Here is a 54749-nt window from a genome sequence, read left to right as displayed (position 1 = left end):
CGCCTCACCCGGAAAATATTTGGCGAGCGCATTCTTGTATTCCATCACCGCGCTGGAATAGCCGCCGACCGCGGGCACCACCTGGGTGACGATCACTCCGCTCGCAAAGCGCGGGCCGAGCAACATCAATTCATCCGCTAGCTCGGTCGAGCCGACGAAGGAAACGTTGGAGTAGATCATGCCGGGATACAGGTCGCGGGTCTTCTCGATGAACTTGGCCGCGGCACGATAGGTCGCGACCATTACCACGGCCTTGATTGCGGGCTTCTGCACCTTGAGCATATTGACCGCTTCGTCCACGTCCACCGTGTTGCGCTTGTAGTTGAGGCGCAGGATCGCGCCGTCGTTCAGTCCGAGCGCGCGGTAGGCCTTTGCCACCCCGGCAAAGCCGGCATCGCCATAGGCGTCCTGCTGGGCGAACACCGCGATCTGCCGCGGCTGCAGGCGGCGGATCTTGAGCAGATAGCGCACCACCGCATCGGTCTCCTCGGAGTAGGAGGCGCGGAAGTTGAACACATAGCGATCCGGCGGATCGTTGCGCAACAGATTGGCGCCGGTGAAGGCGCCGAAGAACAGCGTGCGGTGCTCAAGTGCGAAGGGCAGCGCCACGGCGGCGGTCGGCGTGCCGACATTGCCGATGAAGCCGAATACCTGCTCCTTGTCGTAGAGCTGCTTCATCGCCTCCAGCGTCCGGGCCGGCTCGTAGCCGTCGTCGGCCGCGATCAGCTTGAGCGTGCGTCCATCCACGCCGCCTGCGTCGTTGGCGCGGTTGAAGGCGGTGTCGATGCCGAGCTTCATCTGCCGGCCGAGCTCGCGCGCTGCGCCGGAGAAGGGCGCGACGATGCCGAACTTGATTTCGCGATCGGTCACGCCGCGGGCGTTGCTGGGAGCCGGCAGCGACAGCGGTGCCATTGGCGCCGTGGCGGCTGCCGCGGGCGTCGGCGCGATGACGCCGGACAGCGACGGTCCGCTGCTGGCGGGTGCGGACGGCTGTCCCGAGAGGGATTGCTCGAGATCGGCAAGCTGGCGCTCGGCCGATTTGCAGTCGACGCGGCCGCCGCTGACCGCGCCGCGGCCGTTGGTGACGTAGCGCTCGAAGGTGCGCGCGAGATCGTCGCGCTCTGCGTCGCTTGACGCGGTTTGCCTGATCACCGCGCGAAACTTGTCGGCGATGGTCTGGATGCGGGCCTGCGCGATCTCGGGACAGGCGAGCGCCGAGCCGATGATCGGCCCGACGCGGCCGGCGAGGTCGCGGACCACGTCGCCGGGCGCAGCCAGTGCGGCGTTGGCGATCAGGATGCCGACGAGCGCCATGGCGACGCCCACAGGACGCCGCCAATGCCGCGTCGAGATGATGCTGGACGCGTGATGAGCCATGGTGATTTCCCCCTTGGGTGTCTGCCGAGACGCGATGAGATTTGGTTGTATCATCATCGCGCTTCAGGTCTTTGATTGAGCATGAGCTTTCCGAAACTCCGCTACACACGTTTCCGGATCATGCTTTAGCGAGCTTGATCTCCTGCATCGCTCTTCTGGCGCCACTGCATGAATTGCTGCAGCAGCTGGTCGGACTGTTCGTGGTTGACGGACTGTTCGTGGTGGACAGTCTGGTCGTGGTTGACGGTCTGGTCGCCGTCGTTGGCGCCGAGCAACGCGCGGAATTGCGCCAGCGCCGGCTTCGTCGCGTCGTCCTGTGCCGGCGATGACGCGGCCGCGAGTGATGCGCCGGAATCGTCGTGCGGAGTGAGCACGACGAGCAGTGTCGCTGCGATGGCGGCTGCTGCGACGGCGGCACCGACGCCGATCCATGCGCGACGCCACAAGCGTCCGTCGGTCATGGGCGGCTCCGGAATGATCTCCGGGTCCATCTGACGCTGCAGCGATTGGAACACGGCATGCTCCAGCTCGGCACTCAGGGATGTCGGCGGCAGCGGTGCGCGGCGGACCAGTTCCGGTTTCGATGACCGGTCGAAGGCCGTCTCGCCCACGGCGGCGCTGACGGTCGAAAGGCGCAGCTCGGCACGCGGGCTGGTCCGACGCGGCGCATAGTGCCGCGGATCCTGTGGATCGATCGGGCTGTCCTCACGTAACACACTCATACGCTACTCCTTCCACATTCACCTGACGCACGCTGACACGCTCCCGGCTTCGCAGGCCGGAAACAGAAAAGGTCGAGCAGCCCTTTGAGAGCGGCTGTCCAGCCGCGCGCGGAAGAATCGGACGTATTGCCCGGCCGGCGGCGCATCGCGCCAATTGCCGGCGGGCTGATCGCGAAGATGATTCGAGATCGCGGCGTCGCCATTCATCACATTGCCCATGCCCTGGCAGATCTTTGGCAAACGCCGAAGCTCACGCGCGGACGTGACGGTCTGCTCGTTTCAACAAAGAAGTGATGGAACAAACCTGCGACCATATTGCGCTCAAATCAGGGCAGAAGCGCGTTGAGTCTTTGTTCACCCTGCGCGTTGTTGGGCATTTCTGCGACCAACTGGGGACATTGTGGGTCGCGGTTTCGGAATTAACCGTCCGTTAACCATGGCGGCCGTTGAGTTTGTCAACCCTTAATACGAACGGTGAGTCGAAACCCATGGACGCTATCGCGGGACCAGTCACTCAGCCGGTTCGCCTGCGCGGCCGCTCCTATCTCGCTTTCGTGCTGACGCCGGTGGTGCCGATCATGGAATGGCTGCACGAGCTCGACGATACGCTGGTGCGCTCGCCCGGCTTTTTCGTCGGCAAGCCGGTCGTGCTCGATCTCTCCGCGGTCGAGCTCAGTCGTGCCGCGATCACGCATCTCATCGTGAGCCTCGACAAGAAGAACATCCGCGTTCTCGGCATCGAGGGCGTGGACGCATCGCTGCTCACCTCGAACATGCCGCCGGCCTTGAGCGGCGGCCGCACTTGCGCGATCGCACTGGCCGAGCCGGAGAAGCCGGAGGTGAAGCCGCCCGTTGCTTCGCTCATGCTCGATATTCCCGTGCGCTCGGGGCAGTCGGTGGTGTTTCCCGACGGCGACGTCACCGTGCTCGGTTCGGTCGGTTCGGGTGCGGAAATCGTTGCCGGTGGCTCCATCCATGTCTACGGGACGCTGCGCGGTCGCGCCATGGCAGGCGTCAACGGCAATCCATCGGCGCGGATCTTTTGCCAGAAGATCGAGGCCGAGCTGCTCGCGATCGACGGCTACTACCAGACCGCTGAAGAATTGGATGCAAGCCTGCGCAATCGGCCCGCGCAGGCGTGGCTTGACGGCCGGATCATGCGGATTACGCCGCTTACTTGAAGCAGAGAGTTCAGAGAGTTCAAAGGAGGTTCATGATGGCCAAAGTGCTCGTGGTGACGTCGGGCAAAGGTGGTGTCGGCAAGACCACGTCCACGGCTGCGATCGGCGCAGCGCTGGCGCAAAGCGGACAGAAGGTCGTGGTGGTGGATTTCGATGTCGGCCTGCGCAACCTCGACCTCGTGATGGGCGCGGAGCGACGGGTGGTCTTCGATCTCATCAACGTGGTGCAGGGCGTGGCCAAACTCAGCCAGGCGCTGATCCGCGACAAGCGGCTGGAAAATCTCTGGCTCTTGCCGGCCTCCCAAACCCGCGACAAGGATGCGCTGACGGAAGAGGGCGTCGCGCGCGTCATCGCCGAGCTCAAGCCGAGCTTCGACTGGGTGGTCTGCGACAGCCCCGCCGGCATCGAGCGCGGCGCGACGCTCGCCATGCGCTTTGCCGACGAGGCCATCATCGTCACCAATCCCGAGGTCTCCTCGGTCCGGGACTCCGACCGCATCATCGGCATGCTGGATTCCAAGACGGTGAGGGCGGAGAATGGCGAGCGCGTCGAAAAGCACATCCTGATCTCGCGCTATGATGCCGGCCGCGCGGCGCGCGGCGAGATGCTCGGCATCGAGGACGTGCTGGAGATCCTGGCAACGCCGCTGCTCGGCATCATCCCGGAGAGCCAGGACATCCTGCGCGCCTCCAATATCGGCTGTCCCGTCACCCTGAACAGCCCGGGCAGCGCCGCGGCGCGTGCCTACATGGACGCGACGAAGCGGCTGTGCGGCGAGACCGTGCCGATGGTGGTGCCGGCCGAGCGCAAGGGGCTTTTCAACAAGCTGCTCGGACGGAGGGCTGCATGAGCTTGCTGCGGTTCTTCTCCAATCGCAATCCCTCCGCGACCGTCGCGCGCGAGCGGCTGCAGATATTGCTCGCCCACGAGCGCAGCACGCTCGGCCAGCCCGATCTTCTGTTGCGGCTGCGTGAAGAAATTCTCGCCGTCGTCTCGCGACATGTTACGCTTGATCCTGACAAGGTCGTGGTCAAGATGGACAGGGGAAAACATGTCTCGACGCTGGAAGTGGATATCGAGCTGCCGAACGAGCCGTTGCGCCGCGCAAGCTGAGTCTGCCGCTCGCATTTCTGTATCCGCGGCCGCGGCCTGATCGATGGACGCCATTTTCCGCGTGGAGGACAATCGTGTCCTCGTCAGTCCCAATGCGGCCGGCCCCTGGGACCCGCGCATGCAGCATGGTGCTGCACCGTCGTCGCTCGCAGTGTGGGCTGCCGAGCGCATCGCCACTCCGAGCGAGATGCGGATCGCGCGCGTGACCATCGATCTGATGCGTCCGGTGCCGCTTGCACCACTCACCTTTGAGACCGAGGTATTGCGTGATGGGCGAAAGATCCAGCTCTGCGCCGTCAGGCTGAAAGCCGACGGCGTCCTGGTGGTGGCCGCGACCGTGCTCAAGGTCAGGACTGTCGCGCTGCCGCTGCCGGGCGATCTCACCGAAGAGAAAGTCGCGCTTCCGGGGCCTGACGAGGCGCCGGAAGACCCGGCCCAATTCTCCAACAGCGCCTTCGTCACCGGCATGTCGCTGCGATCGGCTCGTGGCAAGTTCGGCGTGCCTGGTCCGGGCGCCATCTGGTACCGGGTCGACCGGCGGTTGGTGGAAGGTTTTGCCGTTTCGCAGGCGATGCGCGCCGTCGCCGCCGCCGACTTCGCCAACGGCACCTCGGCCGCGCTGGATTTCCGGCACTGGACCTTTCTCAATGCCGATCTCACCGTCAGCATGGCTCGCGAGCCGGTCGGCGAATGGGTGCTGCTCGACGGCGAATCCTGGATCGGTCCTGACGGCGCGGGCCTGGCAATGATGCGGCTCGCCGATCAGCGCGGCTATTTCGGCCGCGCCGTGCAGAGCCTCGTGATCGAAAAACGGTGAGGGCCTCGCTTCTTCACTTCGCTACCCCACCATCCGATCCCTGCCAGCCCAGAAGCTCGCGCGCAGCACCTTCTTGTCGACCTTGCCGACGCCCGTCATCGGCAATTCGTTGACGAACTTGACCTGCTTGGGCGCATGCGCCGGGCCCTTGCGCGCCTTCACCAGATTGATCAGCTCATCCGGATTTGGCTGTGCGCCCTCGCGCGCGACGACCACCGCGGTGACCGCCTCGCCCCATTTGTCGTCGGGCACTCCGACCACCGCGACCATCGCGACATCGGCATGCTGCGACAGCACGTCCTCGACCTCGCGCGGAAAGATGTTGAAGCCGCCGGAGACGATCATGTCCTTCTTGCGGTCGAGAATGAACATGTAGCCGCGTTCGTCCTTGCGCGCGATGTCGCCGGTGTGCAGCCAGCCGTTCTTCAAGGTCTCGGCGGTGATGTCGGGACGCTTCCAGTATTCGCGCATCACGTGCGGCGCGCGCACGCAGATTTCCCCCGCCGCGCCGGTCTCGACCTCCTGGTCATTGTCGTCGAGGATTTTCACTTCGCAGGCTGCGATCGGGAAGCCGCAGGACAAAAGCAGCTCGGGTCGCTTGGGATCATGATCGGCCTTGCGCAGCACCGAGACCGGATAGCATTCGGTCTGGCCGTAGAGCTGCGAGAACACCGGCCCGATCCGCTCGATGCCTTCGACGAGCCGCGACGGCGACATCGCGGAGGCGCCATAAAGCACGAGCTCAAGCGAGGAGAGGTCCGTGTTGGCAAGTGCCGGATGATCCAGCAGCACATAGATCATGGTCGGCACGAACAGCGTGAAATTGATGCGCTCGCGCTGGATGGTCTGCAGCACGGCTTCGGGATCGAATCCTTTCAGCATGTGCACGGTGCCGCCGCGCATCAAGGTCGGCAGCACTTTCGTTCCTGCGACATGGCTGATTGGAGCGACCGTCAGGTAGCGCGCGGCATCCGGGATTTCGAAGTCGGCGAGAATGGCGGTGGCGAAGCCGCCATATTCGCGGTGGGTGCGCAGCGCGCCCTTGGATTTGCCGGTCGTGCCGCCGGTATAATTCAGCGTGGCGAGATCGTCGGGGCCGGCAAGGCTGCGCGCGGTGGCGTGGCCTGCCTGCTCCAGTCGCTGCAACAGGTCGATGCCATAATCGGTGGGTCCGAGCGTGAACACGGTCTTGACGCCCGCCGCCCGCGCCGCGAGCTCGCCGCCGCGATCGCCGAAGGCGACCGCGTCGATCACCAGCACCTGCGCCTCGGAATCCTCGAGCTGGAACAGCTGGTCCTGAAGCGAGCCGAGCGGATGCAGCCAGGTCAGCGCCAGCCGCGACAATTGGGCAGCGACGCCGGCGCACCAGCTGTCGGCGCGGTTGGCGGTGAGGAAGGCCGCGCGGGTGCCCGGCGGCAGGCCGAGACCAATGAAGACGTTCTGCATGCGCCCGATCAGGTCGGTCGCGCCCTGATAGGTGAGCGAGCCGCCCGGCCAGGCAAACGCCGTCCGCGACGGATAGCGCGCCAGCGTCCGCAGGGTCTGTCCGCAGACCGTTGGAAATGCGTTGAGCGGGTCGCTCATGAAGATCCCTCCTGTGAGGTTTTGTGCCGGCGGTTCGAACGTGCCAGACTTGCCGGCAACGCTAGCATCACGACAGACACCGGGAAACGCCCTTGCCAATCACTGATCCGCTTGCCCGCTTTCGCGATCGCCTCACGCTGCCGTTGATCGCAGCACCCATGTTCCTGGTCTCGGGCGTGGATCTCGTGACGGCGGCCTGCCGTAACGGCGTGATCGGTTCATTTCCGACGGTGAATTGCCGCACGACGGAACAACTCGATGACTGGCTTGCCGAGATCGAAACCCGCTTGCGTCGCCATGAAGACGCGCAGGGCAGGGCGGCGGCGCCGGTCTGCCCGAATCTCATCGTGCATCGCTCCAACACGAGGCTCGCCGACGACCTGCACGCGCTGCTGCGGCACCAAAGCGAGGTCGTCATCACCTCGGTCGGCTCGCCAGCTCCAGTGGTGCAGTCGCTGCATGACGCCGGCTGCCTGGTGCTTGCGGATGTCGCGACCATTCGCCATGCCGAGCGCGCGATCGAGGCCGGCGCCGACGGGCTGGTACTGCTCACCGCCGGTGCGGGCGGCCAGACCGGCTGGCTCAATCCCTTTGCCTTCGTCCGCGCCGTGCGCGGCTTCTTCGACGGACCGATCGTGCTTGCAGGCGGTATCAGCGATGGCCATGCGCTGCGCGCGGCCGAGGCCCTGTCCTGCGATCTCGCCTATATGGGCTCCAAATTCATCGCCACGCGCGAGAGCATGGCGGACGAGCGTTACAAGGCGATGCTGGTGGAATCTTCGGCCGACGACATCCTGCTCACCACGGCCTTCACAGGCCTGCAGACCAACATGCTGAAACCCTCGATCCTGGCCGCGGGCCTCGACCCCGAGGATCTGCCCGCGCGCGGCGCCATCGACATCGGCCAGGACATCGACGTCGCAGCGCGCGAGGCGCGGCCCAAGCGCTGGCGCGACATCTGGAGTGCGGGCCATTCGACCTCGGGTGTGACGGCGGTGCTGCCGGTCGATGAACTCGTGGCGCGGACGGTGGCCGAATATCGTGCAGGCGACGCAAGCCGGCATGGCTTGCGGAAATCGTGAACGCACGCGACCTTAACCTTAACGCGCCATTAACCAGCGCAGTCCGACAATCCCCCTCATCCGGGAAGGGGATTTTCGGGAATGGGACTCGAAACATTTTTCGACAAGACGCCGGCCACGCTCGACGAACTCCGGAACCGCGTTTACTTTGCCCTGCAGCGTCATCCCTTGTGCCGCACTGTGCAGTTCGATGTTGTCTCGACACCGCGCACCGCGCGCGGTGCCAACTGGACGGTGAGCCTGCGCTCGGTCGAGCCGCGCGCGCTGTTCGAGGCCTCCGATATCGTCGCCGACATCCAGGAGGCCTATGAGCTCCAGGCTGCGGCCTGATTTGCCAAATTTTTCAGGTGTTTGTCGCGGCATCGAACCGCCCCTGTCGCAACCATGGCCTGTTTAAGCCTTATTTAACGCTCAGTTTTTCGGCATTTCACGCCGATTACCGATCCCGGGACGGAGAGTTGCGTGACGAAGTCCATCACAATCCTGATGCTGGCCTGCCTCCTTGTCGCGGGGTCGGCCATCGCCAGCATTCTGACCCGTGAAAGCATCCCGGCGGCCGGCGTGGCCGCATCGTTACCCGATCTCAAATCTTCCGTCGTCTCCAACCGTGAGGCCAAGCAGGACAGGCTGGCGGTTGCTGCGCTGCCGGAGACGCCGGCCGAACCCGCGCAGCAAGCCGCCTCCGTCGCGGGCGAGGCGCTGCGCCAGGCCTATGCCTCCACCACCGACGTCGATGTCGAGGCCGCCAAGGCGGTAACGCCTGAGCCCGCCGCCGCGCTTCCGTCACCGCCGAAGCCGAAGGTCGCGAGCCATCCGCAGCCGCAAAAATCCTACGCCTTCCTCTCCGACGTTCAGATCGCCGGCATCAAGGAGCGGCTGCACCTGACCTCTGACCAGGAATATTACTGGCCCGGCATCGAGCAGGCCCTGCGCGGCATCGCGCGCAAGATCCAGGCGGCGCGGCTGTCCAACCCGAACGCCAATGCCGGCTCAATCGATCCGGATTCGGCAGAAGTGCAGCAGTTGAAATCGGCCGCGATGCCGCTCCTGTTCCAGCTGCGCGACGACCAGAAGGAAGAAGTGCGCAAGCTCGCCCGCGTCATCGGGCTGGAGAAGGTTGCGTCGGCGATCTGAGGCTTTCGCCAATCATAGGAATATAGCCCGCATCAGCGACGCGAATGCGGGACAAAACGCAAAACCCGGATACCGCTTATCCGGGGTACGAGAAGATCCAGCATTAAACCAGACCCCGCGCGCCAACCCGCGCTGCTTGCTCTCCGCGGGTTGGCGGCTTCGGCCGTCGTTCTCAGCCCCGGTCCTCAGCCACCGTGGGCTTCGACGACCTCTCGACAAGGCACGGAGAGCTTTGCCTTGTTCTCGGCGAGGCAGGCACGCATCTGCGGCGGGTGGCCGATGAATTGTGAGCAGAGGCTTTCGGCATCTGCGCGGCAGGCCATCTTCTCCTGCATCGACGGAGCAGAAGCCGCCATCGCCTGCGAAGCACCTGCGATCACCAGCGCGAGCGCAAGGAGGCTGGAGGAGCGGTTGATCGACTTGGTCATGACATCACCTTTTCAGATCAGGGGTTGGTGTTGAAAGCGGCCAGAACCTCGTCGAAATGGGCCGCGCTTTCTATGCCATGATCATGGGAGGGCCATCCCATCAGCGTTTTTCGGATGCCCGGACTTCAATAATTATTGTTGTAAGTCAATAAGATAGAGCGCGACAAAAATCTCGCATCAGGCCGCGAAGACCCGCCGAACACGCGCCGGCGGGCGATACCCCCATCTTCATGGGATGTTGGAGCGCAGCGCCCGGGAGCATGTATCGCCGCGTCGGTTGCGAAGGCCGCACGGTCGATCGCGAGAAGCCGAGAACAGATCAAAGGAGAGATACATGTCCAAGTCCAAAACCTTGAGCGCTGCCGTTGCTGCTGTCCTGATGTCGGTTGCCGCAGCCTCGGTGGCTACCACGCCTGCCAATGCGGCGACTGTGTATTGCGCGACGGCCGGTGTGCCGCAGGGCTGCATCGTTCGCGCGACGCCTGCGCCCGTCGTGGTCGCGCCGGCTGCTCGGGTTGCCGCTGCGAGCGTGACGCGTGTCGGCTACGGCTACTATGGTGGTCCGGCTGCGATCCACCATGTCGGCTACACCCGCGTCACCCCCTATGGTGTGCGCCATGTCGGCTACACCCGCGTGTGGCGCTGACACCACCTTCATCCGCTGGCGGCGTCACTCTCTGGGAAGCGGTGAGGCAATGTCAGCCTCACCCGCGTCCCGGCCCCACCGGAGACCACCTCGCAAGTCGCTCCACAGCGCGCGGCACGGGTCTGCATGTTGCGCAGGCCGCGTCCCGCTGTCCGGCCGCTCCCGCCGTCCGATGCGGTCGCAAATCCTTGTCCATCGTCCTCGACGGTGATGCAGCCATAAGGCCCGGATGCATCACGCAGCGTCGCAATATGCACGGTGACCGTCTTTGCGCCGGCATGCTTGACCGCATTGGTCACAGCTTCATCCAGCAGCCGCACGATCTGGATCACGTGAGACGGGCGAAGCTCCGGATGCACGGGCAGGCCCGGCGGCGCGATCTGCCAATCCAGTGCGATCTGGTGCGGGCGCAGTTGCGCCGCGACGCGGTCACGCCATGTGCCCAGCGCCAGCATCAGGTCACCGCCGATATCGTCCATGGAATCGATCACGAGGCGCAGGTCCTTCAGCGCCGCGCGTGCGGCGTCGCCGATTCCGCTGGCGCTCTCGCCACGCTCGGAGAGCGCGACGATGCTGACGAGCTGGCCACCGAGCCCGTCATGCAGATCGCGCATCAGCCGCGTGCGCTCGCGCGCCAGCGCCATTGCGCGCGCCTGTTCCTGCTCGCGGGCAAAGCTTGCGCGCAATTTCTCCTCGGCCTCGCGCAGCTGAATCACCAGGTGCGCGGCAAAGCCGTCGACCCGATTGAGCGCATTGGCAAAGCGCCAGGTCAGCCCCGCGCCGATCGCCACCAGCAGGACCGAGTAGGACAGCCGGCTGAAGAAGATGCGCCGGTCAGGCAGGATCTGCGCGACCATCAGCAGGTCATGCGCCAGACAGATTATCAGAATAGTGACGGCACAGCCGAGCATCAGGCTCGGCACGTCCTGCCTGCGCAGCTCGGACCAGCCGACGACCAGCGCGAGCAGCAGCAGGTTGACGCCGATCGCCGGGATGCCGAGCAACATGAAAGTCGTGCGCAGCGCGAGCGGCGTTCCGAACAGTCCGACCAGCACGACCAGCACGCCGGGTACGAAGATCAGCGTGGCGTAGCGCGGCCATCTGCGAGCAAAGAACAGGATCGCGAAGCCAAGGATGAAGCCGCTCTCTAGCGGGGCTGACGCGATCAGCGTCGCATTCAGCTCAGGATGCCTGGGCTGGTCCACGACCGTCACCAGGAATGTCTGCGCCGCGCCCAGCGCCATTGCACCGGCGAGCATGCCGTAGGCGACCTCGTGACGCCGCACCGCCCACAACACGATTAGGATCAGGGCGAGGATTCCCTGCCATGCCGAGAACACCGTGGGCAGGGTCACGAACCAGAGCGTCCGCTGCTCGAAATAGGGACGGAGCACATCGTCGGGACCGACAAAAAGCCGGTCGAGAAAGCCCGAGATCGGCTCCCAGGCATAGAGCCTGACCACCAGCTCGTTCGTGCCCTCGCGCAACAGCGAGGCCGGGATGACCGCGATCTCCGGCGTATCGCGATCGGGCCGGTTCGCGGAAGGATCGCGTCGGCTGTCCATGATCACGGTGCTGTTGACGATCACCTCGACGCCATTGGTGAAACGCGGCAGATAGACCGACCATGCCTGCTCCGTCTCGCCACGTGTCCAAGTAAAGTTGGCGGTGAACACGGCCGGATCGTTCATTCCCGACCGCGAAGGCACGAAAGCGGGCAGCGTCACCTCACGCGCAGCGCCGCGATCGGACAGCGCGAACGTCGCCACGAGATAGCGTGCCGGCGGCTCGGGCAGCGGGTGGCGCAACGCCAGGATCACGAGGGCGGCGATAACAGCCTGCAGCAGCACGTATTGCACAAGGCGGGAGGCGAATTTGCGCGATCGCGGGCCCTGGCCGCCGCTCGCCGGTTTCGCCTTTTCGGTCACAGCTTGATCAGGCCCTGCTGCACCGCCTCGAACACTGCCTCGCCGCGGGTGTGCACCTCGAGCTTGCGATAGATGCTCTTGATGTGGCCGGGAACGGTCTGTTTAGACATGCCGAGATGGCTCGCGATCTCGGCATAGCTGAAGCCTTTGGCGATGCCCCAGAGGATGTCGATTTCGCGCGGTGTCAGTTTGGTGGTGTTGAGCGGCGGCCCCGGTGGCGGTTCGGCGGCGCTCTGCGTCCTGCGTACGATGAAGCGGGCGATCGAGGCGGAGATCGGCGAGTGCCCGGCGACCAGCTCGCGTACGGTCGCGGCGATGTCGGTCGGAAATGCGTCTTTCAGGATATAGCCAGTTGCGCCAACGGTAATGGCGGAGATCACGCTCTCCTCGTCGCCGAGGATCGAGATCACCATGATCTCGGTGTCGGGCAGTCTGGCCCGCGACTCGCGGATCAGCTCGATGCCATGGCCGTCAGGCAATTGCAGGTCGGTGAGCAACACGCGCGGCTTGCGCCTGTCCAAGCTCGCCCGAGCCTCGGCGAGCGTCATTGCCGCGGCCACATCGAAGCCCGCCTGCTCCAGCGCGTCCTTGAGCCGCCAATTGGTCGGCGGATCGTCCTCGACCAGGAGGATCGAGATGTCGTGCGCAGGAATGTCTTCGGCCGACGACGTCATCGCGTTTCCTGCTCCCGCTGTTTTTCTGGCGCAAGCTTACCCGCGGTGTCATACTTTGCTACCCCCATATTCATGGGAGCTGGGCACGTCGAGCGCTTCTGATGCGATCGATCGCCTCATAACTCGTGCTTGTCAGCGGTCCATCGCGACCGGTTGGTGGTCGCGAGGTGCATCCCAGCTCTCCAGCAGGACGTCCGAGATAGCACCGGTGCTGCGCTGGCAGCGGTTCCGCCCGCGCTGTCCGGAACATCGTGAAAGCTCGAACGTTGCCCGCGAGGAAGAGGAGGCGGATCATGCGCGCTTCGACAGCTTTTCTTGTTGGCGTAGGAACGGTGGGCCTTGCGATCAGCGGAGGCCTCGGCGGCGGGCTCCTGATCGGCAACATGATGAGCACGTCTCCGCCGAAGCACGCGGCTGAAGCGGCGCCGGTCGAGCGATCGAAGTCGTCGCCGCCGCCGATGCCTGCCGCGAGCGCGCTCCCCTACGCCGCGGCGACGCTGGCCTTCACCGATCCGTCGATCGACGGAAGCGCGCAGCAAGCCGATCAGCAGGCGGACAACGCTGCCACGTCGTCGCCTGCGGTGTCAGCCGCGACAGCCGTGCCGGGTGACCTGAAGACAAGGCTTTCGGGTGGCGCGGCAGCCCGGCAGCCGACGCAAGAGGCGCAACAGGCTCCGCCCGCAAAGCAACCCTCCGCGCCGGAAGACGCTTACGCCAAGGCGCGCGACTCCAACCTCAAGCACGCGGCCGACAAGCGCCACGCCGAACGCGCCCAGCGCTGGACCGACCGCCGCCGCCACGACGAGGACCAGAACTCCGACCAGCAGGCGCGGGACGATCGCGACAGCGTGGACGGCCCCTCACGCTATTCCTACACCTATTCCGATCGCCGATATCGCGATGACAGAAGCGGTCGATATCGCGACGCCGAGCGTGGCGACGGCGGTGATGGCGCGCCGCCCCATTACGTCGACGAGGCGCCCCGCTTCGATGTCCCGCGCCTCCGGCCGTTCGGGCCGGACGACTGATCTGGCCTGACGATTGGTTCTTGTTGCGCACGCAGCCGAGCCGATGAAGATAAAGCCGAATGGGGGCTTGATGACCCGCGTGCCCGCTCGGTAGCCGCCCTTCTCACATCGTGAAACGCGCGTTTGTACGACCGCACAAATACCTTATTGCCCGGTCTCGTCGGGCAAATCAGCTCGCCTTCGATTCCAACTGATCCTGCTTGTCCAGTGCTCGCGCGAAAAATATCCTTCTTTCGCTTTATCGGAAATCATGCTATCCCATTCACGTTCCGCGCCGACACAAGGGGCGTATCGCGATCGTCACGAACGTGGAGCGGAATGCGGTGACCAACTCGGACATTGAGCGTCAAGAGCCAACGCTAGATTTCAAGCAAATCCCGTCCAGCAATAATCTCGCCGGAGAAAGCTTTGCGAGCTTCTTCCACAAACACCTGCTCGGGGACAGCTCCATTTCCCGGCACGAAATGAGTAAGAACCAGCGTTTTGACTCCTGCGGCTTGAGCCACTTCGCCCGCCTGTTCGACGGTAAGCGCATTGCCTGAGATGCTTCTGAGAAGGCTATCCGCGATGTCTTTGTCGTATCCCGCCTTTACGGCTCTTTGGAGCACTTCCTCTATTCCCGGAAGATACTGCGCCTCGCACACGAATACGTCCGCGCCTTTGGCGAGATTAATCAGAGCGTCAGTCTTTCGGGTATCTCCTGAAAAAACAACGGAGCGATCGGCAGTATCAAAGCGATATGACAGCGCCACCGGAAGCGGCGGGTGGTCGGCCAAGGCGCACGTGACTTTTACATTGTCATCCTGCATCACGATTCCGGCAGACATGATCTCATGCGGAACGAGCAGTTGCCTCGGATCATGCCGGCCTTCATCACGAATCCGAATGTCGATATCAAAGGCGTTAAGTTCAAAGAATTTTTTTGTCATTTCTGCCAGTGGCGGCGGCCCGTAGGAATTCACTTGGCCGTGCAGACCCGCGTACCAAGCAAGATAGAACAGATTTCCGTAGTCCAAATTGTGGTCCGAATGCTGATGCGTAATGAAGATGCTTTTCAACGCGCTGAGCCTAAGACCCGCTTGCACGATTTGTCGGGCAACGCCATTACCGCAATCAATGACATAAAGGGCCCCCCCGACTAAGACGGCGTTTGAAGGCGCAGCTCGCATAACCGTCAAGGGCGGCCCCCCAGTCGTGCCCAACAACACGATTTTCGTGCGGGCCGATTGTCCTGCGGCGAGGTTCGGCACAAGTGTCGGCAGAAGTGCTCCTGCCGCGATCTTTAATGTCTCTCGTCTGTTCGGACCGCCGTCGCGCTTCGACTTGTCAACCTGATTGTTCCGATCAGCGTTAAGTGAATGAATTGTTGCCGACATAACAAGGTGCCCCCGTAGTGGATGCCAGGTCGGAACGAAATTATTCTCGTACTGTAGATCGGCCGGAGCGTATTGCACAAGCCAATCAATTTGCAGGTGCACTAGCGATTGTGCGATGCGTGAGTCGCAACTGGCCCAAAGCGGCGGTCCCCGGATTGTGCGCTCTCGCGCCGCTGTTGAGGGTTAAGCAGACGTGAGCCCGAAGGCTCTCTTTGCACGATGGTGATGGTGTGCGCTCGGTTCGCATCGAGGTTGAAGCGCCGGCGCCGGGTCCTCTGGGGCGCGCGCGAAAAGCGGGGTACGCGCGACCGACCTGTATGAAGATATTTGCAGCAGGAAAATCGGTGGTTGCAGTTGCAGAGACGGTACGTCGTACTCAATGCCCGCTATGCCCCGATAGCGACCGAGTTCTGCATCGCCGCGAAATGACGGGCCAACAGCGGGGCCGCTACGACCAAAAAGCAGCCGTCAGCCGAGCCTACGTCGGTTTCTGACCAGTGCCTTAGTTTGTTGGCTTGAAGATGTCGGCGGTGACGAAGACAACGGCGTCGTTGCCGTCATTGCGGTGCCAATGAATTGTCGCGCCGGGCTCTCCCGTCACGTCACCGGCTTTAAAGGTCTGGGAGGTGCCGTCGTCTCGAATGACTGTGTCCGTTCCCTGCAAAAAATAGACAACCGCAGGCCGCTCCTTGTGATTATGCAGGCCAATATGACCGCCGGGCTCAATTGTGAGCACACGTAGCCTCAACTGGCGGCCGTCCATGCCGGCGAATTCAGGCCCAAGTTCGACCACCGCAGTCTTGCTGGTTGTGTATCCCTTGTTGTCCTTTGGAGCATCTGCGGCCTGCGACAAAGTGGTGCCGAAAGCAAATGAAGAGATTAAAAGCCCGTAAGCGACATTTCGTGACATCATGCCAGTACCCCTTCCTTCAATAAGCGGAGGATCGCGCCTTGCAGGATAAAACGTCAACAGCGGCGCTATGTCGCAATGACCGCTTCGCGTCATTCGCGGCCGGATTGGGCCAGCGGTAAGTTGCAACAGGAGCGAACACACGATGACTGAGACCGTCAGTAATGATTGTCCGCCCGTCGCCTCTCGGGCGCGATCCAGAAAGCCGCCACCGTCAGCGCGTCGGCACTGGCGGTGCACCTCGATTGCAGTCGGGCCTACATCTCTAAGCTCGAAGCGGAAGGCGTGATCCAGCGGCGAGGAGACGGCTTTCCGCTCGACCAGAGCCGCGTTGTTCGCGAGGACGACGACAGAGAGAAGCCCATTGTCAAAGATGTCTCGCCAAAATCCGCGCAATTTGACTCATCTCCGAGCCAGCGCGTGTTCATAATCTTCACCCGGGGCTGGTAGCTGAGATTGCCGCGTCCCCGCTGCTTCGCCTTGGGCGCGAAACTGTTGAAGAGACCAAACAAATGACAATGCTCAATTCCCTGATCCACGACGTGCAGGATGCCTCCATGTCCGGATCGACCAGGCGACAGCTCCGGGCGCTCACACGAATCACCGATCTGTTTCTGGCGGGCTCGGCGCGCTATTCCATGCGCCAGGTCGAGTTGTTCGACGAGGTGTTCAAGGTTCTGGTCGAGGCGATCGAATTGCAGACCCGCATCAAGCTCGCCCGCCGCTTCGCCGCCGACCCCGCCGCACCAGCCGTGCTGGTTCGCGCCATCGCGGCAAACGACGAGGTGGCCGTCGCCGCGCCGGTGCTCAGCCAATCTCCTGTCCTGACCGAGCCGGACCTGATCGCAAGCGCCGCCACCCAGGGCCAGGGACACCTGCTGGCGATTGCGCAGCGCGAAACGGTCAGTGCCGCGATCACCGACATCCTGATCGAGCGCGGCGAACAGCAGGTCGTGCGCGCGGTTGCGAAGAATGCAGGCGCGCAAATCTCCGACGACGGCTTTTCCGAGCTCGTGCTGCGCGCCGGCGCCGATGTCGATCTCGCGCTGCATGTCGGCACGCGGAGCGACATTCCGCGCCATCATTTCGTGAGGCTGCTGGAGACTGCCTCGGCCTCGGTGTGCAGCCGGATCGTCGCCGCCAATCCGAAGCTGGCCGAGGTCGTGCAGGAGACCGTCACCGATGTCGTCGACGACATCAATGGCGAGGTGCGCAGGCACTCGGCCGTGCATGCCAAGGCCAAATTCCGGGTCAAGCGGCTCAGCGAATGGAAGGATCTGCGCGAGGTCGATGTGCATGCCGGCGCGCGATCGCAGAATTTCGAGAAGACGGTGACGGCGCTCGCGGCCCTCGCCGGCTGTCGAATCGAGGTCGCCGAGCGCGCGGTGCTCAACGAGAATCCCGGCGCGGCGCAAATCATCGCCAAGGCCGCCGGCTGCTCCTGGGCGACGGCGAAGGCGCTGCTGTTGATGACGGTCGCCGAACGCAAGATGTCGAAAGCTGATCTGGAGCGGGCGCGCGCCAATTTCGAACAGCTGGAGCAGCGGACCGCCCGGCGCGTGATGGAATTCTATGAAGCTCGCCGCAACATGTTCGCCCATGCGAGTCCGACGATCACGGCCGGCGAGACCGCGAAGCTGGAAGCGATGATGGGTTGAGCACGGCCGTTGTCCTGAATCGTGCCAGTGATCCCTGATCGTTGCCGCTCGCGTCGCTTTGCTTTACAAGCGGCAAGCGCTCGAAGCGATTTTCGATAGTCCGTTCTCTCAACCTGCGGAACCCGTACGCCGTCCTTCAGCGTGCGGTCAGGGAGACAGCGATGCAATTGCGGGCTTTTGGACGCACTGGACTGCAGCTCTCGGCGCTGGGCTTCGGCTGCGGTGCCGTCGGTGGTTTGATGGTGCGAGGGGATGCTGCCGATCAGGAACGCACGGTTGCCCGGGCGATCGCTGCGGGCCTGAACTACTTCGACACCGCGGTACAGTACGGCAATGGCGAATCCGAAAGGAACCTTGGACGCATCCTGCAAAAGCTGAAGCCGGCGAACGTCGTCGTTGGCACCAAGGTCCGGTTGCAGCCCGGTGATGTCGGTCGTATTGCCGAAGCCGTCACCACCTCACTCGAAGGCAGCTTGGCGCGACTGCGGCTCGACCAGGTCGACATCTTCCATCTGCACAATCCGATCACCGAAAAGGGCGACGAGCAGGCGCTCGATGTCCGACAGGTGCTCCACGACGTGGTGCCAGTGTTTGAGCGGCTGCGCCAGCAGGGCAAGGTTCGCTTCCTGGGCCTCACGGCCATCGGCGAGACGGGGCCGCTGCATCGCGTGATCGATTCCGGCGCCTTCGAAAGTGCGCAGGTCGTCTACAACATGCTCAATCCATCCGCCGCCCAGGACTTGCCCGCGAACTATCCGGCCCAGGATTATGGGCGCTTGTTCGATCACACCAGCGCGGCCGGCGTCGGCGTCGTCGACATCCGTGTGCTGGCGGGCGGAGCGCTTTCCGGATCGGCCGAGCGTCATCCGATTGCAGGCCCGGCGCCCGAGCCGATCGGTTCGGCAGCAAGCTATGACGGAGATATCGATCGCGCGCGCCGTCTCATGCCGCTGGTTGAAGAGGGGTTTGCCGACAGCCTGACCGAGGCTGCCATCCGCTTCACCCTGTCGAACCCGGCGGTGAGCACCATCCTGGTTGGCATGGCGACGCCGCAGCAGTTCGACGGCGCGCTCGCCGCGGTCGAAAAAGGGCCGCTTGCCCAAGCCGCGATCGACCGCCTGTCGGCGTTGCAACAGGCGTTCATCGGTGAACCGCGCTGACGGATGCAGCGCACGGATCGGGACAGGTTCGCCCGGGAAAAGGCGCATCCGGAAACGCGGCCCCGCCCGCGCATCACCGAGGGGACGCCGGGTCCGGGGCGGGCAAGGGAAAATACGTGGGCCGGCCGCCAACTGCGCCAAATGAAGAGGGTTCCGGCTGCCTTCCCGTCAAATGGCCTGTCTGTTCACTTTTGAACATTTCCTTTGCTCGCGCGTTAGGCCTGCTTGGGAACCCTGACTGTTCCGTTGTGTCGAGTAGGGGCGGAAGCGCTGTGCCAGATGTGCCGATCGTTTTGCTCGTCGAAGATGACGAGCCGCTGCAGGACATCGTTCATGATGCGTTGGAGGAGGGGGGCTTCGACCTTCTGACGACCGCATCGGGCGATGAGGCCATGACGCTGCTGAGAAGCGGCGTCGTGAAGTATTCGGCGCTCGTGACCGACATCAATCTCAAGGGCGGCACCAGTGGCTGGGGAATCGCCCGGCAGGCAAGAGAGATCGATCCGACAATGCCGGTCGTCTACATGACTGGAGCCGCGGCCGACGAATGGTCGTCGCAGGGTGTGCCGAACAGCATCCTTCTGCAAAAGCCGTTTGCTCCGGCGCAGCTCGTCACGGCGGTGGCGCAGCTTCTCAACAAGGGCAGCCCGGCGACGTGATCGCTCGGGCTATCCGAAAGATGCATGAGCGGCTCCTCGACAGCGCGCCTTGACTCCATCCTGTCCACGATCTGAACTGCCGCGATGAGTCCGAAGGTCAGGGCTTCGTCGCGCAGCACGCGTACCGCGTGGAATGGCGCCTCGTCCGCCTGCAGTGAATAAATGGAAGTGAAATGAACGACGTCAGCCGTGCCGGCACCGATCCCTCCCTGCTTTCGGCCTCTGATCTCGCGCAGGACATCGCCGCCAAAAGATTGTCGCCCGTCGATGTCGTCGATACGCTGCTTGCACGCATCGAGAGGCTTGAGCCGAAGCTGCATGCCTATGTCGAGGTTTACGGCGCAAGCGCGCGCCTCGCCGCGGAGGCCGCGCACAAGGCGATCAGGTCCGGGCATGCGGTCGGGCCGCTGCATGGCGTTCCCGTCGCGCTCAAGGATCTGATTGAACTCGAGGGGCAGATCACCACCGGCGGCTCCGCCAATTGGCGCCAGCGTCGCTCGGTCGAGACCGCGACCATCGCCCGCCGCATGATTGCCGCGGGCATAATCGTGCTCGGCAAGACCCACACAGTCGAATTCGCCTATGGCGGCTGGGGCACCAACCAGCACATGGGCACACCATGGAATCCATGGGACACGGAGACGGCACGAACCCCGGGTGGTTCGAGCAGCGGATCGGGCGTTGCGGTGGCCGCGCGCATGGCGCCCTGGGCGATCGGCACCGACACCGGCGGCTCGGTTCGGCTGCCATCGTCCTTCTGCGGGTTGACCGGGCTCAAGGTGACGATCGGGCGTATCAGCACCCATGGCATTCTCCCACTCAGCCAGACGCTCGACACGCCGGGGCCGATGGCCCGCTCGGTAGAGGATGCGGCCTTGCTGTACAACCTGCTGCAGGGACCTGATCCCAAGGATCCGAACACCCGCGGCATCCTGCCTGATGATCCGATGCCGACGCTCAAGCGCGGCGTGCGCGGTCTTCGCCTGGGCCGCATGCCGGCGGCCGAGCGCGAGGGTGTTGCCGCCGATGTGCTGGAAGCCTACGACCGCTCGCTCGACATATTGAGTCGGCTCGGCGCCGAGATCGTCGACATCGCGCTTCCGTTCCGCTTCGTGGACTGCCTCAACGTGCTGGCGCTGGTGCAGGCGGAGGCCTATTTCAACGCCGGCCATCTGGCGGAGGATGCGACGACACAGCTCGACGACGCGGTGCGCCGGCGTCTGCTCGGTGGAGCGCGCGTGTCGGCGCAGGATTATCTCGCCGCCCGCAAAGTGCTCGCCGATCTCAAGCGGAAGATGTATTGGGCGCTCGATGGCATCGATGCGCTGCTCACGCCGACGACGGAGACCGCGGCTCTGAGGCTGACGGAGGTGGACCAGGACAAGCTGCCGTCGCGCTTCACCCGCCCCGGCAATCTGCTGGAAATGTGCGCATTGGCGCTGCCCAATGGTGCCACGGCGGCGGGGTTGCCGCTGTCGCTCCAGATCGTGTGCCGCGGCTATGAAGAGGCCATGGCGCTACGCATCGGCCACGCCTATCAGCAGGCCACCGAGTGGCATTTGCGCGCGCCACCGGTGTGACAGCGGCTTCAGGAATTGGGAGATGGTGTCGCTTCGCCGCTCGATGTCGCCCGGTTTCGCCAAGAGGCTTCGCCAGACACGTTCCCTCATCGCGGCTGTGCGCGGCCGCGCCCCGCGAGGGCGAAGCGTGGTGCCCCTGGCCGGAATCGAACCAGCACTCCTTGCGGAACTCGATTTTGAGTCGAGCGCGTCTACCAGTTCCGCCACAGGGGCCTTCGGCGGGGACATTGGGCAAGAGCGCCGGTTCCCCCGCGAAGCGGGCGGACTATAGCCAGCGGTCCGGCCGGGTCAACCCGGTCAACCCGCACTGATGTGATTACACATCGGCTCGACAGCGATCGGTGCGGGGGGTACGACCCGGAACGGTCATTCCTGAGGGGGAGGCGAAGGTGACATCCACGGCCATGCCGTCGCAGGCACGATCTGAGGCAAATGCCACGCTGACCGCGGCCCTTCTGGTGTTGGTGGTCGCGAGTGCGACCATTGCCGGGGCCTGGTTCTTCCAACTGGTGCTGGACATCCTGCCCTGCCCGATGTGTCTGGAGCAGCGCTACGCGTATTACACGATCATCCCGCTGTCGGCGCTGGTCGCACTGGGGGCGGCCACGGGCGCGCCGCGGCCGCTTCTGATCGCTGGGCTCATTGTCATCGCGCTGATCGCGGCCGGCAATTCGGTGTTCGGCGTCTACCACGCCGGCGTCGAATGGAAGTTCTGGCAGGGGCCGACCGATTGCACGGGACCGCTGGTCGATTTTGGCAAGGCGGGCAGCCTGCTGGACCAGCTCGACAAGGTGAAGGTGATTCGCTGCGACGAGGTGCAGTGGCGCTTTCTGGGTATCTCGCTCGCCGGCTACAACGCGCTGATCTCGGCCCTGATGGCCGCCATCGCCGGTTGGGGCGTGGTGAGGTCGGCCAAGGGTTAGTCGTCCACATCTTCCTGCGGCCGTCCGAACAGGTGGACGATGCCGGGGGTGGCGATGGTGACAAATACGAAACGCGACAAATGATGCGCGCCGACGAAGATCGGGTCGATGTGCAAGGTGAGCGCCAGCGCCAGCATGGCGTCCATTGCGCCCGGCGCAAAAGCGACCATCAGGTCGCCCGGGCGGACATGCGTGGTCAGCACGATCAGCCCGACGAAAACGGCCGAGACCAGGATCGCGACCGCGAACGACCCGAGGGCCGCATTGATGTGGCCGAGCAGCGTCTTCATCTTCATCCGCGCAAAGCGGCTGCCGATCACCGCGCCGATACCGACCAGAGCCACGGAGCGCACCCAGATCGGCAGGCCGCCCTGGACGAGATCGGTGCCATGCAGCACGCCCGAGGCGATCATGGCGCCGAACATCCAGCTTGCCGGAAATCTCAAGAGACGGAAGATCAGCGCCAGCGCCAGCGAAGCGGCGCCCAGCGCCAATAATTCCAGCGGTGAGGCTGGGGTGGCGAGCAATGCGGCCGATGAGGCAGTCGCCGTACCGGTCAGCGCCAGCAGCATTGGCAGCGCAGCGGTGAGGATGATGACGCGCATGGTCTGCACCACCGCGATCGCCGGCAGATCGGCGCCGCGCTCGACCGCCAGAATGGTGATCTGTGACAGCGCGCCGGGGCTGCCGGCCAGGAAGGCCGAGGTGCGGTCCCAGTTATGGACGCGCTGCAGATAGAGGCTGGAGCCGAAGGTCGAGCAGAAGGTCGCGAGTGCCAGCAGCGCAATGGTCACCGGATAGGCGCCGACATGCTGGATCAGCTGCCGCGACACCACGGAGCCTAAGGAAATGCCGAGCAGCACCAAAAGCGTCTGGGTGACATGCGGCGGTAGGCTCAGGGGGCGACCGGCAAGCGCGGCTGCGGCAACCGCGATCATCGCGCCGGAGATCAGACCGCCCGGCAGGTTTGCCCACAGAAACAGCAAGCCGCCCGCCGCCCCGATCGCAAGCGTCTCCACCGCACTCAGGAGTTTGGCACGGTCAGGCACGACAAGATTGAGGGATGCAGCGAATTGCCTCACGCTGCCTTATGGCAAATCCGGCTGCGACCGACAATTGCGCCAACGCAGTGCAGCAATGCGACAAGGCTCCCCGGGTGAGCCCCGGGAAGCGGTATCACGCGCGATACGCGAGACGAGGCGGGCTGACGATGTCACCCCGTCTCATCCAGGAGATCACTTGGTCGAGATCACTTGGTCGAGATCACTTGGTCGCGCCAGCCCCGCCGGCCTTGGCACTCTTGATGCACTCTGAGCGGAATTTCTTGCGCTCCTTGCCATGCAAGCCCTTGGCGTCGGCTTGCTTCGAGCATTCGATCGATTCCGGGCTGTGCGCCTTGGTCGCCTTCTTGTCGGCGGCGGCGGCCGGAGCCGCGGTGTCGGACTTGGCGGCGGGCGCCGTGGTGCTCTGGGCGAGCACCGGGCCTGCGAGCAGCAGGGACGAGACGGCGGCGGCGGCAAACAGCGAAGAGAGCTTCATGGGTTGGCACCTGTGGAAAGGGAGAAACAGCCGCAAGCTCGCGCTGTCATGATGAACCGTAGATGAATGAGCGAGGGGCCAGCGCCACTATATTTTGCAAGCTCTGATTGTTCGCTCCTTTGTCATCTGCATTGGCTAACGATAGGATGTCGACCCCTTTCAGCCAGTTGCAGGGAGACTAGAGATGACATTTCAAGCGAGATTGATGTGCGCGATTGCGGGTGCGAGCTTGGCGGCGCTGGCGGCCAGCGCGCCAGCGCAGGCGCTGACCATGCAGGAATGCAGCGCGAAATATAAGGCCGCCAAGGAGGCCGGCACACTGAATGGCGAGAAGTGGAATGACTTCCGCAAGGCTCAGTGCGGCGCGGATGCGACGAATGCAGCTGCGCCCGCCGCGGCACCGGCTCCCGCAGCGCCCAAGGAAGCCAAGGCGGCGCCCTCAGCGGCTCCCGCGCTGCCCTCTGGTCCCGCGGTCTTCCCGAACGCGATCGACCCGAAATACGCCAAGGAAAGCGCGGGCAAGGGCCGCATGCATACTTGCGTCGACCAGTACAACGCCAACAAGACGACTAATGGCAATGGTGGCCTGAAGTGGATCGAGAAGGGCGGCGGATATTACTCCGAGTGCAATAAGCGCCTGAAAGGCGCTGCCTGATTCCCGATGAAGCGCGCGGTCAGATGTTCCGGCATCCGGCCGCAGCCTAACCCTCGTCAAGCAGTTTTTCGGCCGACTTCGCGATGAGTTGCGCGCGCCGGCGCTGGCCGCGATCGAGAAACAGCAGGCTCTGGCCGAACACGAAGCAATAGAACAGGAAGGCCTTGGCTTCGGCAGCCTCCGCCGTAAGTCCGTTCGCCCGATAGAGTTGGGCGACGTTCTTGAGCCGCGCAGTATCGACGCTTGCGACCGCTGCCGCCGCGGTGTCATCGGCGCGGGCCCATTGGCGGATTGCAAGCTCGATCGCCATTCCCTCGGTGTTCATTCGCTCCGAATAGAGCCGGATCAGTGATGCAAGGCGCTCGCGCGCGGTGGCGCCGGAAAGGCTCGCCTGCTGCTCGATTGCGGCGATCCGCCCCTCACGCCAGACCTCCAGCATCGCGCCCAGCAGCGCCGCGCGATCCCGAAAGCGCCGGTAGAAGCCGCCTTTGGTGACGCCGAGAGCCTTGGCCAGCACCTCGACCCGCACGCCTGCGATGCCGCTGCGTGCGAGCTCGGCAAAGCCGGCTTCGATCCAGACATCGCCCCCGCCGCCCGTCATGTCCATCGTCTCACTGCCTCTTGATACGGTGCCGTATTGCTAGCGCGCCACCGCTCTGATACGCTACCGTATCAAAACGAATGAGCAGGAAATCGGAACAGGAAACCGAACAGGAGGGCGGCACGTCATGAGGGAGGCGACCTATCGCGGCACGGTTTATCCGTGGCAATGCGACCATGTCGGCCACATGAACATCATGTGGTATGTCGGCAAATTCGACGAGGCCAACTGGAATCTGTTCGCGCGCATCGGACTGACGCCAACCTATTTGCGTGAGGCCAATCGCGGCATGGCCGCGGTGCAGCAGAACATCTCTTACAAGCGCGAGCTGCTCGCCGGCGACATCGTCGAGATCCGCAGCACGCTCCTGGAGCTGCGCGAAAAATCCATCCGCTTCGTCCATGAGATGCGCAATGCCGAGACCGGCGAGGTCGCGGCCGTTTGCGAGATCACGGGCGTGCATATGGACCGCCAGGCCCGCAAGGCGATCCCGTTCGCGGAGGCGATCCGCCACGCGGCGTCGCGCGAGCTCGCCGCCGAGCCGGCGACCGCGTGAGGCGCGCTGTGGCACGCTTCGAGCCGAAGGACCCCGATTTTCGCCGCCGCGCGGCCGCGCTGTTCGATGCGCAGCCCGCCATGCGGACGCTCGGCATTTCGCTTGTCCGGCTCGATCCGGGCGAGGTTGAACTCGCAATGCCCCACGCCACGGCCTTTACCCAGCAGAATGGCTTTGTCCATGCCGGCATCATCACCGCCGGCCTCGACAACGCCTGCGGCGTTGCGGCGTTCTCGCTGATGCCTGCGGACTGCGATATCCTGACGGTGGAGTTCAAGACCAACCTCATCGCGCCGGCCAGGGGCGAGCGGTTCCTGTTCCGGGCGCAGGTGATAAAGCCCGGGCGGACGTTGACGGTATGCGAGGCCCGCGCGGTGGCAGCGCACGACGAGACCGTGATCGCGACCATGACCGGAACGCTGATGGCGATCACGCACAGGGCGTGAAGACGCCGCTGCCCGCCCGCAAATCCACCCGATGATGCACCGCTGCTGGCTGGCGATCATGCGGCCGCTGGGCTAGGGTCGTCGCGTGCACACGAGTCTTTCCTCTTGATCCTCTCCGCGTTGCAAAGCGCGCTCGGACTTGTATGCGGAGCGTTGGTCGGATTTTCGTTAGGGCTGGTCGGCGGCGGCGGGTCCATCCTCGCGGTGCCGCAGATGGTCTATGTGGTCGGCAGGCGCTCAACACGGTTTTTGCCGCTGTCATTATCGCCGTGGCGTTCTATATGTTGGCAAGAAACTTGTGGCCGTCCTGACGCGTCGAATCTCGAGGGTCAGGCCGAACGGGGCGAGACAATGGATAAGTGTGATGATGATTCCGCGGCGGCGCTGAACCGGCGCAGCGTGCTGGGCCTTTTGGGCGCCGGTGCCGCGACGCTGGGCGCGCTGGCGGCTCCGGCCTATGCGCAGCGCCGCGGCGAGCCGAGCGAGGCAGCAGTGTTGCGCGATCCCGAGGTGCCTGTCAGCGGCAACGCGGATGGCGATGTCACGATTGTCGAATGGTTCGACTACCAGTGCCCCTATTGCCGCAAGCTCGAACCGGAGTTGCGCCAGGTGGCGCATGACGACGGCAAGGTGCGCCTGGTGTGGAAGGACTGGCCGATCCTGGGGCCGGTCTCCGTTCTCGCCGCGCGCATGGCGCTCGCTGCCAAGTATCAGGGCAAATATGCCGAGGCCCACGACGCCATGCTGGCGCTCAACTCCAGGCTGACGGAAGCCAAGATCGATGAGGCGTTGGCGGCGGCCGGCGTTGATGTCGATCGCGCCAAGCGCGATCTCGGCGCCAATGACAAGGCGATCAATGCGATTCTCGCCCGCAACAACGAGCAGGCCGAGGGGCTCGCCTTCAAGGGTACGCCGTCATTCATTGTTGGGAAATTCCGCGTGCCCGGCGCGCTGACCATGGACGAATTCGGACAAGTCATCGCCGATGCGCGCAAGGCCAAGTCAGCAAATTGAGTCAGCGAATTAGGTCGGCCGCCCAGGGCAGCGTATTCGCGCCCTCGCTATCGCGAGGAGATCCGCGTCCAGTCCTCATGCGCGCGCGTCTTCAGTGCGTGCCAGTCGGTGGCAACCACGTCCCAGTTCACGATAGTCCGGTTGGCCTCCGCCACCCCGCCATTGGCCACGCTCGAGGTCTGCATGGAGTCATAGACATAGACGCCGCATGCCAACAGCACGGCGCCCAAAATCATTCCGAAAACGGTCTGCATGGACAATCCTCCGGTGACGGCCAATAACGTGGTCGGCGCCTGATGGTTCCGCGGCCTGTTCCATGTATAGGATCACCTATCCGTTCACCCAGCGCAAAATCTCGGCATTGATCTCGCGCGGGTAGCAGTGGCTGAGGTCGTCGATTTCGCGATAGGTGACATTGGCGCCGGCGGCTGTAAGCGTGTCGCTGGTGTGGCGGGCAACTTCCACCGGAAACATCCAGTCGAGCTTGCCGTGCGTGATGTGGATCGGCAAGCCGCGCATGCGCTCCGCGTCGGCCATCGCTGCCATCAGGGGATGGAAGGTGGCGGAGACGGGGGCGAGATGGGTGAAGGGTGAGGCGCGCTCGAGCCCCGTGACGTAGCAGAAGGTGCCGCCATCGCTCATGCCGGTGAGCAGGAGCCTTGTGGAATCGATGTTCCAGCGGCTACGCACCGTCTCCAGGATGCGCGACAGATTTGGCGTGTCTGCATCGTCGCCCATCAGAGCCCAGGTCTGGGCCATTGCAGTCGGCGCAACCAGAATCGCGCCAAGGCTGCGCGCATCGCGAAGCCAGCTCCAGAGAAAGCCGCGACCGTTGCCGCTGCCACCGTGTAGTGCCATCACCAAAGGCCACGCGCGATCCTGCACATAATATTCCGGCACATAGACCGAAAAGCCGCCGCGGCTGCCGTGCTCATTGCGGTCGTGGAAGATGCCGCTGTTCGCGGCCGCGGAGTCCGCGAGGCGAGAGGCAAGTGCGGCATCATCGCGCAAGGCGGGATCGAGGAAGAACGTGCTCACCGGCGGGAATTTGGCCGCCAGTGGATAGAGCGCCTCCTCGGCGCGCGGCAGATAGCGCACTGCGCGAAATACCGCGGTGATATCGCCGCCGCCGTGTTGCACGGCGCGCAGACCCGTGAAAGCCGAAAGTGCCGCATCGCCGGCGGTTTCAATTGCCGCGCGCACGTCGGCAAATTGCGGCGGCCATTCGCTCAATCGCGAGCGCGCGGCAGATAGCGTATCCTCCGGCGAGCCGATAGCCGTCATCACGCCGTCGAAATCGGCCGGATTGAGATGACGCGCGACAAAGATGAGCGCTTGCAGCGAGTCCAGCAAAGGCGGCAGCACGGCCACGATGTCGTCGACCACGGCCTCGCTCATTGTCCCGTCCTGCTGTTGAATTCAGTGAAGCCGCGGCGCCTTGAGCAGCCTCGTGCGGTCGATCGAGGCGAGCACCACGTCGAAGGTGACGCCTTCATGGTGCACGGTGAGCGGCACGTCGACGCCGGCATTTCCGAGCGACCAGAGCTTGCGATAGAATGCACTCTGGCTCGTGACTCGCTCGCCGTCCACGGCGAGGATGACGTCGCCGGCCTTCAGCTCCGCGCGGGCCGCCGGACCGTTATTCGAGATGCCGATGACGACGACCTTGTTGTCGATCTCGGTCGAATAAAGGCCGAGCCAGGGCCGCGCCGGCCGAGTGACGCGGCCGAACTTGCGAAGATCGTCCAGCACCGGCTTGAGCAGGTCGATCGGCACGATCATGTTGACGTGCTCGGCCTTGCCCTCGCGCTCGCGCTCGAGCTGCAGCGAGCCGATGCCGATCAACTCGCCGGCCGCCGAGATCAGGCCAGTGCCGCCCCAGTTCGGATGCGCCGGATAGGTAAAGACGGCTTCGTCGAGCAGATATTCCCAGTAGCCGGCGAACTCCTGCTTGGCGATGATCTGGCTCGCCAGTGAACGCGTGCGGCCTCCGGCGCCGCCGACCACGACGCGATCGCCGACCCGGGTTGTGGCCGAGGTGCCGAGCGGCAATGGATCGAGATCGAGCGACCCCAGCGCCTGCACCAGGCCGAATCCGGTAACGGCGTCGAAGCCGAGCGCATGCCCTTCCACCACCCGCCCGTCGCCCCGGTGCAGCCAGACCGCTTCGGCCTCGGTGATCAGATAGCCTATGGTCAGCACCAGCCCGTCATCGATCACGACGCCATTGCCGGCGCGCTCGGTGCCCAGCGTTTCCGCGCTCGACGCATCAGGTGGAATCAGGGAGTGCAGGCCGACGATCGATGACAGCACGTGATCGAGATCGAAGGTGTAGTCGCCGGCGTGCGGCTGATACGCGGGCGGCACTCTCCATTCGGTCAAAGAGGGCATCGCGGCTCTCCTGTTCAATCGGCGTCGATGTCGCGCTGATGGACGGCCGGACTTCGGCAAAGCCGGCCTCGGCAACGGCCGAAGCGGCACGTAACTTTACCACCAATGACGGCGCGCGCGCCAGAGCGCGATCGATTTTCTTCGAAACGTCGCCTTGCTCTGTGGTCTTGTTTGGACATCGTTCGGCCACGCCGGGCAACAATGAAAATTTCTTCCGCAAGGCGGATTGCGGCAACGCGCGATGCCGGTTCGGTTAGCCTCGACCGCAGCCTCGCGCGATGATCGGCCAGACGAACCATGCGCCGGCGGCATAGAGGCTCTTTACCGTACCGGGCCCGGTCCGGGCGGCGACGGTGAAGCGGCCGGCATTGAGCAGATAGCCGTTAGACCAGACGACGGCCGGGATCATCTTTGCAGGCGGTCCAAAACCTATCACTGCGTCGGGCTGCACCAGCGTCGCCGCAGCGCCCATGCCGAGAAACCAGATCGCGACGACCGCAAGCAGCCCGCTAAGCGGAAGCCGGCCGACCGGCATGATTTTAATAGATATGACCCTCGCCGATCTGGTTCTCTCAATAGTCATAGGCATGCTCGAATTTGTATCCCGCCGCCTCGATCCGATGGACATCTTTTACCAAAGTGCGCACCGGGGTGTCGACGCCGACGCGGCGTCGGCCTGGCGAGGCCTGTATCTTCAGGTTGAAGATGGGAACGCCGCCGGACGCCGTCAATTCAGTGGTCACATTGCCGTCCTCTCCGGGAACAATCACCGTGATCAGGATGCGATGACTGCCCGCGATCTCGAGCAGCGCGGCGCCTGAATGTTGTGTCAGTTCCCGGACAAAGGCATCGAAGGCGGCATAGCGCGCGGTCTCGACCAGCACGCCGCGTTCTCCATTGGCGCCCACGACCTCGCGGATCACCTTGACGCCGCCGATACCCTGCAATTCGGCCGGTGACAGACCGCCGACCACGCTCTTGATGGTGAGATCCGCCGGATCGTAGCCGGCAATGAAGCGCATCAGCGCGGCATAGCCGGCGCGTCCGCCATATTGCAGGCTGAGCGAGCCGCGCCGTTCCACCGCGCGGACCGAGGGAACGAACGGTGTCTCGCGCCAGAACTGCTTGAGCCTGGCGCCGAAGGGGAATTGATACCACGGCGTCTGGTAGAGGAACGCACCATATTCCTTCCAGAGCGCCGCATTGAACGCATCCTCCGCAGTCTTGCGTCCCCCGGTGGTCCATTCGCTCAAAGCGCCGATGCTCCGGTCATAGGCGCCCTGCAGCGCCATTTCGAGGGTGAAGCTGAAGCCGATGATGTAATTGGTCGCCTTCTGATCGGCGGTCGCGGGTCCCGAGGTCGAGGCCTGCCGCGTCGCGCCGCACAGGCTGCTCCAGAAGCCGCGGACGCTGGCGAGATAATCGAAATCTGATTCCGAAGCCCGCTCCGTTACGCCCGCGAGATCATTATAGGCGTGGACGATGTACCATTCGGGGAAGGTGAGGAAGCTGTCGCCCTGCTGGCGGGCATAGCCTTCGTCGGTGATTCCAAAATCCGACGTGATCTTTGGCGTGGGTCCATCGGCGACGCAGAATGTTTCTACGCTAACGATGGTCGCCCCAATTCCAATCGCCCCAAGCACGGCGAGCGCCACGGCTGCATAGAGCGCCTTGCGCCAAAAGCTCATACCGTCACGCTGCTTGTGCGCCAGGGCGAGAAGCCGACGGCGATGCCGAAGGCCCCGAGGCCGAGATGCGGCACGCTGGAGAGGAATTTTATCGTCGGGGAGACGTTGCGGATGCCGTCGATGAAGATGGAGAGGTCGAGATAGCCGGACCCCGTGAACACGCCCATCACGCCATCGAGAAAATACAGCGTGCCGAACACGCGCAGGAAGAAGATGGCGCTGCGACGACTCAAAGCGCTGGCGAGCGCCCACAATCCTGACACGACATGGAGCGCATCCTTGTAGATGTCGAGATGGAACAGGCCGAATACGCGGCCTTCCGAATCGATGAAGGCCGGAATGTAGTCGGTTGCGGCGGCAAACAGCAGCGCTGCTCCCAGCAGCAGGGCTCCGATGCGATAGCGGTCCATCCTTGTCCCTTCATGCGAAATAGGTGTCCCACATCGCGTTGCGGAACAGGAGGTTGGGATCGTAACGCCGTTTGGCAGCGGCAAATGCGGCGGCCGCCGGATAGGCCTTCTCCACCTGGTCGCGGCGGGCGTGCAGACGATAGGGCAGATAGAAGGCGCCGCCGATGGCCGTGACGCGATCGATCAGCGCTTCGGTCAGCTGCATCATGTCGATCTCGCCTTCGGGCGAGGTCTCCTGCGAGAACGACATCACCGCAGCGATGCGGCGGACCGGCGCAATCGTCAGCACGGGGGTGTGGTCCTCGGCGACATAGCGCAGCGTGACGTTCAGGAACTCAGCGCGCGATTTGGGGATGATGTCACGGCACGCCGCGACGAATTCGCCGAAGCGCTCGGGTGCGACAAAATACTCGTGCAGGATATCGGTGCGCCGCAAATCATTTTGCGCGAGGTTGGAGACCGGCTCGGCCATCAGCGAGTTGCGCGTCGCATGGCTGCCGGTGATCGCGGGCCCGATGCGCGATTCCATGAACCAGCGCAGCCCCTTTGCGACTTCCCATCCCGTTTGCGCGCGGTAGATGTCGTTCTGAAAGCCCGTCAATTTTCCCGCGCTTGCGACCGGCGGCAGCGTCGCCGGCGGGTTTGTGACCGGCCGGTAGGTCACCATCAGCGCGTCATCGAAGAAAGTCTTGCGCGAGACCGACATGCGGCCATAGGCCATGGCGAGCGAGGTATCCGTGTCGATCGCGTGGGTGAAGGCGTCTGCGAATTTCTCCGGTATCATCCGCTCGAAGCGGGGCTCGAGCAGAACGTTCGGCGTCATCTCGACATCGAGATCGACGATGATGCCGAACAGGCCATAGCCGCCCATGGCAAGCGAGAACAGTTCGGCGTTCTCGGTGCGCGAGCACTGCACAAGCGTGCCATCGGCCAGCACCATGCGGATCGCCCTCACCGTCGAGCCGAACGGGCCATGCGGCACCGGCCAGCCATGGGCGTTGACGCAGAAGGTGCTGCCTACGCCGAAATCGCTATTGGACTGCATCACCGCAGGCGAGAAGCCGCGCGGATCGAGGATGCGGATCACGTCCCACCAGCGATTTGCCGCCGAGGTGCGATAGGTCTTGGCAGCGGTGTCCATCTCCAGCGGGCCGCCGTCGAGCGAGATCGCGGTGCCGTCGCGCGGCAGGCTCTGGCCGCCCATCGAGTGCCGCGCGACCGACGCCGCGGCCGGACGATGCTCAGCGGCTGCCTCCTTCAGCTCGGCGCGGATGCGCGCGATCAGGTCGTTGGTCTCCGCCTTCGCGATCGTGACATGCTTGGCGACGGGGGTCGGGCTGAGGCGGCTCGCGTCGTTCAGGATGATGCGTTGGGTGGCGCGCGCCCGCGGGGCGCCCCAGAAGGGTATCGTCGCCGCCGCCGGCAGGATGCGCAGGAAATCTCTTCGCGTCGTCATCGGAACGGGATTCCTCGTGAAATCGTGCCGCATTTTAAAAGCGGGAGGTCCGCGCCGGAAGCAAAGCGTGGGCCTTTCCCACAAATGAGGTTTAGGGATCGATAAGATGGCATCGGAATTACGAAAAGACTGCGCCTGCTTCCGTCCACTGTGCTTCGTCGATGTGAAGCCGGATGAAGTTCATCGATCGATGGTCTTCCGGTTGCCGCGCCATTACGGCGCTGCCATAGTGGCGGCAATGGTGGCGGTCTCGCGCCGCCAAGATCACTCGGGGAAACGTTCAAGGAAACGCCCATGTCAGCTGCTGCCTCAAATCCGTCCGTCCGGCCCTACCGTGGCGTCTTCCCGGTCGCACCGACCATTTTCGACGACCGCGGGGAACTGGATCTCGACGGGCAGCGCCGCTGCGTCGACTTCATGATCGATGCCGGCTCGCACGGCATCTGCATCCTCGCCAATTTCTCCGAGCAGTTTGTGCTGACCGATGCCGAGCGCGATACGGTGATGCATGCAGTGCTGGAACATGTGGCGGGGAGGGTTCCGGTCATCGTCACCACCAGTCATTTCTCCTCAGCGGTCTGCGCCGCCCGCAGCCGCGAGGCCCAACAGGCAGGTGCCGCCATGGTCATGGTGATGCCGCCCTATCATGGCGCCACGTTCCGGGTCGACGATAAGGCGGTCTACGAGTTCTTCCAGGTGCTGTCGAAGGCGATCCAGATCCCGATCATGATCCAGGATGCGCCGGTCGCGGGCACGCCGCTGTCGGTCGCGCTGTTGGCGCGGCTGGCCAAGGAATTCGCCAACATCCGCTATTTCAAGGTCGAGGTGCCGATGGCGGCAGCCAAGCTGCGCGGCCTGATCGAGGCGGGCGGTAGCGCCATCGAAGGCCCGTGGGACGGCGAGGAGGCGATCACGCTGATGGCCGATCTCGATGCGGGCGCGACCGGCGCAATGACCGGCGGCGGCTATCCCGACGGCATCCGCCAGATCATCGATCCCTATTTCGCGGGGCGCCGCGATGAGGCGAAGGCCGCCTATGCCCGTTGGCTGCCGTTGATCAATTACGAGAACCGCCAATGTGGCCTGCGCGCGGCCAAGACGCTGATGCAGGCCGGCGGCGTGATACGGTCGGATGCGGTGCGCCATCCGCTGCAGCCACTGCCGGCTCCGACGCGCGCGGGGCTATTGGAGCTTGCGAAGGATCTCGATGCGCTGGCACTGCGATGGGGAAGATGAGCAGAGCGAAATCCGCGACCTCCGCCGCCTTGGCCGCGATCCGCGATTGCCTCGTCAGGGATGTCAGGACTGGAGGCTGCCCTGATCGGTCCCGGAGCCGCTGCATTGATCGCGCATTCTCTGCAGCATGCCGTCGGCGTCGACCTTCCAGAACTCGGTGAAGATCACCGTGCCATCGATGTCAACGTATTGCACGGTCACGCAATCGCCCTTTAGCGTCATCTGCGCATAGCCGTTGTAGCCGATCGTCAGATTCTCGTCGTTCGGATAGTGTCGATGGTCGGTGAATTCGACGATGCATTCGCGATGCTTCGGTTTTGCAGGCGGCAGGTCGACCGGCATGCCGCCATGGCCGATGCAGCGACCGAAGGCGCGGATGCCGTCGGGCACTCCGAACTCCTGGTAGACCGCCATGCGATGCTCGTGACCCCAGTACCACAGCACTGGGCGGGAGAAGAACTCGGCGAGTTGCTTCGCCTGCGTCGGATACCAGTAGTCGTAACGCGAATAATACTGATGATGAGTCAGCAGAATGATCCCGCGCGTATCGTCCTTGCGGGGGCACACGACCTCGCGCAGCCACTCGATCTGCTCCGGGCGCAGCGCGCAGGGCGGCGAGCGGAAAAATTCGATGATCGGCCAGTCGATCGAATTGTAACCGGTGTCGAGCGCGATGATGCGCCAATGCTCGTTCTCCAGGCAGAAGAAGCTTGCCTTTTGCCCGCACGGCTTGCCGTACACAGTGAGGCCGAGGTTCGGCAGCATCCGGTCGAAATAGGCGACGCCGCGCGCGTACATTTCATGGTTGCCGTTGAGCGCGAAGCTGCCGATCGAACCTCGCGGCCATGTGCACGGCTCATATTCGTTCCGTGGGTTCTTGATGCCCAGAAAGTTCTCGCCGACCTCCAGGGGGCCGCCGACATAATAGACGTCGCCGAGATGAATCGAGTAGTGCGGATGGTACGCCGTCATCAGATCGGCGATACGATGGGCTTCGTCAGTGCCGGTCGCCCAGTCGCCCGCGAGCACGATCCGCACCTCCGCATCGCCGCCGGCCATCGGATAGACGCCCTTGTCCCCAGCCGAGTTTGCGTAGGTGAGAAACCGGTGGCGCGGTCCAAGGCGCAGCGAGAGATACTGCCAGATCCACGTGAAGACTTGCGTGCTCGCAAAGGCAGCGAGCAGTGGATAGCTGGTCGGGACGAGATTGGCGGTCTTGCGCCGCGGCGCTTTTGGTTGAGCCTGCTTCTGCAGGTAGGACAGCACGGGACTGCGCGGCAGGTCTTGCAGATCCTCCAGGTCCTTGCCGCGGCCGTGGTGCCTGGTCGAGCGTAGCCCGGGCGCGACGCCGGTCTGCTCCTGGAGCAACAGCTCCACTCCGCGCTCGGCGAGCGCCGCGATCGTCTTCGAAGGATTGAGCCCGATCGCCCGCGGCACGATCGAGCCATCGAAGACGTAAAGGCCGGGATGAGCGAACACCTGCCCGGCATGGTCGGTCACGCCGGCCGACGGGCTCGCCGCCATGCCGCAGCCGCCCAGCGGATGCGGGGTCACGAGCTGATGCAGGACCGACCAGGTTAGTGGCACGATCGCCTCGCCGCCGGTCGCAGCCGAGAGCCGCTCATGCATGCCGATCAGGCCGTCGATCGCATCCTTTGATTCGGCAACGTCCCAGTCGAGCGCGAGATAGCGCCGCCACGGCGCATACCAGCGGCGGCCAAGATGGAAGTTTCCGTTCGCGGCATCGACGCCCTGGCCGAACCAGGGCATCACATTGGCGAGCGCGTCCACGGCCGGCATGCTTCGAAGCAGTTGGCGCAGGAACGCGGCGCGCGCGCCGATGCGGCCGACATGCTTGGACTTGGCCTTGATATAGTTGCTCAGCACGTTCGGAAAACCGCCATCCTCAACGAAGAACCGTGCGCCTTTCTCGCTGCCATCGAGAAAGTCGATCGCACATGTGATGGTCGGGCCGATGGTCGGGTCGATCCTGCGGTCGCCGTAAAGCGCCGGGGTGAGGAAGTCGCCGTTGGAACTCCAGCCACGGCCGAGATGCGCGCTCAGATTGGCGAGCGTGCCGTATTGATCGCGCGAGCGCAGCAGGATCTCGGTCGAGCCGAGCGAGCCGGCGGCAAGCACGACCCGCTTGCCGACAACGCTCGCCGGCTCGCGCTGTCCATCGACGAGGCGGTCGTAGTGCACGCGCCAGCCGTCTGCTGCCGGCGACACGTGAGTCACGAGCGAGAGCGGCTGCACGATCGCGCCCGCCCGCTCGGCGTCGGCGATGTAGTTGAGATCGAGCGTGTTCTTTGCCTGGACCTCGCAGCCGATGTCGCAATTGCCGCAGTGAACGCAGGTGCCTTGCGCTTTGCCGAAGCGATTGGTCCATGGCTTCGAATGCTTGGGACTGACGGCGTCGGGCAGGTCATAGGACCATGCGTCGTCGAAGGTGACTGCGAGATCGAGTTTCCGGAAGCGCGCGGCCTCGTCGATCTTGCCGGCCGCCTCGCGCATCAGCTTGAACCGCCGTGTCAGCTGGCCGTCCGGGAGCGGGCGCGAGCCGAGCATGTCGGCGACACGCTCGTAATAGGGCTGCAGCGCATCGTAGCTGATCTGCGATGGCCAGCCGGCCGTGAAGGCGGACGGCTTGGCGTCGATCGAGATATTGGCGTAGATCAACGAGCCGCCGCCGACGCCGGCTCCCTGCGCAACCCACATCTGTCCGAGGAAGCGCATGTCGATCCAGCCATTGAGGCGTTCCGGCGCGTCCTGGTCCCAGATCCAGGCATCGTCGATGTCGCGCGGATACTGATCTGGCGTCCAGCGCCTCCCGCGCTCGAGCACCAGCACGGAGCGGCCCGCATGCGCAAGCCGGCACGCCGCGACCGCGCCGCCAAATCCGCTGCCGATCACGACGACGTCGTAGCCGTGGTTCATGGCCTGGCTCCCGCCTTGGCGGCCGGCCGGCGCAGCACATAGGTGCGCCACAACTCGCGCGTGAAGAATGCCGCAAAGCGCCAGATCGCCCGCCAGCGCTCGATCGGCGTCTCGCAGCCGGTCGCATGCAACGTTCCGAGCAGCGCAAAGAGATCGAACAAATTGAGGCGCAGGATGCCGGCCGCGACCACGGGCCCGGCCGCGTCGCGCTCATGCAGCGTCACGTAGAGTGTCGTGGTCTCGGTCCAGGCGCGCCACGGGGGGCCGATACGGACGTGCTTGCGGCCCGCGAAGTAGTAGGCCTTGCCGTCCCGCTCATAACCGATCTCGTAGACCATCCAGGTCTCTCTGGGGTCCTTGGTCGGCGCGAACAGGCGGAAGACGCCGCTGGTTCCGGGCAGCGTGAAGCCGGCGCGCGGCGCGTACAAATGTCCGGTAAGTTCGCCGGTATGTCTCTTCGTGGCGACGAACTTGTCGATGTCATGGATGTCGATCGAGGCCTTGAGGGTGAACGGGATGGCGGCCGGGTCGTCATAGCCGGCGCGCGGATCGGTGGCGCCGAAGGTCAGCCGCCCGGTCATCGCCTCGCGGAAATTGATGCCGTGGCCCGGCGTCTTCATCTTGGTCGACGTGGGATCGAGCGCGATGCCGGTTGGCGTCATCGCCGCCAGATAGGCGCTCGCGTCGCGATAGCCGGAGTTGACCAGGGTGGGCGTGTCGATATGGCCGGCGAGCAAGTCCGGATCGAGCGGAAGCGGGTAGGCGGGCTTGATGAAGTGGACGACGATCGGGCGGTCGTGGCCGTAGGGGCGCTCGCCGCGCGCGATCTGCGCGTTGAGCGCGGCGATCTCGGCGAATTCGGCATGCAGCGCGCCGAGCGCACTCATCTCGATCATGTGGACATATTGCTCGATCAGGCGCTTCTCGAACCGCGGCGTGTTGCCGATGCACCAGATCACCCAGATCTCGTTGGCGCCGGCGCGCACCGTCGCCATCAGGTTCGAGTCGCGGATCCACACCGCGTCGGTGAAAGTGTGGTGCTCGTAGCGCACGGGCGGCGTCACCAGCGGCAGCGAGATGCCGGCGAGCAGCAGCTCCAGCGACATGCGGCGCTGCGGAATGGGCTGGACGATCTTGTCGTCGAAATCGCAGACGTTGAAGGTCGCCTGCACCGAGCGGGCGTGTCGCACCTTGTCGATGTCGATGCCGAGATGCGGAAACACCTTGCCGTGGATTCCGGAAAAGCCGCCGAAGGCGCCGATCGCCGGGATCTGCAGATAGGCACTCAACGGACGTGGCGAGACGAAATCGGTGACGTCCAGGCTGCGCCAGCGCGCACAGAGGTCGTCCGGCGTAATGCCAGACATCAGAGCCGCGAGATTCATCGTGCCGCCGGAGGCCCCGTCGGCGAAGGAAAAGCGCAGACCGCTGTCGCTCAGCGCCTTCACGGCGCCGGCCTGGTAGGCGACCCGGATCCCTCCGCCCGGTAGGATGAGCGCGCGCCGGTTCGGCGTTTCGGGGGCGATCGCGACGTCGGGCCTAGCCATGCGACATCCTCAGATGCAGTGCGCCGGTGGCAAGCTCCCGGCGAGCGGTGAAGATCCCGGCGGCACCGATTCCGACCAGCATGGCCGAATGGGCGAGCTGGAGAATGGATGCGATCATGGCCACCGCGCGCTTCATTTCGGCATCCGCCGCCAGAACGAGAATGTGAGCACGGCGGTCGCGCCGTCGAAGGCGGCAACCGCATAGGCGAGCGGCGCCAGCAGGCCGCGCAGGACAGCCCAGGCGACCAGCACGCAGGCGGCAGCCTTCTGCACGCCGATCCAGAACGGGATCGCGCCTTCGGTCGAATGCGTAAGCAGGCTCTGCGCGAACATCGCGCCCGTGATGACCATGAACATGCCGACGGTGGCGAAGAAGTGCGCACCGAGGGCCGAATGGTCGCCGGCGATGAAGCTCAGGACCCAGCCAGGCGCCACGAGCTGTGTCAGCCCGGTGAGCACCGTGATGGCGGCGATTGCGACGAGCACGCTGCGGAGCAGGAAATCCTTCATCGATCAGCCCGGGCTTTCAGCGCCAATCGGTAGAACCAGTAGGCCATCGCGGCCCACTGGATGACCCATAATGCGAAGCGCACGCGGTTCAGATTGGCCCATTCATGGAATACGGTCTTGAGCCGCGCCGGATCAGCCACGCCGGCCGCGAGCTCGTTGTTGAGCGGAATGATGACCCACACGGTGAGTGCCGTCGCGGCTATGATGGCGAGCAGCACCACCACCGGGACCCAACGCAGGCCGGACAACCATTCGGTCGCGAGCATGATGGCGCCGCAGATCAGCATCACGATCGTCATGTAGGTGAAGAAATGGGTCGCCGCGGTCACGGGCGCGACGAAGATGAGCTGATAGTTGTCTACGGTGAGTTGCCGCTCGAGCGGAAACTGGAAGAAGACGAGCGAGAAGCCGGTGCCGAGATAGATCGAGCAGCACAGCAGCAGGAGGACGTGATTGAGCAAAAGCGGCCGCGGCATGGTCAGGCCTTGTCGAGCTTGAAATTGGGGTCGCGTTTCGGCGGCGGCAGCCATTGACGGCCGTAGCCGAGCGGGTAGGTCGCATCCAGTCCTTCGCTGATCGGCTTGGCCGGCTCCTCCTCGAGCGTGACGAACCAGCACTCGAAATAATCGTCGAGCAATCCGAGCACCGAGGGGATATGACCCGCGAAGATCGGCCTCGGTTCGACGTCGAGGGCGCGGATCACGTCGGCGCGCGGGTGGCTGCCGAGAACGAGCCGCGCCGCATCCGGCCGCAGCAGGTGAAAGCCGACCTTGCCGTTGAAATAAATCGTCGACTTCATCATCATGTCGCGGAAGACGCAGTAGTTGATGGCGCCCATGTTCAACGGGAGCCAGTACGACGATGGTCTGCGCACGTCGAAGCGCGACACCATTTGGCCGTCGAGATCGTATTGCGCCGAGACCCACTTGGCGCCGGTGACGAAGTCGAGATTCGCCTGATGCTTGGGCATACCCCAGATGCCTTTGCCGCCCTTCACCGAAATCTCGGTCGACACCGGCAGATCGAAGACGTACTGCCCGGTGCCGAAAAATTTCATCAAGAGCCCCGGCAAAAGCCGCGGCGCCGGCCGCGCTCCCTTGGTGCAGGCGATTGCCAGGCTGTATTCGATGTAGGGGCCGATATCGGTCGCGCGATAGTCGATCACGGTGACGATCAACAGACCGCGGTTCCACAGCCGAAACGGATGCACGTCGCCGGGCGGGATCAGCGCCCGCGCCTTGTCCCAGTCGATGGGAAACGCCGCGATGATGGCCGAGGAGTCGCGGGAGTCGACCGGCATGGTGAAGTGGATGCCGTCGACATAGGCGTGACGCCCGCGCAGTCGCTCTTGCCGTCGTGGAGTGGTCATGCCTCGGCTCGCGTTAGGCCCATCGTCAGTTCCTGCGCAATTCGTCGATGATCAGCGGAAAGTTGTCGCGTGCAGCGTTCTTGCCGACGAACACGTCGAGATGTCCGTAGCCGGAGAGCTCGTAGAAGGCGTGCCGCCCCGGCGTGTGGCGGTCGAAGAAGTCGAAGGTGCGCTGCTGGCTCTCCGGCACAAAGCACTGATTGAATTCACCGCCGAGGAAAACGAAACGCGCCTCGGTCTTCGGCGCCTGGGCGTCGAAGACGCGCGGCAGCTCCGGGTATTTGCCGTTCGACACCAGAACGCCCGCCGCGATGCAGTCGTGCATCTCGCGGAAGAACGACATCGGCACATGGGCGAATTCGCCCTTGAGCCATTCGTGGACATCGTCATCGAGGTTCTCATGCCGCCAGAGCGTCGGGAAACCCGCGCCGAATGTGAAGCTCGAATGCTTGCACACCGGGTTGTTGCATTCGTGATGGGTGGCGCGCACAAACCAGTCGATCAGTGTCGGCCAGCCGCGCGGGGCCGAGAGACCCCATTGCGGGTTGAGGTAGGTCATGAAGCGGCCGACGCTGTTGGTGACGTAGCGCGATTTCAGGTAGGCAAGGCGCGGCACGATCGGATGCAGCGCCACAGCGTTGCTCACCACCGTGGTGATCTCCGGCAGCAGGCCGGCGACCGCCGACATCATGAAGCTGGTCGAGCCCTGGCAGTGAATCACCGCCTTCGCGCTCTTGGCGCCGGTGCGATCGAGCACGGTGCGCACGGCCGCCGGGTGGTCGAGCACCGCGGCGTCCTGGAGCGTCCACTCGTTGGGTCGCAGGTCGATGCTGGCGCGCCAGTTCAGCAACCAGACGTCGTAGCCGGCATCGAGCAGGGCATCGACGAAGGTTTCCTCGACCGGCGGAAGGAAGAGGTTGGCGCGAACGCCCGCGCCGTGCAGGACGATGACCGGCTCGCCGTGCCCGGCGCGGCGGCCAGGGAAATGATGCAGATTGAGACGAAAGCCGTCACGAGCGGCGAACTCGATGATCTCCGGCTTTGCGCCATGACGCATAGGGCGGCTCCCTATACCCAAGATTGTATTACAACGAACAAGAAATCAACTCAGTTACTCAAACGAAAGCTACTTAAGAATGCAGCCGCTCGCTGATCATCCCCTTCGTGTTCAGCTCGCGCGTCGCGCCGATCAGCCCCAGCTCAGCCTGCCGCATGCGCGCGGCCTTGAAGCCGAAATTGTCGCGGCCGTATGGCATTCCGAACATCGCATCGAACTGGCCGGTCCGGCGCAGGCTGTGTCGCAGCGCGGTGCGATTGCCCGGCAGCGTGTCCAGCATGATGATGTTGAAATGCGATGTGGTGGTGGTTTCCTGGCACGGTGTTGGTCCGAGATCGCTGCAAAAGAGCGCATATGCGTCAGTGCTGCTGCCGCGCACCAGCACCGTATATTGGTCGTCGAGGTCCTGTATGACGCCGCCACCGGTGTCCGGCAGGATGAATGGAATGTCGGCCGCATTGACCGACTGCAGCCAGCTGGGCGTAAACTGAAGCGGAGGACCCATGTTGCCGCCAACATCCGCAATACCTTTGCCGCGGGTAGAGGGCCGCAGGCAAAAATGACAACCAAAGAGGGTAACGTAGCACGTCTCTGAAAGAACTCAACCTCGCCGTGTGGTGCTCGACGGCGGTTCTCCCCACAATAGTGTCCGGTCCGCGCCTCGCGTTGACCTGTTCGTCGAGGCAGCTTCTGATTCCAAAAAGGGCCCGGACACAGTAACGCCGGCAAACCTCAATATCAGTGAACGTCGTCGCCCCGGTCGAAATCACCGACCGGACCGGCCGGCGCTGTAATTCGCCTGGGCGTAAATGACGGCGGTGGCATCCGCATCGACGCCGATGTAGCGATGCGTCAACCGGTGATGCGCCGTCGGAGCGCGATGCCAGCCAGCGGGGATGTCGCAAGGGAAGATCGCCGGCCGCCCAGGCATCGCATCCGGCGTGCAGCAATTCGGCAACCAGGCCCGCATCGCGGGCGCCCACGTGCAAGATACGGGACGGCCCAAATACCTCGACGCAGCGCCGCGCGATGTGAAGACTCATCAGAGTTCATGTCCTTGAACCAGCCCGCGAAATTCTCATCAGATAAACGGACGGCGGACAGGAATCAGGCGGCACTGCGAGCCGTGCGGTGTGCAGCGGGTTATCGACGCGAATTGCGGGATCGGCAAAGACCGCAACTCCGGGCGCGGCAGTTTCATGCAATCGTGCTGGCAAGCGGTGGCTTGAAAAAGCACGCAGGACGTCCCGAGATCCATTACGGATCCAGCTCCGTATCCCAGTAGAGATAGTCAAGCCAGCTGTCGTGCAGGTAGTTCGGCGGGAACATGCGGCCGTTGCGGTGCAGCTGGTGGACGGTCGGCGCGTAGGGCGTTTGCCGTGGAAACATCTTGGCTTGGTGCGGCGACATGTTGCCCTTGCGCAGGTTACAGGGCGAGCACGCCGCCACCACATTTTCCCATGTCGTCTGGCCGCCCTTGGAGCGGGGGACGATGTGGTCGAAGGTCAAGTCGTCAGGCGAGCCGCAATATTGGCAATGGAAGCGGTCGCGCAGGAAGACGTTGAACCGGGTGAACGCCGGGTGCGTGGTCGGCTTGACGAAGGATTTGAGCGACACGACGCTCGGCAGCTGCATTTCGAAGGTCGGACTACGCACCGCTTTCTCGTAATGCGCGACGATATTCACGCGATCGAGAAACACCGCCTTGATCGCGTCCTGCCAGGACCAAAGCGACAGCGGATAGTAACTCAGCGGCCGGAAGTCGGCGTTCAACACCAGCACCGGCCAACCGCCTTGCGAGACATGTGCGTTCAAATAACGCTCCTGACCCCCGAAGATCGGCTGCGAAGCAGCATGTATTGACATACTACAGGCAGCGTGACGGGATTGTGAAGAGCTTAGAACAACTTATCCCGCAGGCACGATCTGCACGGCTGCCATAGCGGGGACCGGAAAAACCGGCGAATCAAGGGGAGGGGAGGCCTATGCGCAAGGCTTTTGCGGCGGTGGTTGCGGCCTGTCTCGCACTTCTCGGTAACAAAGCACTCACCGCGGAAAACTATCCGACGCACGCACTTACTATGATCGTGCCATTTCCGGCGGGCGGCGCTACGGACACGCTCGCCCGCCATCTTGGCGAGCGAATGCGGCCGATTCTCGGCCAGTCGGTCATCATCGAGAATGTGGCGGGCGCGGCCGGCACGATCGGAGTGACCCGCGCGGTCCGTTCAGCCGCCGACGGCTACACCCTCAGCGTAGGAACCTCGACCACGCATATGCTGACCGGCGGTCTTTATACGCTGCCGTTCGATCTGATGGTTGATCTCGAGCCCGTGATCCTGATCGGCAGCGAGCCGCTTCTGATTGTCGGTCGCAAGGGCCTGCCGGCGGACGATCTGAAGGGGCTGATCGCCTGGCTCAAGGCCAATCCCGACAAGGCAAGCGTCGGCATCGCCGGCGTCGGTGCCACCGGCCATCTCGCCGGCATCTCCTTCCAGAAATTGACCGGGACAAAATTCCAGTTCGTGCCCTATCGCGGCAACGGGCCCGCGATGCAGGACCTGCTCTCAGAGCAGATCGATTTCATGATCGAGCCTGCCTCGAACTTCAAGGCGCTGCTGGAAGCGGGCAGCATCAAGCCGTTCGCGATCACCGGCAAGGCTCGGCTGCCTTCGCGGCCGACGATTCCGACCGCGGATGAAGCCGGGTTGCCAGGGTTCTTCGCATCCCTCTGGTACGGGCTGTGGGTGCCTAAGGGGACATCGAAGGATATCGTCGCGATGCTGAACGCCACGATGTCGCGCCTGCTTGCCGATCCGCAAGCCAAGCAGCGCTTTGCCGAGCTCGGCATCCAGATTTCCGCGCTCGACCAGCAGGCGCCGGAAGCGCTGCGTGCGTATCAGAAGGCCGAAGCGGCGCGCTGGTGGCCGATCATCAAGGCCGCGCATATCAAGGGGGAGTGACGGAGCAAGTTGTCACGCCCCGCTCCTCGCAATGACCGGCTACGCGGAAATCCGCTCCAGCTTCTGCAAGCACCGCGCCCGCCTGACCTCCGCCGGCATCGGCTCGTCCGGAAAGCTCGTCTTCCAGTCGGTGACACCGACCTCGCCAACATAGATGTCGCCGCGCGAGTCCAGAGCGAGGCCGTGTGGCGCGAGGAACTTGCCGGCTTCGATACCTGGTCCCTTCTCGCCGCCGAGCCGCGCGATGCGCGCGCCCCTTGCATCGACGAGCGTAAGCCGCGGGCCGAGATTGGGCACCTTGCGATTGACCGCCATGCCCGGGCCGAGCTCGCCAATGAGAAACGTAGGCTGCTTGCCACCGCCACAGCAGCACAGCGCGCAGGGGCGATGCAGATTGTTCCACTGCGTCTCATACCTGCCGTTGCCGTCGAACACCTGCACGCGATGGTTCTCGCGGTCGGCGACGTAGACATAGCCATCGGCGTCGGTCGCGATGTTGTGCACGATGTTGAACTGGCCGGGATCGGAGCCCGGCTCGCCCCAGCTCTTGATCAGCCTGCCGTCGGGAGTGAACTTGTGCACGCGGGCATTGCCATAGCCGTCCGAGACATAGATCTCGCCCTTCGGCGACAGCGCGGTGTGGGTACAGCGGTGGAACGGCTCGCCGCTCATGAACGGCGCGGGCTTTTCGGGGATACCGATCGTGAGCAGCACCTTGCCGTCAGGCGTGCATTTGCGCACGGTGTGGTCGCCGTCGTCGGTGCAATAGAGATTGTCGTCGGCATCGAGATGCAGGCCGTGGGCGCGGGAGAACAAGCCTTCGCCCCAGCTGCGCAAGAAATTGCCGTCGCGGTCGAGCACGATCATCGGATGGGCGCCGCGGTTGAAGACATAGACGCGGTCCTTGCTGTCGACAGCGACAGAAGCGACATCCGTGAGCTCCCAGCCGTCGGGCAATTTTGCCCAGCCTTCGACGACGCGATAGCGGTGCTCGCCCGAGCCGAGAATGGTGGGCATATTGTCTCTCCCTTTCATTGTCATTCCGGGGCTCGCGCAGCAGCGAACCCGGCATCCAGAAGTTGCGGTGCGAGAGTCCGGGTTCGCCCTGGCGCGCGCTCCGGAATGAGAGAGGTAGCTACAGCAGCCCTTCCTCGATCGCCTTGATCTGCAGCGCGAGATATCTCGAATTGATCCGGCACTGCGCGAGGCTGCCAGCGATGAAATAGAGACCGGCCTGTGGCGTGCGCACATACATGTTGCGCAGTTCCTGGCCATCGCCAAAGCCCCAGATCGGACCGACACGGGACGCGACACCCTCGCCGAACAGTTTCCGCACCAGGAACTCCTGGCCCTTGTAGCCGGTCGAGAGCACGACCAGATCGGCAGGCACCATCGTGCGATTCTTCAGCCCGGCGCCTTCGGCGACGAAACCGTCGATCTCTGCGAACTGCAGAAGCTTGATCGCGCCTGAGGCGACGATATCGGAGCAGCCGACATTGAAATAATAGCCGCCGCCGCGGGTGAGATATTTGAACTGCCATCCGGTGCCGTCCTCGCCGAAGTCGAGCTTGAAGCCGATTGCGGCCAGTTTCCCGAGCAGCTCGGCATCGAGCTTTTTCGATTGCTCGGTCAACATCTGGTGGCTGCGGCGCGCCAGCGTCAGCGGCATCGACGTCGCGATCAGGTCGTTGTCCTCGAGTGTTCCTTCGTTGTAGGCGGCATAGGCGAGCTGCGCGGAGGGCTCGATATTGGTGATCAGCGTTGAGCTTCGCTGCACCAGAGTGACGCCGGCGCCTGAGGAATAAAGGTCCTGCGCGATGTCGTGGCCGCTGTTGCCAGTGCCGATCACGATGGCGCGCTTGCCCTTCCAGTCCTCGCCGTCCTCATAGCGGCTGGAATGCACGACGCGGCCCGCGAAGTTCTTCAGGCCCGGAATATCCGGAATATTGGGAATGCCGGAGACCCCGGTCGCCATCACGATGTGGCGCGGCCGCATCGTTCGAGCCGTGCCGTCGGCGCGGCGCAGGGTGACGGACCACCGTCCGTCCGCGCGGTCGTAAGCCCCGCCCTCGAATTCGATGCCGGTCCAGTAATTGAGCTCCATGGCATCGACATAGGCTTCGAACCAGTTGGCGAGCTTGTCCTTGGGGATATAGGTCGGCCAGTTCGGCGGGAACGGCATGTAGGGCAGGTGATTGACCTGCACCTGGTTGTGCAAGGTGAGCGCGTGATAGCGCTTGCGCCAGTTGTCGCCGATCCGTGAGCCCCGGTCGACGATCAGCGTATCGACCTTGAGCTGCTTCAGCCGTGCGGCGATCGCAAGCCCCGCCTGGCCGCCGCCGACCACAAGCACAACCGGATCGCGGTCCGCATAGGCCGTGGAGGCCTGCCGCTGGTCGAGCCAGTTCGGCCCGCGAAAATCGCGCGAATAGGCCTGCCCGCGCGGCCGCGTCCGGTCGAGCGCTTCCTCGAAACCTTTCAATTCCTCGAGCGCCGTGAGCAGCGTCCATGCCTTCAGCCGATTGCCGTCGCGCTCATCCGGAATAAGGCGCACGATGCCACAGCCACGGCCGAGTTTTGTCTCGAACCTGAAAATCGCTTCGATGCTGTTGGTGCCGGCGCGCGTCACCCAGCGGGGCGCGGCGCGGTCGGGATCAAGCTGCAGCTTCTGCAAGGCGGCTTGCTGCGCGAGACGTTTCAGCTCGGCCAGGATGGCGGGTGCCCCGTTGATGGTCTGGAACGTCCAGCTCAACGCCAGCACGTCGCGCCAATAGCTGTCGGCGTGGAACAGTTGGTCCAGTGCGCTATCTTCCGCGGCAAGCGCAGTCTCGAAGGCGAGAAGCCAGTCCCGTGCGGCGAGGGCAATGTCGTCGGTCTTGTCCAGCATCTGAAGCGTTTCCTGACGGCCGTCTTGCTGAGCCTCTTGTCAGTAACGCTATACGGTTTGCGCGCCGTTCAAAAGCGCCTCACTCAAGAAGCGAGAGCATATGGCCCTGATCCGGCGGAATACGTCCGGCGGGAGGATCGAGATGAACCCGCCTGCGGCCCGCACCCCTCGACCATCGTCAGCTACTTTTTCCAAGTTCGGCGCGAAACCTGCAGCGGGTCTTACAATCGCCCCATGGCCGCTCCGCTCCAGCCTCGCTTCTGTCAAACCGTGATTGTCACGTCGGCAATCAAAAGCAACTGACAGCGGAGGCACCGATGGTTTACTCGCAAAGCCCACCACTTGCGGAGAAGGATCTGAATCTTGAAGGCCTTCTGCTTGATGGGCGTGCGCGCGACCTCGATGCTCGATCCGAGCGGCGCATTGAGATACCGCCCAACAAGCCGTCGATCCGTTCTTCCCATTCCTCCGCCCGCAAGGATCGTGAGGTGGTTCATGACCGCCCGTCTGTCGGCAGGCGACTATTTCGTACAGTTACCCGTTTTTTTATTGCAATTCTGATCGGCGTCGGCATCACGCTGGCCTGGCAATCCTACGGCGATGTGGCGAGACAGATATTGGCCGTCCAAGCTCCTGGGCTTGCCGAGTTGTTACCCGTTTCGACCAAGTCGCCACTTGTCCCTGCTCCTTCGGCAGACCCGATGCAGCAACTGGCGCCCTTGGTGTCCAATCTCGATGCGCTACGGCGTAACCTGGAGCAACTCGCTGCCAAGCAAGAACAGATGGCCCAGAACATTGCGGCGCTGCAGGCTGTCGATGAGGAGATCAAACAAAAGATCTCATCCTCACCCCCGATGCAGCAGCCGGCTTCCATCACACAGCCCAAACCTGTGCAGCCCAGAGCGGAATCACCCGCTCCACAGTCAGCGCCGGCGCCTCGGCGGCCGCCTCTCGCTGCGCCGCCACCCGTTGCGTCGCCCTCACGCTGAGGAAGAATGCTGATTTATCATCCTTCATGAAGCGAGAGCATATGGCCTTGATCCGGCGGAATACGTCCTGAGAGGGTATCGAGATAAACTTGCTGCACGGCGCCAAGCCCGTGACCTTCCACGATCGTGAGCCACTTCTCCAGGTTCGGCGCGAAACCTGTCCAGGCCGCGCTGAACCGCTTCTCGATCCCGCCGGGCCCCCATTCCTTGGCCCGCCTGCGGATCTGGTCGGGGGCGAAGAACCAGGTCGGCTTGGCCCCGGGCAATGGCGGCTCATCCGGTGCGCTGGCGCGATGAGTGAGGCCGATGCGGCCGGAGTATTTCATTTGGTCGCCGAAATGATGGTGCAGCCGCGCGCGGAGCTCGCTGTTCCCCGCCATGTCGACGAAGGCAACCGGCACGTCGTTCGGTAGCGCGCTCACGCGGTCATAGGTGATGACCTCGTGATAGCAGCCGAGCGAAGCCACATAATCGGCGTTGGCCGCTGACGTCAGCCCGATCACGCGGATGCCGCCTCGGCTGTGCAACAGATGCGCAAGGCCGAAGGCGGTCTTGCTGGAAGCGGAGGACAGCACGACGCTGCGCGACCCGAAGAATTCATTCTCGGCAAGGAAATCGTCGACCAGGAACGACAGCATGAACAGCGGGCGCAGCAGCGCCTGCTCATCGCCCTGCCGCCCGGCGTAAGCGGCATCGGCCGATACGCGCGCATAGGCGTTGTAGACCGGTGCGACGCCCTGTCGGTGCGGCGCCGCGTCGCGCAGGCCGCGCTTCGAGACATCGGCCGCCTCGATCACCAGATGCGTCGCCATCGGGAAATAGCCGAACAGGCGCTCGCCCACGGAGACCATCGGATGCCGCGAGGCGATCACCTCGCCAAAACCCCAGACCGGGATGTTGCCGAACCCGTTGGGTGCCGGAAACAGGCTCCAATATCGCAGCTGATCGCCGAGTACGGCATAGGTGATGTTGTTGGCGGTGAAGGCGAAGCGGTCGACCTTCACCAACAGCGCCTCATCCGGCAGGCGCGAGGTATCCGGCAGGTCCGTCTCGATGATCTTGCCTTGCTTGAGATCGTCACGCGCAACCACGAAGGCGGTGCAGTTCATGGCTCATGATCCCGGCTGTTTGCGTGCCGTGATCTTTGCTTTGGTTGGGGTGCGCTTGGCAACGCCAACATTGTTTGAAACTGCGTTCTGCTGCGCTTCGCCCGCGATGACGCCTTCGCGCTTCTTCATCACGCGATAATAGCTCCACCACAGATGCGCCGCGGCGCCGCGCAGCGGACGCCAGGGTTCGGCGAGCGGCGCCATCTGCTTTTCGGTCGGGCGCGCTTTCAGGCCGAGGCCGATCCGCATCCCCTCCTGCACGGCGATGTCGCCGGCCGGCCAGGCATCGGCGTGGCCGAGACAAAACAGCAGATAGACGTCGGCGGTCCACGGACCGATGCCGGGCAGGGCGATCAACGTGTGATGAGCGGCATCGGCGTCCTCCTCGGCAAGCACGTCGAGGTTCAGTCGCTCCTCGGCAAGCTCGCGCGCAATGTGCTTCAGCGTCTTGATCTTGGCGGCCGAAAGGCCGAGCCGCCCCAGCCGATCGGCACGCGCACGCCGTAGCGTCTCGTGGTGAAACGGATCGAACGCAGCCGACAGCCGTCCCCAGATCGCCGCAGCACTCGCGGTCGAGAGCTGCTGGCCGCAGACGATGTGGGCCAGCCCGACAAAGCCCGGCTCGCGCCGGCGCAAGGCCGGCATGCCGGTGATCTCGAAGATGGGTTTCAAGCGCGGGTCCTGCTTGAGCAGGGTTCCGATGGCATCCTCGAGGTCGGCTTGGGTGTGGAGGTGGATGGTCATGATCGTTGAGCCAAGGCTCTATCCTATCGTCATGGCCAAGCTTGGGCCGGCCATCCACGTCTGTCTTGCAGAGCGAATAGAAATCTCACTTATAGCAGAGAGCACGAGGTCGGGTCAGTTTGGAGCCAAGATTTGGAGCCAAGACATGGGTGCATTGTGGTCGAAAGACGGGGATGCCCGGTTCAAGCCCGGGCATGACGGAGCCTGTTGAAGCAATGCCACCCGTTTTCCGATTTGCCCCGAGCCCGAACGGCTACCTTCATCTCGGCCATGCCTATTCGGCGCTGTTGAACGCCGATCTGGCGCAGCGGAGCGACGGGCAGATGTTGCTGCGGATCGAGGATATCGATCCCGCGCGCTGTCGTCCGGAGTTCGAGGCGGCGATCTATCAGGATCTCGGCTGGCTTGGCATCATCTGGCAACAGCCGGTGCGGCGGCAGTCCGAGCACCTCGCCGATTATCGCGCCGCGCTGGACAGGCTGAGGGGTCTCGGCCTCGTCTATCCGAGTTTCGAAAGCCGAGCCGAGATCGCGAAGCTGGTGGCGGAGCGCGAGGCGGATGGCGCGTGGCCGCGCGATCCCGACGGCGCGCCGCTCTACCCCGGCACCGCGAAGCAGTTGCCCGAGAGCGAGCGCACGCGGCTGACCGGGCAAGGCGTGCCTTATGCCTTGCGGCTCGACATGGCGGCAGCGGTCGCGCGGGCCGGCGAGTTGGCCTGGACCGAACAGGGCGAAGGTCCGCTCAGCGAGCGCGGCCGGATCCATGCAAGACCGGAGGCCTGGGGCGACGTCATCCTGGCGCGCAAGGAGACGCCGACCAGCTACCATTTGTCGGTCGTAATCGACGACGCCCTGCAGGGTGTGAGCGAGGTGGTCCGCGGCCACGACCTGTTCCACGCAACCAGCGTGCATGTCCTGCTGCAGCACCTGCTTGGCCTGCGACAGCCTGTATATCGACATCACCGGCTGATTGCGGATGATGCCGGGCACAAGCTGTCCAAATCGACCCGGGCAACCGGCTTGCGTGAATTGCGCGCGGCAGGCGTCACGCCGGCCGACATTCGCCGCCGCGTTGGTCTCTCCCAGGATAGATTGTCCTGAAACGTGACAGAATCGCCGCAAAGGTAGCCGTGACTCCCATGGCCCCGGCGTGCCATGGTTGTGATGGCAGGGTGAACGGGCATCATGGTGGCAAAATCGCGCGTAAAGCGTAAGAAAGGGCGGTCGGCCAGGCAGCGTTCTCCCGCGCGCACGCACCAGCAGCGCATCAAGCCGGATCAAAAGCTCAAGTCCAAGTCCAGAGCCAAGCCAAAGCCGGGATCGTCGTCCAGCATGGTCGAGACGGCGCTTGCCGCCTTTGCCCATGAGGTGCGCACGCCGCTGACCGGCATCCTGGCCATCAGCGACCTGCTTGCGACGTCCGATCTCGGCGAGCGCGAGCGGCGCTGGGTCGACACCATCAAGGCGGGCGCCGAGCATCTCTCCGCGCTTGCAACCGTGTTCGTCGATGCCGCCAAGCCCGACAGGGCCAGGGGTCTCATCCGCGACGATTTGTTCGACGTGCGCGCACTGGCGCGCGCCGCCGGCGACTCGCTTGCCGGCCGCGCCGCCGCCAAGGGGCTCGCTTGCGAGGTCGATATCGCCGACAGCGTTCCCTCCCTTGTGACAGGCGATCCGATCAGGCTTCGCGCCGGGCTGGAAAACCTGATCGACAATGCGGTGAAATTCACCGAGCAGGGCGGCGTGTCGCTTCAGGTCAGCGCGTCGCGGCGCGCCAGGGAAAAGGCGGCCGAGGGCGGGACAACCCGGACGAGCGTCGCCTTCGCAGTTTCCGACAGCGGCATCGGCCTGACCTTGCCGGAGGTCAAGCGCCTGTTCCGCCCATTCTCGCAGGCCAATGTCTCCATCGCCTCGCGCTTCGGCGGCGCGGGCCTGGGCCTCTCCTCGGTCAAACAGCTCGCGCGCGCCATGGGCGGCGATGTCACGGTCTCCGAGCCTGCGGGTGGCGGTACGACTTTCCTGCTCACCGTGATGCTCGCGCTCGCGGGGCCGGATGGCGGAGCGATGAAGGGCGGCCCGGGCGAGTCGGTGCGGCAGTCAGTGCGTTCGCTGCGGGTGCTGAGCGTCGAGGACAATCCATTCGGCCGGGTGGTGCTCAACACCATCCTGACCGAGCTCGGGCATCAGGCCGAGTTCATCGGCCGCGGCGAGGATGCGGAGGCGCGGATCGAGCAGGGCGCGTTCGATTGCGTGCTGATGGACATGGTACTGCCGGGCATCGATGGCGTCGAGGCGATCAGGCGGATCCGCAGGCTCGGCCTGCCGCATGGGCGCATTCCCGTCATCGGCGTCTCCGGCCGCGGCGAGGACGAGGCGCCCTCGCGCGCGGCCGGCGCCGACGCCTTCCTGCTCAAGCCTGTTTCTCCGCGGGCTTTAGCGATTGCGCTGCTTGAAGCGACACGCCGTGCGCCAGCTGCGACTTGATGATGGCCGCGTTCAATTCGCCGCCGTAGACGAAGATCGCGGCGATGAAATACAGAAACACGAGCGCGATGATCACCGAAGCGAGCCCCGCATACATGGTGACGTAGTTGTTGGCAAAGCGCGCCAAATATTGGCCGAACACCATGCCCGACACCAGCGAAGCAACAAGCGTGAACACGATGCCGGGCAGGATCTGCAGGAAGCCGCGCCGTCCCGCCGGCAGCCAGGCATGCAGGATGATCAGCGCGATCACCAGCGCGCTGATGGTGACGCCGTAGCGCAAGATATTGAGCAGCTGCTCGTTGCTCTCGACGATCAGCGGAATGTAGTGTCGTGCCGCCTCGATCATGAGCGGCCCCAGCACGATCAAAAATCCCATCGCCAGCGCGGTAAACGCAGCCACCAGCGTGTAGCCGATCGATTCCAGCCGCAGCCAGTACCAGCGCCGCGGCTCGACCACGGCATAGGCGCGGTTGAGCCCCACCCGCAGCGCCTCGACGCCGTTGGAGGCAAAATAGACCGCCAACACCGCACCCACGGTCAGGACATCGCTGCGCGTGGTGGTCAGCACCTCGTGGATCTGGCCGGACAGCGCATCGGCGACCTGGTGCGGCCAGGTCTGCAGCAGCAGTCCGACAGCCTCGTCGGCAAGCTCCTTGGAGCCGAACAGAAAGGCGGCGAGCGAGGTCAGCACGATCAGGAACGGGAACAGCGCCATCAAGGTCGACAGCGCGATGTGGCTCGCAATCGCCCAGCCGTCATCGGCCAGGAAGGTGTAGAAGGCATCCCACAACACTTGGAAGACGTAGCGAAGCTGTCTCACATCGCACCTTGACTGGATGCCCGCGTGAAAAGGCTACCATCTGATATTAAAGGATAAAAGGCGAATGCTGCTGCCGAGGGCCTTGCCTCCACAGGGGCGATGGCGAACGGCCCGGTGGGGTGTTATGTAGCCCTGATGGCTACGTTTCTGAGCAAGTTCATTCTTCCCATTGCAGTCGCGGCGGTTGCGTTCGTCCTGCTGCTAGGTCTTGTCAACATGATGCGGGGCGGCTCGCCCAACACCTCGCAGCGACTGATGCGGCTGCGCGTGCTGTTGCAGTTCGTCGCCATCGTCATCACCATGGTCGCGCTCTGGGCCATGGGACGGTAAGAATCGGGACGCTAAGAATTGGGACGCTGAGAGGGAGCATCGCGCATGGTCGTGCTCAATCGCATCTATACGCGGACGGGGGACGACGGCACCACCGCGCTCGGCAGCGGCGAGCGCCGGCCGAAATATGATCTGCGCGTCGCCGCCTATGGAACCGTGGACGAGACCAACGCGGCCATCGGCGTCGCGCGGCTGCATCTGCAGGAGATGACTGCGCTCGACGCCATGCTGGGCCTGATCCAGAACGATTTGTTCGATCTCGGTGCCGATCTCTCGGTGCCGCAGCGGGAGGGCAAGGCGGAGCGGCTGCGAGTCGTCGCAAGCCAGGTCGAGCGGCTGGAAAAGGACATCGACAGCCTCAATGCCGATCTTGCGCCGCTGACATCCTTCATCCTGCCTGGCGGCACGCCCGGGGCGGCGTATCTGCACCTTGCGCGGACAATATGCCGCCGTGCGGAACGGATGGTGGTGGAACTTGCCAGCCAGCCCGCCGAGCCGGTCAGCGAGGCTGCCATTCAGTATATCAACCGTCTGTCCGATTTCTTGTTTGTCGCGAGCCGCGCGGCCAATCATAATGGAGGCAACGACGTGCTCTGGGTCCCGGGCCAGAACAGGTAAGCCGAAGGGCAACGCCGCCCGGCAAGAATGGCTCGCGAAGCCGATTTTTGGCCCCTGCGCGCGTTGACCCCGATTGGCGGGGGCTTTAGGTTCCGCGCCCGAAAGAGCGAAGCCCACAAATTAGAAGCGAAAGAGGATCGATGAAGGTTCTGGTGCCGGTAAAACGGGTGGTCGACTACAACGTCAAGGTCCGCGTCAAAAGCGACGGAACGGGCGTCGAACTCGCCAACGTCAAGATGTCGATGAATCCCTTCGATGAAATCGCAGTCGAGGAAGCGCTGCGCCTGAAGGAAGCCGGCAAGGCGACCGAGGTCGTGGTGGTTTCGATCGGACCTGCACAGGCGTCTGAAACGATCCGCACGGGGCTCGCGATGGGCGCCGACCGCGGCATCCTGGTCAAGGCCGAAGGC

Annotated in this window: 60 protein-coding genes and 1 tRNA gene (1 of these 61 running past the window's edge); 28 read left to right on the top strand and 33 right to left on the bottom strand. The window is 64.0% G+C overall.

Annotated elements, in window-relative coordinates; translation table 11 throughout:
* Nucleotides 1-1377 carry the 5' portion of an ABC transporter substrate-binding protein gene (locus A3AI_RS0111545; RefSeq protein ID WP_024515723.1) on the bottom strand. 237 nt of this gene lie to the left of the window's left edge, so the window shows 1377 of its 1614 coding nt (coding positions 1-1377); it begins with the start codon at nucleotides 1375-1377; its stop codon lies off the left edge, out of view.
* Nucleotides 1378-1502: 125 nt separating this feature from the next.
* A complete protein-coding gene (locus A3AI_RS45215) occupies nucleotides 1503-2099 on the bottom strand; it encodes a hypothetical protein (protein WP_024515722.1) in 597 nt (198 codons plus the stop codon).
* 84 nt (nucleotides 2100-2183) lie between these two features.
* On the opposite strand from A3AI_RS45215, the gene A3AI_RS47450 reads away from it, so the two are divergent.
* From A3AI_RS47450 to A3AI_RS0111515, 5 genes are all read left to right on the top strand, one after another.
* Nucleotides 2184-2393, top strand: a complete 210-nt coding sequence (locus tag A3AI_RS47450) for a hypothetical protein (RefSeq protein ID WP_024515721.1) — start codon at nucleotides 2184-2186, stop codon at nucleotides 2391-2393.
* Nucleotides 2394-2587: 194 nt separating this feature from the next.
* Nucleotides 2588-3280, top strand: a complete 693-nt coding sequence (gene minC, locus A3AI_RS0111530) for a septum site-determining protein MinC (protein WP_024515720.1) — start codon at nucleotides 2588-2590, stop codon at nucleotides 3278-3280.
* Between the two features lie 35 nt (nucleotides 3281-3315).
* A complete protein-coding gene (gene minD / locus A3AI_RS0111525; RefSeq protein ID WP_024515719.1) occupies nucleotides 3316-4131 on the top strand; it encodes a septum site-determining protein MinD in 816 nt (271 codons plus the stop codon).
* Nucleotides 4128-4394 carry a cell division topological specificity factor MinE gene (gene minE, locus A3AI_RS0111520; protein WP_024515718.1) on the top strand — a complete coding sequence of 89 codons (267 nt, stop codon included), beginning with the start codon at nucleotides 4128-4130 and terminating at the stop codon, nucleotides 4392-4394. Before minD ends, minE begins: the two co-directional genes overlap by 4 nt.
* Before the next feature lie 43 nt (nucleotides 4395-4437).
* Nucleotides 4438-5211 carry a thioesterase family protein gene (locus A3AI_RS0111515; RefSeq protein WP_024515717.1) on the top strand — a complete coding sequence of 258 codons (774 nt, stop codon included), beginning with the start codon at nucleotides 4438-4440 and terminating at the stop codon, nucleotides 5209-5211.
* A 21-nt stretch (nucleotides 5212-5232) separates the two neighbouring features.
* Here the strand turns inward: A3AI_RS0111515 and A3AI_RS0111510 are convergent, their stop codons facing one another.
* Nucleotides 5233-6795: an AMP-binding protein gene (locus A3AI_RS0111510; RefSeq protein ID WP_024515716.1), complete on the bottom strand. Its 1563-nt coding sequence runs from the start codon at nucleotides 6793-6795 to the stop codon at nucleotides 5233-5235.
* 92 nt (nucleotides 6796-6887) lie between these two features.
* On the opposite strand from A3AI_RS0111510, the gene A3AI_RS0111505 reads away from it, so the two are divergent.
* The 3 genes from A3AI_RS0111505 (at nucleotide 6888) to A3AI_RS0111495 (ending at nucleotide 9011) form a co-directional block, all read left to right on the top strand.
* A complete protein-coding gene (locus tag A3AI_RS0111505; RefSeq protein WP_024515715.1) occupies nucleotides 6888-7877 on the top strand; it encodes an NAD(P)H-dependent flavin oxidoreductase in 990 nt (329 codons plus the stop codon).
* Nucleotides 7878-7958: 81 nt separating this feature from the next.
* A complete protein-coding gene (locus tag A3AI_RS0111500; RefSeq protein ID WP_024515714.1) occupies nucleotides 7959-8207 on the top strand; it encodes a hypothetical protein in 249 nt (82 codons plus the stop codon).
* Nucleotides 8208-8339: 132 nt separating this feature from the next.
* Nucleotides 8340-9011 (top strand): hypothetical protein, encoded by a 672-nt coding sequence (locus tag A3AI_RS0111495; protein WP_024515713.1) that lies wholly within the window; start codon nucleotides 8340-8342, stop codon nucleotides 9009-9011.
* Between the two features lie 185 nt (nucleotides 9012-9196).
* Here A3AI_RS0111495 and A3AI_RS0111490 read toward each other — a convergent pair whose 3' ends face one another.
* On the bottom strand, nucleotides 9197-9439 hold the full coding sequence (locus A3AI_RS0111490) for a hypothetical protein (protein ID WP_024515712.1): 243 nt from the start codon (nucleotides 9437-9439) through the stop codon (nucleotides 9197-9199).
* A gap of 334 nt (nucleotides 9440-9773) precedes the next feature.
* On the opposite strand from A3AI_RS0111490, the gene A3AI_RS45210 reads away from it, so the two are divergent.
* On the top strand, nucleotides 9774-10085 hold the full coding sequence (locus A3AI_RS45210; protein ID WP_024515711.1) for a hypothetical protein: 312 nt from the start codon (nucleotides 9774-9776) through the stop codon (nucleotides 10083-10085).
* Between the two features lie 8 nt (nucleotides 10086-10093).
* Here A3AI_RS45210 and A3AI_RS0111480 read toward each other — a convergent pair whose 3' ends face one another.
* Together A3AI_RS0111480 and A3AI_RS0111475 are read right to left on the bottom strand one after the other, a co-directional pair.
* Entirely contained in the window at nucleotides 10094-12013 is a 1920-nt protein-coding gene (locus A3AI_RS0111480; RefSeq protein ID WP_024515710.1) for a sensor histidine kinase, read from the bottom strand.
* On the bottom strand, nucleotides 12010-12687 hold the full coding sequence (locus A3AI_RS0111475) for a response regulator (RefSeq protein ID WP_024515709.1): 678 nt from the start codon (nucleotides 12685-12687) through the stop codon (nucleotides 12010-12012). The genes A3AI_RS0111480 and A3AI_RS0111475 overlap by 4 nt, the downstream gene beginning before the upstream one ends.
* Before the next feature lie 293 nt (nucleotides 12688-12980).
* On the opposite strand from A3AI_RS0111475, the gene A3AI_RS42570 reads away from it, so the two are divergent.
* The gene (locus A3AI_RS42570) at nucleotides 12981-13715 is read left to right on the top strand and encodes a hypothetical protein (RefSeq protein WP_024515708.1); all 735 of its coding nucleotides are present in this window, start codon (nucleotides 12981-12983) and stop codon (nucleotides 13713-13715) included.
* A gap of 359 nt (nucleotides 13716-14074) precedes the next feature.
* Here A3AI_RS42570 and A3AI_RS0111465 read toward each other — a convergent pair whose 3' ends face one another.
* Both A3AI_RS0111465 and A3AI_RS0111460 read right to left on the bottom strand, forming a co-directional pair.
* Nucleotides 14075-15091: an MBL fold metallo-hydrolase gene (locus A3AI_RS0111465; protein WP_084800891.1), complete on the bottom strand. Its 1017-nt coding sequence runs from the start codon at nucleotides 15089-15091 to the stop codon at nucleotides 14075-14077.
* 502 nt (nucleotides 15092-15593) lie between these two features.
* Nucleotides 15594-16004: a cupin domain-containing protein gene (locus tag A3AI_RS0111460; RefSeq protein ID WP_198030102.1), complete on the bottom strand. Its 411-nt coding sequence runs from the start codon at nucleotides 16002-16004 to the stop codon at nucleotides 15594-15596.
* 165 nt (nucleotides 16005-16169) lie between these two features.
* Here A3AI_RS0111460 and A3AI_RS0111455 point away from each other — a divergent pair, with 165 nt between their 5' ends.
* The 5 genes from A3AI_RS0111455 to A3AI_RS0111435 all read left to right on the top strand — a co-directional run bounded on the left by A3AI_RS0111455 (nucleotide 16170) and on the right by A3AI_RS0111435 (nucleotide 21058).
* On the top strand, nucleotides 16170-16451 hold the full coding sequence (locus A3AI_RS0111455; RefSeq protein WP_024515705.1) for a hypothetical protein: 282 nt from the start codon (nucleotides 16170-16172) through the stop codon (nucleotides 16449-16451).
* 62 nt (nucleotides 16452-16513) lie between these two features.
* Nucleotides 16514-17659 carry a DUF2336 domain-containing protein gene (locus A3AI_RS0111450; RefSeq protein WP_024515704.1) on the top strand — a complete coding sequence of 382 codons (1146 nt, stop codon included), beginning with the start codon at nucleotides 16514-16516 and terminating at the stop codon, nucleotides 17657-17659.
* A 41-nt stretch (nucleotides 17660-17700) separates the two neighbouring features.
* Complete coding sequence (locus A3AI_RS0111445) at nucleotides 17701-18819, top strand: aldo/keto reductase (RefSeq protein WP_156927733.1); 1119 nt, start codon at nucleotides 17701-17703, stop codon at nucleotides 18817-18819.
* A 281-nt stretch (nucleotides 18820-19100) separates the two neighbouring features.
* On the top strand, nucleotides 19101-19478 hold the full coding sequence (locus A3AI_RS0111440) for a response regulator (RefSeq protein WP_502685742.1): 378 nt from the start codon (nucleotides 19101-19103) through the stop codon (nucleotides 19476-19478).
* Between the two features lie 173 nt (nucleotides 19479-19651).
* Nucleotides 19652-21058, top strand: a complete 1407-nt coding sequence (locus A3AI_RS0111435) for an amidase (protein WP_024515701.1) — start codon at nucleotides 19652-19654, stop codon at nucleotides 21056-21058.
* Nucleotides 21059-21186: 128 nt separating this feature from the next.
* Here the strand turns inward: A3AI_RS0111435 and A3AI_RS0111430 are convergent.
* Nucleotides 21187-21271 (bottom strand) — tRNA-Leu (locus tag A3AI_RS0111430).
* 191 nt (nucleotides 21272-21462) lie between these two features.
* On the opposite strand from A3AI_RS0111430, the gene A3AI_RS0111425 reads away from it, so the two are divergent.
* A complete protein-coding gene (locus tag A3AI_RS0111425) occupies nucleotides 21463-21981 on the top strand; it encodes a disulfide bond formation protein B (protein ID WP_024515700.1) in 519 nt (172 codons plus the stop codon).
* Here the strand turns inward: A3AI_RS0111425 and A3AI_RS0111420 are convergent.
* Nucleotides 21978-23063 (bottom strand): AbrB family transcriptional regulator, encoded by a 1086-nt coding sequence (locus tag A3AI_RS0111420; RefSeq protein ID WP_024515699.1) that lies wholly within the window; start codon nucleotides 23061-23063, stop codon nucleotides 21978-21980. The genes A3AI_RS0111425 and A3AI_RS0111420 overlap by 4 nt on opposite strands.
* Nucleotides 23064-23244: 181 nt before the next feature.
* Nucleotides 23245-23520: a PsiF family protein gene (locus tag A3AI_RS0111415; protein WP_024515698.1), complete on the bottom strand. Its 276-nt coding sequence runs from the start codon at nucleotides 23518-23520 to the stop codon at nucleotides 23245-23247.
* Between the two features lie 184 nt (nucleotides 23521-23704).
* Between A3AI_RS0111415 and A3AI_RS0111410 the strand changes: the two genes are divergently transcribed.
* Nucleotides 23705-24175, top strand: a complete 471-nt coding sequence (locus tag A3AI_RS0111410; RefSeq protein ID WP_024515697.1) for a hypothetical protein — start codon at nucleotides 23705-23707, stop codon at nucleotides 24173-24175.
* 46 nt (nucleotides 24176-24221) lie between these two features.
* On the opposite strand, the gene A3AI_RS0111405 is transcribed toward A3AI_RS0111410, so the two are convergent.
* Nucleotides 24222-24776 (bottom strand): TetR/AcrR family transcriptional regulator, encoded by a 555-nt coding sequence (locus A3AI_RS0111405; RefSeq protein ID WP_024515696.1) that lies wholly within the window; start codon nucleotides 24774-24776, stop codon nucleotides 24222-24224.
* 127 nt (nucleotides 24777-24903) lie between these two features.
* Here A3AI_RS0111405 and A3AI_RS0111400 point away from each other — a divergent pair, with 127 nt between their 5' ends.
* The 3 genes from A3AI_RS0111400 to A3AI_RS0111390 all read left to right on the top strand — a co-directional run bounded on the left by A3AI_RS0111400 (nucleotide 24904) and on the right by A3AI_RS0111390 (nucleotide 26792).
* A complete protein-coding gene (locus tag A3AI_RS0111400) occupies nucleotides 24904-25332 on the top strand; it encodes an acyl-CoA thioesterase (RefSeq protein WP_024515695.1) in 429 nt (142 codons plus the stop codon).
* Between the two features lie 8 nt (nucleotides 25333-25340).
* Nucleotides 25341-25778, top strand: a complete 438-nt coding sequence (locus A3AI_RS0111395) for a PaaI family thioesterase (protein WP_024515694.1) — start codon at nucleotides 25341-25343, stop codon at nucleotides 25776-25778.
* 351 nt (nucleotides 25779-26129) lie between these two features.
* Nucleotides 26130-26792 carry a DsbA family protein gene (locus tag A3AI_RS0111390; protein ID WP_024515693.1) on the top strand — a complete coding sequence of 221 codons (663 nt, stop codon included), beginning with the start codon at nucleotides 26130-26132 and terminating at the stop codon, nucleotides 26790-26792.
* 47 nt (nucleotides 26793-26839) lie between these two features.
* Here A3AI_RS0111390 and A3AI_RS0111385 read toward each other — a convergent pair whose 3' ends face one another.
* The 7 genes from A3AI_RS0111385 to A3AI_RS0111350 form a co-directional block, all read right to left on the bottom strand.
* Entirely contained in the window at nucleotides 26840-27046 is a 207-nt protein-coding gene (locus A3AI_RS0111385) for a hypothetical protein (RefSeq protein WP_024515692.1), read from the bottom strand.
* A 76-nt stretch (nucleotides 27047-27122) separates the two neighbouring features.
* Entirely contained in the window at nucleotides 27123-28190 is a 1068-nt protein-coding gene (locus A3AI_RS0111380) for an alpha/beta hydrolase (RefSeq protein ID WP_024515691.1), read from the bottom strand.
* 21 nt (nucleotides 28191-28211) lie between these two features.
* Nucleotides 28212-29183: a S1C family serine protease gene (locus tag A3AI_RS0111375; RefSeq protein WP_024515690.1), complete on the bottom strand. Its 972-nt coding sequence runs from the start codon at nucleotides 29181-29183 to the stop codon at nucleotides 28212-28214.
* A gap of 253 nt (nucleotides 29184-29436) precedes the next feature.
* Nucleotides 29437-29766 (bottom strand): hypothetical protein, encoded by a 330-nt coding sequence (locus A3AI_RS0111365; protein ID WP_245286870.1) that lies wholly within the window; start codon nucleotides 29764-29766, stop codon nucleotides 29437-29439.
* On the bottom strand, nucleotides 29756-30871 hold the full coding sequence (locus A3AI_RS0111360) for a hypothetical protein (RefSeq protein ID WP_024515687.1): 1116 nt from the start codon (nucleotides 30869-30871) through the stop codon (nucleotides 29756-29758). The genes A3AI_RS0111365 and A3AI_RS0111360 overlap by 11 nt, the downstream gene beginning before the upstream one ends.
* Nucleotides 30868-31281 (bottom strand): DUF4383 domain-containing protein, encoded by a 414-nt coding sequence (locus A3AI_RS0111355; protein WP_024515686.1) that lies wholly within the window; start codon nucleotides 31279-31281, stop codon nucleotides 30868-30870. Before A3AI_RS0111355 ends, A3AI_RS0111360 begins: the two co-directional genes overlap by 4 nt.
* Before the next feature lie 10 nt (nucleotides 31282-31291).
* Nucleotides 31292-32737: an FAD-binding oxidoreductase gene (locus tag A3AI_RS0111350; protein WP_024515685.1), complete on the bottom strand. Its 1446-nt coding sequence runs from the start codon at nucleotides 32735-32737 to the stop codon at nucleotides 31292-31294.
* A 294-nt stretch (nucleotides 32738-33031) separates the two neighbouring features.
* Here A3AI_RS0111350 and A3AI_RS0111340 point away from each other — a divergent pair, with 294 nt between their 5' ends.
* On the top strand, nucleotides 33032-33973 hold the full coding sequence (locus A3AI_RS0111340; RefSeq protein ID WP_024515684.1) for a dihydrodipicolinate synthase family protein: 942 nt from the start codon (nucleotides 33032-33034) through the stop codon (nucleotides 33971-33973).
* Between the two features lie 63 nt (nucleotides 33974-34036).
* Here the strand turns inward: A3AI_RS0111340 and A3AI_RS45760 are convergent, their stop codons facing one another.
* The 9 genes from A3AI_RS45760 to A3AI_RS0111290 all read right to left on the bottom strand — a co-directional run bounded on the left by A3AI_RS45760 (nucleotide 34037) and on the right by A3AI_RS0111290 (nucleotide 43208).
* Nucleotides 34037-36910: a GMC oxidoreductase gene (locus A3AI_RS45760; RefSeq protein ID WP_024515683.1), complete on the bottom strand. Its 2874-nt coding sequence runs from the start codon at nucleotides 36908-36910 to the stop codon at nucleotides 34037-34039.
* Nucleotides 36907-38457 (bottom strand): patatin-like phospholipase family protein, encoded by a 1551-nt coding sequence (locus A3AI_RS0111330; RefSeq protein WP_024515682.1) that lies wholly within the window; start codon nucleotides 38455-38457, stop codon nucleotides 36907-36909. Before A3AI_RS0111330 ends, A3AI_RS45760 begins: the two co-directional genes overlap by 4 nt.
* The gene (locus A3AI_RS47445; protein WP_156927732.1) at nucleotides 38450-38593 is read right to left on the bottom strand and encodes a hypothetical protein; all 144 of its coding nucleotides are present in this window, start codon (nucleotides 38591-38593) and stop codon (nucleotides 38450-38452) included. The genes A3AI_RS0111330 and A3AI_RS47445 overlap by 8 nt, the downstream gene beginning before the upstream one ends.
* Nucleotides 38590-38967, bottom strand: a complete 378-nt coding sequence (locus tag A3AI_RS0111320; protein ID WP_024515681.1) for a hypothetical protein — start codon at nucleotides 38965-38967, stop codon at nucleotides 38590-38592. Before A3AI_RS0111320 ends, A3AI_RS47445 begins: the two co-directional genes overlap by 4 nt.
* Nucleotides 38964-39443, bottom strand: a complete 480-nt coding sequence (locus A3AI_RS0111315) for a hypothetical protein (RefSeq protein WP_024515680.1) — start codon at nucleotides 39441-39443, stop codon at nucleotides 38964-38966. Before A3AI_RS0111315 ends, A3AI_RS0111320 begins: the two co-directional genes overlap by 4 nt.
* 2 nt (nucleotides 39444-39445) lie before the next feature.
* The gene (locus A3AI_RS0111310; protein WP_024515679.1) at nucleotides 39446-40336 is read right to left on the bottom strand and encodes an acetoacetate decarboxylase family protein; all 891 of its coding nucleotides are present in this window, start codon (nucleotides 40334-40336) and stop codon (nucleotides 39446-39448) included.
* Between the two features lie 25 nt (nucleotides 40337-40361).
* Complete coding sequence (locus A3AI_RS0111305; protein WP_024515678.1) at nucleotides 40362-41393, bottom strand: alpha/beta fold hydrolase; 1032 nt, start codon at nucleotides 41391-41393, stop codon at nucleotides 40362-40364.
* A gap of 73 nt (nucleotides 41394-41466) precedes the next feature.
* Nucleotides 41467-41898 (bottom strand): hypothetical protein, encoded by a 432-nt coding sequence (locus A3AI_RS0111300; RefSeq protein ID WP_024515677.1) that lies wholly within the window; start codon nucleotides 41896-41898, stop codon nucleotides 41467-41469.
* Between the two features lie 752 nt (nucleotides 41899-42650).
* Nucleotides 42651-43208 carry an HNH endonuclease gene (locus tag A3AI_RS0111290; protein ID WP_024515675.1) on the bottom strand — a complete coding sequence of 186 codons (558 nt, stop codon included), beginning with the start codon at nucleotides 43206-43208 and terminating at the stop codon, nucleotides 42651-42653.
* Nucleotides 43209-43378: 170 nt separating this feature from the next.
* Between A3AI_RS0111290 and A3AI_RS0111285 the strand changes: the two genes are divergently transcribed.
* Nucleotides 43379-44356, top strand: a complete 978-nt coding sequence (locus A3AI_RS0111285) for a tripartite tricarboxylate transporter substrate-binding protein (protein WP_024515674.1) — start codon at nucleotides 43379-43381, stop codon at nucleotides 44354-44356.
* A 39-nt stretch (nucleotides 44357-44395) separates the two neighbouring features.
* Here A3AI_RS0111285 and A3AI_RS0111280 read toward each other — a convergent pair whose 3' ends face one another.
* Nucleotides 44396-45373: a peptidyl-alpha-hydroxyglycine alpha-amidating lyase family protein gene (locus A3AI_RS0111280; RefSeq protein ID WP_024515673.1), complete on the bottom strand. Its 978-nt coding sequence runs from the start codon at nucleotides 45371-45373 to the stop codon at nucleotides 44396-44398.
* Between the two features lie 118 nt (nucleotides 45374-45491).
* Entirely contained in the window at nucleotides 45492-47243 is a 1752-nt protein-coding gene (locus tag A3AI_RS42560) for a flavin-containing monooxygenase (protein WP_036048064.1), read from the bottom strand.
* 317 nt (nucleotides 47244-47560) lie between these two features.
* Here A3AI_RS42560 and A3AI_RS47440 point away from each other — a divergent pair, with 317 nt between their 5' ends.
* On the top strand, nucleotides 47561-48232 hold the full coding sequence (locus tag A3AI_RS47440; protein WP_156927731.1) for a hypothetical protein: 672 nt from the start codon (nucleotides 47561-47563) through the stop codon (nucleotides 48230-48232).
* A 17-nt stretch (nucleotides 48233-48249) separates the two neighbouring features.
* On the opposite strand, the gene A3AI_RS0111255 is transcribed toward A3AI_RS47440, so the two are convergent.
* On the bottom strand, nucleotides 48250-49341 hold the full coding sequence (locus A3AI_RS0111255; protein WP_024515671.1) for a DUF2855 family protein: 1092 nt from the start codon (nucleotides 49339-49341) through the stop codon (nucleotides 48250-48252).
* Nucleotides 49342-49344: 3 nt separating this feature from the next.
* Complete coding sequence (locus A3AI_RS0111250) at nucleotides 49345-50085, bottom strand: DNA-3-methyladenine glycosylase family protein (protein ID WP_024515670.1); 741 nt, start codon at nucleotides 50083-50085, stop codon at nucleotides 49345-49347.
* Nucleotides 50086-50300: 215 nt separating this feature from the next.
* Between A3AI_RS0111250 and gluQRS the strand changes: the two genes are divergently transcribed.
* Both gluQRS and A3AI_RS0111235 read left to right on the top strand, forming a co-directional pair.
* Nucleotides 50301-51185 carry a tRNA glutamyl-Q(34) synthetase GluQRS gene (gene gluQRS, locus A3AI_RS0111240; RefSeq protein WP_024515668.1) on the top strand — a complete coding sequence of 295 codons (885 nt, stop codon included), beginning with the start codon at nucleotides 50301-50303 and terminating at the stop codon, nucleotides 51183-51185.
* 231 nt (nucleotides 51186-51416) lie between these two features.
* Complete coding sequence (locus A3AI_RS0111235) at nucleotides 51417-52568, top strand: ATP-binding protein (RefSeq protein WP_024515667.1); 1152 nt, start codon at nucleotides 51417-51419, stop codon at nucleotides 52566-52568.
* Here the strand turns inward: A3AI_RS0111235 and A3AI_RS0111230 are convergent.
* A complete protein-coding gene (locus A3AI_RS0111230) occupies nucleotides 52495-53391 on the bottom strand; it encodes a YihY/virulence factor BrkB family protein (RefSeq protein WP_024515666.1) in 897 nt (298 codons plus the stop codon). The genes A3AI_RS0111235 and A3AI_RS0111230 overlap by 74 nt on opposite strands.
* A gap of 135 nt (nucleotides 53392-53526) precedes the next feature.
* On the opposite strand from A3AI_RS0111230, the gene A3AI_RS0111225 reads away from it, so the two are divergent.
* The 3 genes from A3AI_RS0111225 to A3AI_RS0111215 all read left to right on the top strand — a co-directional run.
* Entirely contained in the window at nucleotides 53527-53721 is a 195-nt protein-coding gene (locus tag A3AI_RS0111225; RefSeq protein ID WP_024515665.1) for a twin transmembrane helix small protein, read from the top strand.
* A 45-nt stretch (nucleotides 53722-53766) separates the two neighbouring features.
* Nucleotides 53767-54339, top strand: coding sequence for a cob(I)yrinic acid a,c-diamide adenosyltransferase (locus A3AI_RS0111220; protein WP_024515664.1), 573 nt, complete (start codon nucleotides 53767-53769; stop codon nucleotides 54337-54339).
* 140 nt (nucleotides 54340-54479) lie between these two features.
* Nucleotides 54480-54749 (top strand): hypothetical protein (locus A3AI_RS0111215; protein WP_024515663.1); only part of this gene is annotated, 270 nt, incomplete at its 3' end.

Source organism: Bradyrhizobium sp. Tv2a-2 (genome assembly GCF_000472425.1).
Lineage (GTDB): Bacteria > Pseudomonadota > Alphaproteobacteria > Rhizobiales > Xanthobacteraceae > Bradyrhizobium.
This window is presented reverse-complemented; position numbering and strand designations above follow the sequence as displayed.

Coding starts and splice junctions, on each gene's coding strand:
- A3AI_RS45215 (WP_024515722.1), bottom strand. CDS start 2,099: ATGAGTGTGTTACGTGAGGACAGCCCGATCGATCCACAGGATCCGCGG.
- minC (WP_024515720.1), top strand. CDS start 2,588: ATGGACGCTATCGCGGGACCAGTCACTCAGCCGGTTCGCCTGCGCGGC.
- minD (WP_024515719.1), top strand. CDS start 3,316: ATGGCCAAAGTGCTCGTGGTGACGTCGGGCAAAGGTGGTGTCGGCAAG.
- minE (WP_024515718.1), top strand. CDS start 4,128: ATGAGCTTGCTGCGGTTCTTCTCCAATCGCAATCCCTCCGCGACCGTC.
- A3AI_RS0111515 (WP_024515717.1), top strand. CDS start 4,438: ATGGACGCCATTTTCCGCGTGGAGGACAATCGTGTCCTCGTCAGTCCC.
- A3AI_RS0111510 (WP_024515716.1), bottom strand. CDS start 6,795: ATGAGCGACCCGCTCAACGCATTTCCAACGGTCTGCGGACAGACCCTG.
- A3AI_RS0111500 (WP_024515714.1), top strand. CDS start 7,959: ATGGGACTCGAAACATTTTTCGACAAGACGCCGGCCACGCTCGACGAA.
- A3AI_RS0111490 (WP_024515712.1), bottom strand. CDS start 9,439: ATGACCAAGTCGATCAACCGCTCCTCCAGCCTCCTTGCGCTCGCGCTG.
- A3AI_RS45210 (WP_024515711.1), top strand. CDS start 9,774: ATGTCCAAGTCCAAAACCTTGAGCGCTGCCGTTGCTGCTGTCCTGATG.
- A3AI_RS0111475 (WP_024515709.1), bottom strand. CDS start 12,687: ATGACGTCGTCGGCCGAAGACATTCCTGCGCACGACATCTCGATCCTC.
- A3AI_RS42570 (WP_024515708.1), top strand. CDS start 12,981: ATGCGCGCTTCGACAGCTTTTCTTGTTGGCGTAGGAACGGTGGGCCTT.
- A3AI_RS0111465 (WP_084800891.1), bottom strand. CDS start 15,091: ATGTCGGCAACAATTCATTCACTTAACGCTGATCGGAACAATCAGGTT.
- A3AI_RS0111460 (WP_198030102.1), bottom strand. CDS start 16,004: ATGATGTCACGAAATGTCGCTTACGGGCTTTTAATCTCTTCATTTGCT.
- A3AI_RS0111450 (WP_024515704.1), top strand. CDS start 16,514: ATGACAATGCTCAATTCCCTGATCCACGACGTGCAGGATGCCTCCATG.
- A3AI_RS0111435 (WP_024515701.1), top strand. CDS start 19,652: ATGAACGACGTCAGCCGTGCCGGCACCGATCCCTCCCTGCTTTCGGCC.
- A3AI_RS0111425 (WP_024515700.1), top strand. CDS start 21,463: ATGCCGTCGCAGGCACGATCTGAGGCAAATGCCACGCTGACCGCGGCC.
- A3AI_RS0111415 (WP_024515698.1), bottom strand. CDS start 23,520: ATGAAGCTCTCTTCGCTGTTTGCCGCCGCCGCCGTCTCGTCCCTGCTG.
- A3AI_RS0111410 (WP_024515697.1), top strand. CDS start 23,705: ATGACATTTCAAGCGAGATTGATGTGCGCGATTGCGGGTGCGAGCTTG.
- A3AI_RS0111405 (WP_024515696.1), bottom strand. CDS start 24,776: ATGACGGGCGGCGGGGGCGATGTCTGGATCGAAGCCGGCTTTGCCGAG.
- A3AI_RS0111400 (WP_024515695.1), top strand. CDS start 24,904: ATGAGGGAGGCGACCTATCGCGGCACGGTTTATCCGTGGCAATGCGAC.
- A3AI_RS0111390 (WP_024515693.1), top strand. CDS start 26,130: ATGGATAAGTGTGATGATGATTCCGCGGCGGCGCTGAACCGGCGCAGC.
- A3AI_RS0111385 (WP_024515692.1), bottom strand. CDS start 27,046: ATGCAGACCGTTTTCGGAATGATTTTGGGCGCCGTGCTGTTGGCATGC.
- A3AI_RS0111380 (WP_024515691.1), bottom strand. CDS start 28,190: ATGAGCGAGGCCGTGGTCGACGACATCGTGGCCGTGCTGCCGCCTTTG.
- A3AI_RS0111375 (WP_024515690.1), bottom strand. CDS start 29,183: ATGCCCTCTTTGACCGAATGGAGAGTGCCGCCCGCGTATCAGCCGCAC.
- A3AI_RS0111365 (WP_245286870.1), bottom strand. CDS start 29,766: ATGACTATTGAGAGAACCAGATCGGCGAGGGTCATATCTATTAAAATC.
- A3AI_RS0111360 (WP_024515687.1), bottom strand. CDS start 30,871: ATGAGCTTTTGGCGCAAGGCGCTCTATGCAGCCGTGGCGCTCGCCGTG.
- A3AI_RS0111355 (WP_024515686.1), bottom strand. CDS start 31,281: ATGGACCGCTATCGCATCGGAGCCCTGCTGCTGGGAGCAGCGCTGCTG.
- A3AI_RS0111350 (WP_024515685.1), bottom strand. CDS start 32,737: ATGACGACGCGAAGAGATTTCCTGCGCATCCTGCCGGCGGCGGCGACG.
- A3AI_RS0111340 (WP_024515684.1), top strand. CDS start 33,032: ATGTCAGCTGCTGCCTCAAATCCGTCCGTCCGGCCCTACCGTGGCGTC.
- A3AI_RS45760 (WP_024515683.1), bottom strand. CDS start 36,910: ATGAACCACGGCTACGACGTCGTCGTGATCGGCAGCGGATTTGGCGGC.
- A3AI_RS0111330 (WP_024515682.1), bottom strand. CDS start 38,457: ATGGCTAGGCCCGACGTCGCGATCGCCCCCGAAACGCCGAACCGGCGC.
- A3AI_RS47445 (WP_156927732.1), bottom strand. CDS start 38,593: ATGAAGCGCGCGGTGGCCATGATCGCATCCATTCTCCAGCTCGCCCAT.
- A3AI_RS0111320 (WP_024515681.1), bottom strand. CDS start 38,967: ATGAAGGATTTCCTGCTCCGCAGCGTGCTCGTCGCAATCGCCGCCATC.
- A3AI_RS0111315 (WP_024515680.1), bottom strand. CDS start 39,443: ATGCCGCGGCCGCTTTTGCTCAATCACGTCCTCCTGCTGCTGTGCTGC.
- A3AI_RS0111310 (WP_024515679.1), bottom strand. CDS start 40,336: ATGACCACTCCACGACGGCAAGAGCGACTGCGCGGGCGTCACGCCTAT.
- A3AI_RS0111305 (WP_024515678.1), bottom strand. CDS start 41,393: ATGCGTCATGGCGCAAAGCCGGAGATCATCGAGTTCGCCGCTCGTGAC.
- A3AI_RS0111300 (WP_024515677.1), bottom strand. CDS start 41,898: ATGGGTCCTCCGCTTCAGTTTACGCCCAGCTGGCTGCAGTCGGTCAAT.
- A3AI_RS0111285 (WP_024515674.1), top strand. CDS start 43,379: ATGCGCAAGGCTTTTGCGGCGGTGGTTGCGGCCTGTCTCGCACTTCTC.
- A3AI_RS0111280 (WP_024515673.1), bottom strand. CDS start 45,373: ATGCCCACCATTCTCGGCTCGGGCGAGCACCGCTATCGCGTCGTCGAA.
- A3AI_RS42560 (WP_036048064.1), bottom strand. CDS start 47,243: ATGCTGGACAAGACCGACGACATTGCCCTCGCCGCACGGGACTGGCTT.
- A3AI_RS47440 (WP_156927731.1), top strand. CDS start 47,561: ATGGTTTACTCGCAAAGCCCACCACTTGCGGAGAAGGATCTGAATCTT.
- A3AI_RS0111255 (WP_024515671.1), bottom strand. CDS start 49,341: ATGAACTGCACCGCCTTCGTGGTTGCGCGTGACGATCTCAAGCAAGGC.
- A3AI_RS0111250 (WP_024515670.1), bottom strand. CDS start 50,085: ATGACCATCCACCTCCACACCCAAGCCGACCTCGAGGATGCCATCGGA.
- gluQRS (WP_024515668.1), top strand. CDS start 50,301: ATGCCACCCGTTTTCCGATTTGCCCCGAGCCCGAACGGCTACCTTCAT.
- A3AI_RS0111235 (WP_024515667.1), top strand. CDS start 51,417: ATGGTCGAGACGGCGCTTGCCGCCTTTGCCCATGAGGTGCGCACGCCG.
- A3AI_RS0111225 (WP_024515665.1), top strand. CDS start 53,527: ATGGCTACGTTTCTGAGCAAGTTCATTCTTCCCATTGCAGTCGCGGCG.
- A3AI_RS0111220 (WP_024515664.1), top strand. CDS start 53,767: ATGGTCGTGCTCAATCGCATCTATACGCGGACGGGGGACGACGGCACC.